Annotated in this window: 45 protein-coding genes and 1 pseudogene (2 of these 46 only partly in view); 28 read left to right on the top strand and 18 right to left on the bottom strand. The window is 73.1% G+C overall.

The genetic code is table 11. The features are described 5' to 3' along the window. The 5 genes from rimO to ACWDAS_RS22025 form a co-directional block, all read left to right on the top strand. A protein-coding gene (rimO, locus tag ACWDAS_RS22045; protein ID WP_450393393.1) for a 30S ribosomal protein S12 methylthiotransferase RimO crosses the window boundary here: on the top strand, nt 1-490 show its final stretch. It extends 995 nt beyond the left edge of the window; only the last 490 of its 1,485 coding nucleotides appear in the window; the start codon falls outside the window, past its left edge; the stop codon is at nt 488-490. After that, complete coding sequence (gene pgsA, locus ACWDAS_RS22040) at nt 487-1,239, top strand: CDP-diacylglycerol--glycerol-3-phosphate 3-phosphatidyltransferase (protein WP_450393390.1); 753 nt, start codon at nt 487-489, stop codon at nt 1,237-1,239. Before rimO ends, pgsA begins: the two co-directional genes overlap by 4 nt. After that, nucleotides 1,236-1,778, top strand: a complete 543-nt coding sequence (locus tag ACWDAS_RS22035; RefSeq protein WP_450393387.1) for a CinA family protein — start codon at nt 1,236-1,238, stop codon at nt 1,776-1,778. Before pgsA ends, ACWDAS_RS22035 begins: the two co-directional genes overlap by 4 nt. 94 nt (nt 1,779-1,872) lie before the next feature. Next, entirely contained in the window at nt 1,873-2,256 is a 384-nt protein-coding gene (locus ACWDAS_RS22030; protein WP_450393384.1) for a helix-turn-helix domain-containing protein, read from the top strand. A gap of 160 nt (nt 2,257-2,416) precedes the next feature. Next, nucleotides 2,417-2,887, top strand: coding sequence for a Dps family protein (locus tag ACWDAS_RS22025; RefSeq protein WP_450393381.1), 471 nt, complete (start codon nt 2,417-2,419; stop codon nt 2,885-2,887). A gap of 579 nt (nt 2,888-3,466) precedes the next feature. Here the strand turns inward: ACWDAS_RS22025 and ACWDAS_RS22020 are convergent. Genes ACWDAS_RS22020 through ACWDAS_RS22010 form a run of 3 tightly spaced genes read right to left on the bottom strand, consistent with a single transcriptional unit; the run spans nt 3,467 to nt 9,837 of the window. Beyond that, nucleotides 3,467-4,264 (bottom strand): SDR family NAD(P)-dependent oxidoreductase, encoded by a 798-nt coding sequence (locus tag ACWDAS_RS22020; RefSeq protein WP_450393379.1) that lies wholly within the window; start codon nt 4,262-4,264, stop codon nt 3,467-3,469. 32 nt (nt 4,265-4,296) lie between these two features. After that, a complete protein-coding gene (locus ACWDAS_RS22015) occupies nt 4,297-5,112 on the bottom strand; it encodes a DNA-formamidopyrimidine glycosylase family protein (RefSeq protein WP_450393376.1) in 816 nt (271 codons plus the stop codon). An 18-nt stretch (nt 5,113-5,130) separates the two neighbouring features. Then, nucleotides 5,131-9,837 (bottom strand): ATP-dependent helicase, encoded by a 4,707-nt coding sequence (locus ACWDAS_RS22010; protein ID WP_450393373.1) that lies wholly within the window; start codon nt 9,835-9,837, stop codon nt 5,131-5,133. Between the two features lie 513 nt (nt 9,838-10,350). Between ACWDAS_RS22010 and ACWDAS_RS22005 the strand changes: the two genes are divergently transcribed. After that, the gene (locus tag ACWDAS_RS22005) at nt 10,351-11,571 is read left to right on the top strand and encodes a PucR family transcriptional regulator (RefSeq protein WP_450393371.1); all 1,221 of its coding nucleotides are present in this window, start codon (nt 10,351-10,353) and stop codon (nt 11,569-11,571) included. Between the two features lie 6 nt (nt 11,572-11,577). On the opposite strand, the gene ACWDAS_RS22000 is transcribed toward ACWDAS_RS22005, so the two are convergent. Further along, on the bottom strand, nt 11,578-12,480 hold the full coding sequence (locus ACWDAS_RS22000; protein WP_450393368.1) for a hypothetical protein: 903 nt from the start codon (nt 12,478-12,480) through the stop codon (nt 11,578-11,580). A gap of 165 nt (nt 12,481-12,645) precedes the next feature. Between ACWDAS_RS22000 and ACWDAS_RS21995 the strand changes: the two genes are divergently transcribed. Further along, nucleotides 12,646-13,821: a hypothetical protein gene (locus ACWDAS_RS21995; RefSeq protein WP_450393365.1), complete on the top strand. Its 1,176-nt coding sequence runs from the start codon at nt 12,646-12,648 to the stop codon at nt 13,819-13,821. A gap of 102 nt (nt 13,822-13,923) precedes the next feature. Continuing rightward, nucleotides 13,924-16,368, top strand: a complete 2,445-nt coding sequence (locus ACWDAS_RS21990; RefSeq protein WP_450393363.1) for a SpoIIE family protein phosphatase — start codon at nt 13,924-13,926, stop codon at nt 16,366-16,368. 39 nt (nt 16,369-16,407) lie between these two features. Here ACWDAS_RS21990 and ACWDAS_RS21985 read toward each other — a convergent pair whose 3' ends face one another. After that, a complete protein-coding gene (locus ACWDAS_RS21985; RefSeq protein WP_450393436.1) occupies nt 16,408-18,474 on the bottom strand; it encodes a SpoIIE family protein phosphatase in 2,067 nt (688 codons plus the stop codon). Between the two features lie 289 nt (nt 18,475-18,763). Between ACWDAS_RS21985 and ACWDAS_RS21980 the strand changes: the two genes are divergently transcribed. Continuing rightward, entirely contained in the window at nt 18,764-19,723 is a 960-nt protein-coding gene (locus tag ACWDAS_RS21980) for a polyphosphate kinase 2 family protein (RefSeq protein WP_450393361.1), read from the top strand. A gap of 49 nt (nt 19,724-19,772) precedes the next feature. Next, a complete protein-coding gene (locus tag ACWDAS_RS21975) occupies nt 19,773-22,562 on the top strand; it encodes a cation-translocating P-type ATPase (RefSeq protein WP_450393433.1) in 2,790 nt (929 codons plus the stop codon). Here the strand turns inward: ACWDAS_RS21975 and ACWDAS_RS21970 are convergent. The 3 genes from ACWDAS_RS21970 to ACWDAS_RS21960 form a co-directional block, all read right to left on the bottom strand. After that, nucleotides 22,523-23,623: a sensor histidine kinase gene (locus tag ACWDAS_RS21970; RefSeq protein WP_450393358.1), complete on the bottom strand. Its 1,101-nt coding sequence runs from the start codon at nt 23,621-23,623 to the stop codon at nt 22,523-22,525. The genes ACWDAS_RS21975 and ACWDAS_RS21970 overlap by 40 nt on opposite strands. Continuing rightward, complete coding sequence (locus ACWDAS_RS21965; protein ID WP_450393355.1) at nt 23,620-24,285, bottom strand: response regulator; 666 nt, start codon at nt 24,283-24,285, stop codon at nt 23,620-23,622. Before ACWDAS_RS21965 ends, ACWDAS_RS21970 begins: the two co-directional genes overlap by 4 nt. 487 nt (nt 24,286-24,772) lie before the next feature. Next, entirely contained in the window at nt 24,773-26,677 is a 1,905-nt protein-coding gene (locus ACWDAS_RS21960) for a Na+/H+ antiporter NhaA (RefSeq protein WP_450393352.1), read from the bottom strand. A gap of 235 nt (nt 26,678-26,912) precedes the next feature. Between ACWDAS_RS21960 and ACWDAS_RS21955 the strand changes: the two genes are divergently transcribed. Continuing rightward, nucleotides 26,913-29,501, top strand: a complete 2,589-nt coding sequence (locus ACWDAS_RS21955) for a Pls/PosA family non-ribosomal peptide synthetase (RefSeq protein ID WP_450393349.1) — start codon at nt 26,913-26,915, stop codon at nt 29,499-29,501. A gap of 5 nt (nt 29,502-29,506) precedes the next feature. Here ACWDAS_RS21955 and ACWDAS_RS21950 read toward each other — a convergent pair whose 3' ends face one another. Together ACWDAS_RS21950 and ACWDAS_RS21945 are read right to left on the bottom strand one after the other, a co-directional pair. Further along, nucleotides 29,507-30,682, bottom strand: a complete 1,176-nt coding sequence (locus ACWDAS_RS21950; RefSeq protein ID WP_450393430.1) for an MFS transporter — start codon at nt 30,680-30,682, stop codon at nt 29,507-29,509. A 230-nt stretch (nt 30,683-30,912) separates the two neighbouring features. After that, the gene (locus ACWDAS_RS21945; protein ID WP_450393346.1) at nt 30,913-31,749 is read right to left on the bottom strand and encodes an undecaprenyl-diphosphate phosphatase; all 837 of its coding nucleotides are present in this window, start codon (nt 31,747-31,749) and stop codon (nt 30,913-30,915) included. A gap of 536 nt (nt 31,750-32,285) precedes the next feature. Between ACWDAS_RS21945 and ACWDAS_RS21940 the strand changes: the two genes are divergently transcribed. The 5 genes from ACWDAS_RS21940 (at nt 32,286) to ACWDAS_RS21920 (ending at nt 35,117) form a co-directional block, all read left to right on the top strand. Further along, complete coding sequence (locus ACWDAS_RS21940) at nt 32,286-32,687, top strand: BlaI/MecI/CopY family transcriptional regulator (protein WP_450393344.1); 402 nt, start codon at nt 32,286-32,288, stop codon at nt 32,685-32,687. Nucleotides 32,688-32,703: 16 nt separating this feature from the next. Further along, nucleotides 32,704-33,645, top strand: coding sequence for a M56 family metallopeptidase (locus tag ACWDAS_RS21935; protein WP_450393342.1), 942 nt, complete (start codon nt 32,704-32,706; stop codon nt 33,643-33,645). A gap of 282 nt (nt 33,646-33,927) precedes the next feature. After that, on the top strand, nt 33,928-34,248 hold the full coding sequence (locus ACWDAS_RS21930) for a hypothetical protein (protein WP_450393427.1): 321 nt from the start codon (nt 33,928-33,930) through the stop codon (nt 34,246-34,248). Further along, a complete protein-coding gene (locus ACWDAS_RS21925; protein WP_450393339.1) occupies nt 34,215-34,379 on the top strand; it encodes a CsbD family protein in 165 nt (54 codons plus the stop codon). Before ACWDAS_RS21930 ends, ACWDAS_RS21925 begins: the two co-directional genes overlap by 34 nt. Nucleotides 34,380-34,505: 126 nt before the next feature. Then, entirely contained in the window at nt 34,506-35,117 is a 612-nt protein-coding gene (locus ACWDAS_RS21920) for an HdeD family acid-resistance protein (protein ID WP_450393336.1), read from the top strand. Between the two features lie 66 nt (nt 35,118-35,183). On the opposite strand, the gene ACWDAS_RS21915 is transcribed toward ACWDAS_RS21920, so the two are convergent. Further along, on the bottom strand, nt 35,184-37,469 hold the full coding sequence (locus ACWDAS_RS21915) for a SpoIIE family protein phosphatase (protein ID WP_450393333.1): 2,286 nt from the start codon (nt 37,467-37,469) through the stop codon (nt 35,184-35,186). Nucleotides 37,470-37,868: 399 nt separating this feature from the next. After that, a complete protein-coding gene (locus ACWDAS_RS21910; protein ID WP_450393330.1) occupies nt 37,869-38,450 on the bottom strand; it encodes a TMEM165/GDT1 family protein in 582 nt (193 codons plus the stop codon). Between the two features lie 354 nt (nt 38,451-38,804). Here ACWDAS_RS21910 and ACWDAS_RS21905 point away from each other — a divergent pair, with 354 nt between their 5' ends. The 5 genes and pseudogenes from ACWDAS_RS21905 to rny all read left to right on the top strand — a co-directional run bounded on the left by ACWDAS_RS21905 (nt 38,805) and on the right by rny (nt 43,777). Next, a complete protein-coding gene (locus ACWDAS_RS21905; RefSeq protein ID WP_450393327.1) occupies nt 38,805-38,999 on the top strand; it encodes a DUF3046 domain-containing protein in 195 nt (64 codons plus the stop codon). 21 nt (nt 39,000-39,020) lie between these two features. Further along, nucleotides 39,021-40,316, top strand: a complete 1,296-nt coding sequence (locus ACWDAS_RS21900; RefSeq protein WP_450393324.1) for an AI-2E family transporter — start codon at nt 39,021-39,023, stop codon at nt 40,314-40,316. Between the two features lie 174 nt (nt 40,317-40,490). Further along, nucleotides 40,491-41,627 (top strand): recombinase RecA, encoded by a 1,137-nt coding sequence (gene recA / locus ACWDAS_RS21895; protein WP_450393321.1) that lies wholly within the window; start codon nt 40,491-40,493, stop codon nt 41,625-41,627. Then, nucleotides 41,543-42,196 (top strand): annotated as a pseudogene (gene recX, locus ACWDAS_RS21890) (recombination regulator RecX); the annotation flags it as partial. The gene recA and the pseudogene recX, both read left to right, overlap by 85 nt. A 93-nt stretch (nt 42,197-42,289) precedes the next feature. After that, entirely contained in the window at nt 42,290-43,777 is a 1,488-nt protein-coding gene (gene rny / locus ACWDAS_RS21885; protein ID WP_450393318.1) for a ribonuclease Y, read from the top strand. A 72-nt stretch (nt 43,778-43,849) separates the two neighbouring features. Here the strand turns inward: rny and ACWDAS_RS21880 are convergent, their stop codons facing one another. The 5 genes from ACWDAS_RS21880 to ACWDAS_RS21860 all read right to left on the bottom strand — a co-directional run bounded on the left by ACWDAS_RS21880 (nt 43,850) and on the right by ACWDAS_RS21860 (nt 48,948). Further along, nucleotides 43,850-45,505 (bottom strand): FAD-dependent monooxygenase, encoded by a 1,656-nt coding sequence (locus ACWDAS_RS21880; protein ID WP_450393315.1) that lies wholly within the window; start codon nt 45,503-45,505, stop codon nt 43,850-43,852. A 105-nt stretch (nt 45,506-45,610) separates the two neighbouring features. After that, nucleotides 45,611-46,459, bottom strand: coding sequence for an amino acid ABC transporter permease (locus tag ACWDAS_RS21875; protein WP_450393312.1), 849 nt, complete (start codon nt 46,457-46,459; stop codon nt 45,611-45,613). Next, a complete protein-coding gene (locus ACWDAS_RS21870) occupies nt 46,456-47,103 on the bottom strand; it encodes an amino acid ABC transporter permease (protein ID WP_450393309.1) in 648 nt (215 codons plus the stop codon). The genes ACWDAS_RS21875 and ACWDAS_RS21870 overlap by 4 nt, the downstream gene beginning before the upstream one ends. A gap of 111 nt (nt 47,104-47,214) precedes the next feature. Further along, nucleotides 47,215-48,132 carry a glutamate ABC transporter substrate-binding protein gene (locus ACWDAS_RS21865; protein ID WP_450393307.1) on the bottom strand — a complete coding sequence of 306 codons (918 nt, stop codon included), beginning with the start codon at nt 48,130-48,132 and terminating at the stop codon, nt 47,215-47,217. 39 nt (nt 48,133-48,171) lie between these two features. Then, nucleotides 48,172-48,948 (bottom strand): amino acid ABC transporter ATP-binding protein, encoded by a 777-nt coding sequence (locus ACWDAS_RS21860; protein WP_450393304.1) that lies wholly within the window; start codon nt 48,946-48,948, stop codon nt 48,172-48,174. Nucleotides 48,949-49,238: 290 nt separating this feature from the next. On the opposite strand from ACWDAS_RS21860, the gene ACWDAS_RS21855 reads away from it, so the two are divergent. Both ACWDAS_RS21855 and ACWDAS_RS21850 read left to right on the top strand, forming a co-directional pair. Beyond that, nucleotides 49,239-49,952 carry a response regulator transcription factor gene (locus ACWDAS_RS21855; protein WP_450393301.1) on the top strand — a complete coding sequence of 238 codons (714 nt, stop codon included), beginning with the start codon at nt 49,239-49,241 and terminating at the stop codon, nt 49,950-49,952. 14 nt (nt 49,953-49,966) lie between these two features. After that, nucleotides 49,967-51,355: a sensor histidine kinase gene (locus ACWDAS_RS21850; protein ID WP_450393299.1), complete on the top strand. Its 1,389-nt coding sequence runs from the start codon at nt 49,967-49,969 to the stop codon at nt 51,353-51,355. On the opposite strand, the gene ACWDAS_RS21845 is transcribed toward ACWDAS_RS21850, so the two are convergent. Beyond that, nucleotides 51,330-52,097: a GntR family transcriptional regulator gene (locus tag ACWDAS_RS21845; protein WP_450393296.1), complete on the bottom strand. Its 768-nt coding sequence runs from the start codon at nt 52,095-52,097 to the stop codon at nt 51,330-51,332. The two genes, ACWDAS_RS21850 and ACWDAS_RS21845, sit on opposite strands and share 26 nt — an antisense overlap. 277 nt (nt 52,098-52,374) lie before the next feature. Here ACWDAS_RS21845 and ACWDAS_RS21840 point away from each other — a divergent pair, with 277 nt between their 5' ends. The 5 genes in view from ACWDAS_RS21840 to ACWDAS_RS21820 are tightly spaced (at most 48 nt apart) and all read left to right on the top strand, a layout consistent with a single transcriptional unit that may run on beyond the window. Beyond that, the gene (locus ACWDAS_RS21840; RefSeq protein ID WP_450393293.1) at nt 52,375-53,535 is read left to right on the top strand and encodes an ABC transporter substrate-binding protein; all 1,161 of its coding nucleotides are present in this window, start codon (nt 52,375-52,377) and stop codon (nt 53,533-53,535) included. A gap of 8 nt (nt 53,536-53,543) precedes the next feature. Next, entirely contained in the window at nt 53,544-54,443 is a 900-nt protein-coding gene (locus ACWDAS_RS21835; protein WP_450393424.1) for an ABC transporter permease, read from the top strand. After that, entirely contained in the window at nt 54,431-55,267 is an 837-nt protein-coding gene (locus tag ACWDAS_RS21830; protein ID WP_450393291.1) for an ABC transporter permease, read from the top strand. Before ACWDAS_RS21835 ends, ACWDAS_RS21830 begins: the two co-directional genes overlap by 13 nt. Nucleotides 55,268-55,274: 7 nt before the next feature. Beyond that, nucleotides 55,275-56,366, top strand: coding sequence for an ABC transporter ATP-binding protein (locus ACWDAS_RS21825; RefSeq protein WP_450393288.1), 1,092 nt, complete (start codon nt 55,275-55,277; stop codon nt 56,364-56,366). A gap of 48 nt (nt 56,367-56,414) precedes the next feature. After that, nucleotides 56,415-57,671, top strand: the 5' portion of a protein-coding gene (locus tag ACWDAS_RS21820; RefSeq protein WP_450393286.1) for an HAD-IA family hydrolase. 525 nt of this gene lie beyond the right edge of the window; 1,257 of the gene's 1,782 nt are visible here — the first part of the coding sequence; its start codon is at nt 56,415-56,417; the stop codon falls past the right edge of the window.

Here is a 57,671-nt window from a genome sequence, read left to right as displayed (position 1 = left end):
GGACACCGTCCGTTCCAAGGCGCCCGAGGCCGGCGTCCGCTCCAACTTCATCGTCGGCTTCCCGGGCGAGTCGGAGGCGGACCTGGAGGAGCTGGAGCGTTTCCTGGGCGCCGCCCGGCTGGACGCCATCGGCGTGTTCGGCTACTCCGACGAGGAGGGCACCGAGGCCGCCGGTTACGAGGACAAGCTCGACGAGGACGTCGTCGCCGAGCGGCTCGCCCGCGTGTCGCGGCTGGCGGAGGAGCTGACCGCGCAGCGGGCCGAGCAGCGGCTGGGCTCGACGGTGCACGTGCTGGTCGAGTCCGTCGACGGGGAGGAGGGGGCGGTCGGCCGCGGCGCCCACCAGGCCCCCGAGACCGACGGCCAGGTCCTGCTGACCTCCCACGAGGGTCTGGTGCCCGGATCGTTCGTCGCGGCGAAGGTGGTGGACACCGAAGGCGTCGACCTCGTCGCGGAGCCGCTGTGTACGACGGAGGAGGCCGGCAGATGACGGGAGTCCCGGCGTCCGCCGCCGGCAACCACCGATCCGCGCCCGCCGCACCGGCGCCCGCCGCACCGGCGGCCGCGGCCAGGCGGCCTTCGCTGTGGAACATCGCCAACGTCCTGACGATGGTGCGGCTGCTGCTCGTGCCGGGCTTCGTCGTGCTGCTGCTGCACGGCGACGGGCACGACCCGGCGTGGCGCTCCTTCGCATGGGCGGCCTTCGCCATCGCGATGATCACCGATCTCTTCGACGGCGAGCTGGCCCGGCGCTACGGGCTGGTCACCGACTTCGGCAAGATCGCCGATCCGATCGCCGACAAGGCGATCATGGGCGCGGCGCTGATCGGGCTCTCCGCGCTGGGGGACCTGCCCTGGTGGGTCACCGGGGTGATCCTCTTCCGGGAGCTGGGCATCACGCTGATGCGGTTCTGGGTGATCCGCTGGGGAGTGATCCCGGCCAGCCGGGGCGGCAAGCTGAAGACCCTCACGCAGGGTGTCGCCGTGGGCATGTACATCCTGATCCTCACCGGACCGCTGGCGACACTGCGGGCGGTCCTGATGGGCGCCGCCGTGGTGCTGACCGTCGTGACGGGCCTGGACTACGTGCGCCAGGCGGTCGTGATGCGCCGGGCCGGGCTGGCGGCGCAGCGCGCAGGCGTCGCGCGCCGGGCGCGCGAGGGCGCGGACGAGCCGGAGAGCGAGCCCGCGGAGGACCGTCCGCAGGAGTACCCGGAGGAGCAGGGACAGGGCGCGTGAGCGTCGCCGCCGGGGTTCTGGGACTGCTGGAGGCGCGCGGGGAGACCCTCGCCGCCGCCGAGTCGCTGACCGGCGGCCTGGTCGCGGCGGAGCTGACCTCGGTGCCGGGTGCCTCCCGGACCTTCCGCGGCTCGGTCACCGCGTACGCGACCGAACTGAAGCGGGACGTGCTGGGTGTGGACGGCGCCCTGCTGGCCGAACGCGGCGCCGTCGACGCGGACGTCGCACGGGGGATGGCGGAGGGCGTGCGGCGCGTGCTGCGCGCCGACTGGGGAGTGGCCACCACCGGTGTCGCAGGACCCGACCCGCAGGACGGGCAGCCGGTCGGGACGGTCTACGTGGCGGTCGCCGGGCCGACCGGGTCGAGGTGCGAGAAACTGCAGTTGAACGGAGATCGTGCCGCCATCCGTACCACCACCGTGAAGACCGTGCTGACCCTCTTGCAGCAGACGCTCGTGACGGGCGGGAGAACGCCTGACGAATCCGCGACGGCGAAGGGTAGGGAAGACGGCGGGGGGAAGGGATGTTTGCAGCCCTGAGTGAACACGTCATCGCTCCCGGCGCGCCCGACGTCGGAGGCGGTACGGTGGGGCAAGAAGGTTGCGAATTCGCGGTCCGAGGAGGGAGCCACCGATGATTCTGCTCCGTCGCCTGCTCGGTGACGTGCTGCGTCGGCAGCGCCAGCGTCAGGGCCGCACCCTGCGTGAGGTCTCCTCATCCGCCCGGGTCTCCCTGGGCTATCTGTCGGAGGTCGAACGAGGGCAGAAGGAGGCTTCCTCCGAACTGCTCTCCGCGATCTGTGACGCCTTGGACGTCCCGATGTCCGAGGTGATGCGGGAGGTCAGCGACGATCTGGCGCTTGCCGAGCTCGCCGAGTCGGCTGCTGTCGAGTCGGCAGCCGCGCCTATGCGGCCGCTGCTGGGCGCGGTTCCGTCCGTACCGTCCGGTGCGGACGAGCGAGTCACCATCAAGGCGCCGAAGGCGCCCACCGAGGCCGTGGACGTCGTCGCGGCCTGAGCGACACAAGCAGTTCCGAACCGTGGCCCCGGCCGGTGCACAACCGGCCGGGGCCACGGCGTGTCCGCGTTTGCCCTCCTGATCCGGGGAAGGCGCTCCTGAGGCGGGACCGCCGTGGCGGTCGTCCGCCGACGCGAGGCGATTCCCGAGGAGGATCAGCATGGCCGTCGTGAAGAGCACGCTGCCCGAGGCCGGCCGCAAGACCGTCGGCGAGGCCCTGCAGCACACCCTGACCGACCTCATCGACCTGTCGCTGGTCGCCAAGCAGGTGCACTGGAATGTGGTCGGGCCGCGTTTCCGATCGGTCCACCTGCAGCTCGACGACGTGGTCACGACGGCGCGGACGTACGCCGACACCGTGGCGGAACGGGCGGCGGCCGTCGGGGTGACACCGGACGGGCGCGCGGGGACGGTGTCCAAGGGCAGCCGGATCGACGAGGCGCCGGACGGCTGGATCAAGGACGAGAAGGTGGTCGCGCTCATGATCGCGGCGCTCGACGCCGTGATCAGGCAGGTGCGCCAGGGCATCGAGGCGACGGAGAAGGCCGATCCGGTCAGCCAGGACGTGCTGATCGGCCTCGCCGCCGACCTCGAGAAGCACCGCTGGATGTTCCAGGCCGAGAACGTGTAGGGCGAGTGGGGCGCGCCGGTCACGCGGGCGGGCCCCGGTCGCGACCGGTCGACCCCGATCGTCACCGGTCGTCCGCAGTCGCCCTCGGTGGCCCTCGGTCCAGCGATTGTCGCAGGTAGTAGCCGTATGCGTCCGCCATCCGGGTGAACGTTGTGCGGGGTGGGGCGGCAAAGGTCTAGAGATCTTGCCGGAAGGGGATCGCACCTCTGTACGGGGAAAGCCCGGGATTGGGTCCCTGGTGATTCCCGCCGCAACCTCGGGGCTCCGAAGGAGGCGGTCATGTCTGTTCTCCGCCTGTTTCACGAGCTGTGGGCCCGGCGGCCGGTCCGCTGGGCGATCGCTTTCGTCGCGGGTGTGGTGTGGTGGTGGGCCCTGTTGCGGCTCGTCGTCCAGCCCGCCCAGGCAGGCTCGTTCGAGGGCCTGGTCGTGGCCGGCGGCTGGGGGCTCAGCATCGTCCCCCTGCACACGGCGAGGTGGTCACGGGGATCATCATCCGCCGCTCCGGCGGCTGTCCGCGAGGTTGACGCCCCCGCGCCCGAAGAGCTGACGGGAAGAGTGCCGGGACCGCGCAGCCGGTCACTACCAGGGCATGACGACGCCCCCGTTGGGGCGGAGGATCTGGCCGGTCGTGAAGGCTGAGGCGTCGGAGGCCAGGAAGAGCACGGTGTGCGCCACGTCCTGAGGGTCGCCCACACGACCCAGGGGCGCGGCGCGCACCAGCGCCTCCTCGGCGCGCGCTTGGGCCCGCTCGTCGAAGAGGCCGTCGGGGCCGGTGCCGTAGTGGCTCGTCATCGGTGTGCGGACGAAGCCGGGCGCCACGGCATTGGCCCGTATCCCGTGCGGCCCCAGCTCGGTGGCCAGGGTCCGGGTCAGCTGGACGACCGCGGCCTTGGAGACGCTGTAGCAGAGCAGCCCCCGGGCGCCGGTGTCGATGGCGCCGGAGGCCATGGTGACGATGCTGCCGGCGCCGCGCTCGGTCATCGGGCGGGCGGCTTCGCGGGCGCAGTGCAGCACGCCCTTGAAGTTGACCGAGAGCACGCGGTCCAGGTCGTCGTCCTCGGTGTCCACGACGGTGCTCGAGTGCATGACCCCCGCGATCGCGGCCAGGATGTCCAGCCGCCCGTGGGCCGCCACGGTGGCGGCGACGGCCGCGGCCACCTGTTTGCGGTCGGTGACGTCCACCTGGCGTGCCTCCGCGGCGCCGCCGGCCTTCACGGCCAGTTCGGCGGTGTGCCGGGCGCCGGGCCCGTCCAGGTCCGCGCAGACGACGGTGGCCCCGGCCTGGGCGAGCAGGAGGGCCGAGGCCCGGCCGATGCCGCTCGCGGCACCGGTGACCAGGGCGGTGCGCCCGGTGAGGTCGTACGCCGGTACGGTCATGCGGCGACGGTACGACCGTATCTGACGATCCGTCAATTGTTCTGCGGCCGCTGCCCCGGCGCGGGGCCGCGCTGGCACTGCGGGCACCAGTACGTCACCCGGGTCCCGCCGGGCGGCCCCAGCTCGGCGACGCGTACGGTCGCTCCGCAGCGCAGGCAGCCGTGGCGGTCGCGGCCGTAGACCCAGTGCGTCCGGCCGCGCCGGGTGTCGCCGGTGGTGATGTGCCCGTGCCGCGTCTTGTTGGCCTGCAGCAGCCTCCTGGCGAGCGCGACGACGCGTTCGGGTTCGGGGACCTCGCCGACCGGCGTCCAGGGCGTGACGCCGCGCAGGAAGCACAACTCGCACTTGTAGACGTTGCCGATGCCCGCGAGATTGCGCTGGTCCAGCAGCGCCTCCCCGACCGGCCGGGCCGGGTCGGCGGTCAGCCGGCGCACCGCCTCGGCCGGATCCCAGTCAGGGCCGAGCAGATCGGGGCCGAGATGGCCGACCGCCTTGTCCTCCTCGGCGGTGCGCAGCAGCTCCAGCACCGGCAGCCGGTATCCGACCGCGACCCGCTCGGCGTTGGCGAGCACCGCCCGGACCTGGTGGTCGGGGCCGCCGCGCCAGCGCTCACCGGGCGCGTACAACTGCCAGGAACCGTCCATGCGCAGGTGCGAGTGGAGGGTCAGCCCGCCCTCGATCCGGGTCAGCAGATGCTTGCCGCGGGCCACGACCTCCTCCACACGACGGCCCGAGAGATCGGCCGTCGCCAGTCGCGGCACCCGCAGGTCCGCGCGGAGCAGGACGTGCCCCGCGAGCGCCCAGTGCAGCCGGTGCGCGGCCAGCCAGATCGTGTCGCCCTCGGGCACGGATCCCTCTGTTCCTGTTCAGGCCCGCAGCCGCAGGCCGCGGGGGGTGGCGTGGAAACCGGCCGCCTCCAGGGCGCGGCCGAGGACCGAGGTGAGGGCGGACTCGCCGTTCGTGCGCTCCACGGTGAGCCGGCCGAGCGCCCCGTCCCGTACCGCCAGGGCGAGCGCGTCGGCGGCCGCCTGCAGCCGCTCCTCACCCTGGCCGCCGTCCTGGTCGCCGCCGTCCGCCCCGGAGGCGCCCGGCCAGGCCAGCAGCGTCTTGCCGCCGCGCTCCACGTACAGCGTCAGCTCGCCGTCGACGAGGACGACCAGAGCCCCGGCCTTGCGCCCCGGCCGGTGGGTCACCCCGGCGGGCTGCTCCGGCCACGGCAGGGCGGCGCCGTAGGCGTTGGCCGGGTCGGCGGCGGCCAGCACCACGGTGCGGGCCTTGTCGTGCCGGGCCTCCCCGCGATCCCGCGCGTTGCTGATCGCCCGCAGGCGGTCCACGGCGCCGTCCATCGCGAACTGTGCCGCGCCCAGCCCCTCCACGACGTAGCCGCGGCGCGCCTGGCCGGTCTCCTCGAAGGCCGACAGCACGCGGTACGCCGCCGAGAAGCCGCCCTCCACGCCCTCGGCGGCCACCGCGCCCCGGGTGACCACGCCGTGCCGGTCCAGCAGCGTGTGGGTGAGGGCGTGCGCCCGGTGCGTCGCGTCGGCCTCCGCGGCCGGGACGAGTGACCAGCGGCCCGCGGTCGTCGGCGGGCCGCCCCGTGAGGCCGTGGCGCGCGGCACGGGCCGGCCGGTGCGGGCCGTGAAGGCGCCGTAACGGCCGCGGGGGACCGCGCGCGGCGCCCTGTGCGCGGTGGAGCCCGCCGTACGGCCGGAGCCGAGCAGGGCGCGCAGCGGGGAGAGCGTGTCATTGGTCAGCCGCCCTGACCAGGCCAGCTCCCAGATCACATCCGCCAGCTCCGGATCGGACACCTCGTGCCCGGCCGCCCGGACCTGCTCCGAGATCTGCCGGAAGAACAGGCCGTAGCCGCCCGAGAGCCCGTCCAGGACGGCACGGTGCAGCGGCGAGAGCTCCAGCGGCTGCGGCTGCGGCAGCAGCAGGGGCGCGGTGTCGGCGAGATACAGCGACACCCAGCCGTCCTTGCCCTGGAGGGCGCCGGCACCGGCCCACAGGATCTCGCCCGCGGAGGTCAGCTCGTCCAGCATCGCCGGGGTGTAGTCCGCCACGCGGGCGGGCAGGACGAGCTTCTCCAGGGCCGAGGCGGGCACCGCGGCACCCTGGAGCTGCTCCACGGCCCGCACCAGGCCGTCGAGGCCGCGCAGGCCGTGCGTGCCCACGTGCTGCCACTGCGGCAGGAAGGTGGCCAGGGTGGCCGGCGGGACGGGCTCCAGCTCATGCCGCAGCGCCGCCAGCGAGCGGCGGCGCAACCGGCGCAGCACCCCGGCGTCGCACCACTCGTGGCCCGCGCCGCCCGGCCGGAACTCGCCCTGTACGACGCGGCCGGACGCGGCGAGCCGGTGCAGCGTGCCGTCGGCGACGGCGGTGCCCAGCCCGAAGCGCTGCGCCGCCTCGGCCGAGGTGAACGGGCCGTGGGTGCGGGCGTAGCGGGCCAGCAGATCGGCCAGCGGATCCTTGACCGGCTCGGTGAAGGCCTCCGGAACGCCGACCGGCAGCGCGGTGCCCAGCGCGTCCCTCAGGCGTCCGGCGTCCTCCACGGCCGCCCAGCGGTCCACGCCCGCGATGCGGACCTTGATCGCCCGGCGCGCCGCCTCCAGCCCGGCCGCCCAGCCCGGGCCCGCGCCGCGGGCGGCCAGCTCCGCCTCGTCCAGCGGGCCCAGCAGCCGCAGAACGTCGGCGACCCCCTCGGGGTCCTTGATCCGGCGTTCCTCGGTCAGCCACTGGAGCTCGCGTTCCAGCTCCACCATCACGTCGGCGTCGAGCAGCTCGCGCAGCTCGGCCTGGCCCAGGAGCTCCGCCAGGAGCCGGGAGTCCAGCGAGAGCGCCGCGGCCCGCCGCTCGGCCAGCGGCGAGTCGCCCTCGTAGAGGAACTGCGCCACATAGCCGAAGAGGAGCGACTTGGCGAAGGGCGACGGCTCGGGCGTGTTGACCTCGACCAGCCGCACCCTGCGCGACTCGATGTCCCCCATGAGCTCGACCAGCCCGGGGACGTCGAAGACGTCCTGCAGGCACTCGCGGACGGCCTCCAGCACGATCGGGAACGAGCCGAACTCCGAGGCCACCTGGAGCAGCTGCGAGGCCCGCTGGCGCTGCTGCCACAGCGGCGTGCGCTTGCCGGGATCACGGCGGGGCAGCAGCAGGGCCCGGGCAGCGCACTCCCGGAACCGGGACGCGAACAGGGCGGAACCGCCGACCTGGTCGGTGACCAGCTGCTCGACCTCGCCCTTGTCGAAGGCGACGTCCGCGGCGCCGACGGGGGACTGGTCGGCGTCGAACTCGCTGCCCTGCCGCGCCGGATCCACATCGAGCAGGTCCAGGCCCATCAGGTCCGCGTCCGGCAGGCGCAGCACGATGCCGTCGTCGGCGTGCATCACCTGCGCGTCGAAGCCGTACCGCTCCCCGAGCCGGGCGCCCAGGGCGAGCGCCCACGGGGCGTGCACCTGGGCGCCGAAGGGGGAGTGGACGACCACCCGCCAGTCGCCCAGCTCGTCCCGGAAGCGCTCGACCACGATGGTGCGGTCGTCGGGCACATGTCCGCAGGCCCTGCGCTGCTCGTCCAGGTAGGCCAGCACATTGTCGACGGCCCACGGATCCAGGCCGGCCGCGGACAGCCGCGCCCGTCCCTTCACCGGGTCCAGAGCGCCGACCTCGCGCAGGAACGCGCCGAGCGCGCGGCCCAGCTCGAGCGGGCGGCCGAGCTGGTCGCCCTTCCAGAACGGCAGCCGTCCGGGCGCCCCCGGGGCGGGGGAGACCAGCACCCGGTCACGGGTGATGTCCTCGATCCGCCACGAGGTCGTGCCCAGGGTGAAGACATCGCCCACCCGGGACTCGTAGACCATCTCCTCGTCCAGCTCGCCGACCCGGCCACCGCCCTTCTTCGGGTCGGCGCCGGCCAGGAACACCCCGAACAGGCCGCGGTCGGGGATCGTGCCCCCCGAGGTCACCGCCAGCCGCTGGGCGCCCGGCCGGCCGGTCACCGTGTTGGCGACCCGGTCCCACACCACGCGCGGCCGCAGCTCGGCGAAGGCGTCCGACGGATAGCGACCGGCGAGCATGTCCAGCACGGCGGTGAACGCCGAGTGCGGCAGCGCCGCGAAGGGCGCGGCCCGGCGCACCAGCGCCAGCAGGTCGTCGACGTCCCATGTGTCCAGCGCCGTCATCGCGACCAACTGCTGCGCGAGCACGTCCAGCGGGTTGGCCGGGACGCGCAGCGCCTCGATCGCGCCTTCCCGCATCCGCTCGGTGACGACGGCCGACTGGACCAGATCGCCGCGGTACTTGGGGAAGACCACACCCGTGGAGACCGCCCCCACCTGGTGCCCGGCCCGGCCCACGCGCTGCAGGCCGGACGCCACCGAGGGCGGCGACTCCACCTGGACGACCAGATCCACCGCGCCCATGTCGATGCCCAGCTCAAGGCTGGACGTGGCGACCACGGCCGGCAGCCGCCCCGCCTTGAGATCCTCCTCGACCAGCGCGCGCTGCTCCTTGGAGACCGAGCCGTGGTGGGCCCTCGCCAGCAGCGGCGGCGCCCCCTGCGCCGCGCCGGACTGCGCCATGATCTCCGCGGGCGGCGCGCCCTCGGGCAGGGGCTCGCCCACGGCCCGCTCGTACGCGATCTCGTTGAGCCGGTTGCACAGCCGCTCGGCCAGGCGGCGCGAGTTGGCGAAGACGATCGTGGAGCGGTGGTCCTGCACCAGGTCCGCGATGCGCTCCTCGACGTGCGGCCAGATCGAGGGTCGCGGGTCGTCGGTCTCCGACGCGGGCGAGCCGCCGAGCTCGCCCAGATCCTCGACCGGGACGACCACCGACAGCTCGAACTCCTTCTGGGACGGGGGCTGGACGACCGTCGCCTTCCGCTGCGGCGACAGGAAGCGCGCCACCTCGTCCACCGGGCGGACCGTCGCGGACAGCCCGATGCGGCGCGCGGGGCGCTCCAGCAGCTCGTCCAGCCGCTCCAGCGACAGGGCGAGGTGCGCCCCGCGCTTCGTCCCGGCGACGGCGTGCACCTCGTCGAGGATCACGGTCTCGACGCCGCGCAGCGACTCCCGGGTCGAGGAGGTCAGCATCAGGAAGAGCGACTCGGGGGTCGTGATCAGGATGTCCGGCGGCCGCGTCGCGAGGGCCCGGCGCTCCGCGGCCGGGGTGTCGCCCGAGCGGATGCCCACCCGCACCTCCGGCTCCGGCAGCCCGAGCCGTACGGACTCGTGCCGCAGGCCCGTCAGCGGGCTGCGCAGATTGCGCTCCACGTCGACGGCGAGGGCCTTCAGCGGCGACACGTACAGCACGCGGCAGCGGCGCTTGGCCTCGGCGGGCGGCGGAGTGGCCGCCAGCCGGTCCAGCGCGGCCAGGAACGCCGCGAGGGTCTTCCCGGAGCCCGTCGGGGCCACCACGAGGACGTCGGAGCCCCCGGCGATCGCCCGCCACGCCCCCGCCTGCGCGGCGGTGGGCGCGGTGAAGGCCCCCGTGAACCACGCGCGCGTGGCGGGGGCGAACGCGTCGAGGGCCCCCGCCGGATCCTGCTCCTGCGGGGTGCCCCGAGTGCTCCGTCGCGACATGCCATCCATCCTGCCTCGCCCCACTGACAAACAGCCCCGGTCGTGCGGTGGGAGCCCCGGGACGGTGGGTGCGGTGACGGCGCGGGTGGGCCTGCGGCACGTGCGCTGCGCCCCCGCGTGCGTCCGCGGGGCCGCCCCTCACCCTGCGGCGGGGGTGTTGCGGATGTGGGGCCGTCGGCCACCGGCCCCGGTGGGGCGGCCCTCGTGCCGCCTCCGGGGGTGCGGGGCGGTGCGGGCAGGGGAGTCGGGCGGGCCCGACGTGGGTGGTCGCCCGCATCGGGGCCGGTCGCCGTGCGGTGTGCGGTCACGGCGTGCGGCGCCGGTCAGGGGTGGCGCGTGGCGCCGCTCGCGAGGTGTCCGCTGCCGCACGGACTGCTGCCGTGGGTCTGCCTGCGCGCCCCCTTCCTGGTGGTCGTCGCGGTGGCCGTGGTGGTGACCCACTGCTGCGGGCCGTCACCGGGCGACGGGTTAGTGTGATCCGTCACCACCGATGCGGAAGTGAGGGGTGGGACGATGGCGGCCGACTCTCTGCCGGTCCTCTCCGACGCGGCCCGCGCTCTCGCGGCGCGCTGCGAGCCGAGGGTCAACGAGATCGCCCGCTCCATGGCGACCAGCGCCTTCGCCGACCTCCCCGGTTACGCGGAGCTCCCCGCCGCCACCAAGGACGGGGAGCTCGCGGCCACCGCGCGCCACGGCCTGCGCCTGTTTTTGCGCCGGGTCGTCCACGGCGGCCCCGCCGAACGTCCGGACCGGGGAGACTTCGACCGCTTCAGGGAACGCGCCGCCCAACGCGCCGAGGAGGGACTGCCGCTCCCCCTGGTGCTGCGCAGCCACCTGCGCGGCACCGCGGTGCTGTGGCGGGCGCTGCGCGAGGTGACGCGCCCGGGCGAGGAGGCCGCGCTCGCCGAACTCGCCGACGTCCTCATCGGCATCCAGGAGGGCATCGTCGGCGCCGTATCCGAGACGTACCTGGACGAGCAGAGCACGCTCGCCGCCGAACGCCGCGAGGAGCGCCGCTCCCTGGTGCGGGCGCTGCTGGACGGCTCCCTTCCGGCCGAGCGGTTCCCCGCCGCACGGCTGGGCCTCGCGGACGGCGTCCTCGTACTCGCCCTCCACATCCCGTCCGAGGACGCGCCGGGCCGCCCCGCCGCGCTCGCGCACCGCAGGCCGCGCCGTGCCCAGGCCGCGCTCGACCGCGCCTTCGGCACCGACGTGCCCGCACTGCTCGACGACACCGGGGGCCACGCCGTCGTACCGGGCCGGCCGGGGCCGCCGCTCGACGACGACGGGCTGCTCACCCTCCTGCGCCGCGCGTGCTCGGCGGACGTACGGCTGGCAGCCGTGGCCGCCGCGGGCCCCGAGGACATCCCCGGCGCGGCCCGCACGGCGTCGGAGGTCCTGCGGGTGGCCCGCGCCTGCGGGCTGCCGCCGGGGCTGCACCGGCTCGACGACGTGCTGCTGGAGTACCACCTGTCACGGCGCGACGAGAGCAGCGACCGCATAGCGGCGCTGCTCGATCCGATCGCCGGCCGCAACGACCTGGTCGAGACACTGCGGACCTATCTCGGCAGCCGCCAGGAACGCCGGAGCACCGCACGGCAGTTGGGCCTGCACCCCAACACCGTCGACAACCGCCTCGCCCGGATCACCGAGCTCACCGGACTCGACCTCGCCGCGCCGCACGGCACGGCCCTGGCGCTGGCCGCCCTGCTGCTGCGCGACGGCGCCCGGTGAGCCGCCTCAGGCCAGCCGCCCGTACGCCCGCAGGGTGAGCAGCGCGTCGATGGTGACCAGCGGCCGCCACTCCAGCAGCGTCCCGGGCGCCCATGCGGGCCTTCGGGCCGGCCAGCCGCCGTCCTCCTGCTGCCCGTCCTCCAGGAAGTCCAGCGCGCGCTCCATCTCCGTGTCCGTGAACCACTCCCGCGCCGGGGAGTCCGGCGTGCGCGCGTAGTCGTACGCGAAACGGTGGTCACCCGGCGCGGAGCCGGAAGGTGGCGCGGTCTCCGGGTGCCGGCCGGGGTCCAGCACGACGAGCCGCTGCTCGCGCACGATCCGCCCCAGCCGCGCGGCCGCCTCGCGGGCCCGTACCCGGTCGGGCGCGTGGTCCAGGAACGCCATCGCGGCCACGACCTCGTGGGGGGTGGTCTTGTCGAGCGTCTCGATCACCGTCCAGCAGAAGTCCGTGGCCCGGAACAGCCAGGCGTGCCACACCTCGTTGCGGTGCAAGGTGCCCACCACGGGCCCGGTGGCCAGCAGGTCGCCGGGCGGGTCGTCCACCGGCGGCAGCCAGGGCGCGGCCGGGTAGCCGCGCAGCGAGGGGTGCAGCGCGGGCAGCGCGCCCTCCGGGGTCGACACGGCCGTCACGTAGCGGCAGATCCGCTCGGCGCGCTGGCCGCCGCACCTGCCGATCTCGTCGAGCACGCGCAGCGCGTGGGCCGCGTGCAGCGGCTGGCTGACCGGGCCGCGCAGGTCGGGCTCGAGTGCGTGGCCGAAACCGTCGTCGTCGTTGCGGTAGGCGGACAGTGCGGTCTCCACCGCGTCCGCCGGGCCGTTCCGGAAGTGGTACGCGAACCTGCGCTGCTCGAGCACGCGTGCGGTGAGCCACACGAAATGCTCGGCGCGTTCTAGCGGGGTTGCTGGCATGTGCGCACAGTAGGCCTCCGTGAGCACTCTGCACACGGAAGTGCTCAGGGAGCACCCTGCCGTGCGACCACGCGCCCCCAGTACGGGTCACGCCGCACCGGGAGTTGACGGCCGCAGCGCACCCTGGACTTAATGTGCCGGGAAACTCGGGGGAGGGGAGTCGCGGTGGACGATCCACTTCTGTGGCGGGCGGGTTCCGCGGAACTGGCCGACTGGCTCGACGGTGTGCAGCGGCAGCTGCTCGGGGACACGGTCGCCGGGTACGAGGTGTGGAGCGGGCCGGTCTTCCCGGACTACGGGAGCGTGATCCACCAGGCGGGCGACACCGCCGCACTGGCCCGGTTCCTCACCGCCCGGGGCGTCGGCGTCCTGCGGGCCACCACGCACCGCGGGCCGCGGCAGGGGGACACCTCGATCGAGCTGCGCGTCGAGGGCCGTACCGGCGCCGACGCCCTTCGCGTCGTGCCGTCCCGCGAGCGCGCGGGCAGGGTGCGGCTCACCGCCCCGGTCGGCGATCCGGCCGCCCTCGCCGACTGGCTGCGGCAGTTGTCGCCGCTGTTCCCCGTTGCCGTCCCGCTCCGCGCCGCCTCCGACGAGCCCCTGCCCGAGCCTCTCGCCGTCACCCTGTACCACCGCGCCGGTGACATCCTGCTCGGCCTGGAGGCGCTGGACGAGCGGCCGCCCGGCGCCGGGCCGATCCCGGCCTCCAGCCGTCTGCTGGTGACGACGCGGCCGGACACCCTCGCCACGGAGACGGGTCTCCTCCCGCACGCCGCCGTCCTGGAGCGCAGACCGGTCACGACGGCCGGCGAACTGGCGCGCTGGCTCGCCGAACTGGACGTCGCGTGGCGGGAGCGGCCGGCGTTCTCCGCGCTCACCGGCCGCGCCGCCAGGGCCGGCCTGCCGTACCGCAACACCAGCGCCCAGGTGTGGCGGATCGAGCACGGGACGCCGTCCCTGATGGTCGGCCGCCCCTTCGGCCCCGAGGTGACGGCCTCGGGACCACCCGAACGGCTCGCGGAGTGGGCCCGGCCGCTGCTCGACACCGTCGTCCACGAGCGGGCAGCGGCGCCCTCGCGCCGCGCTCTGGCGAAATGGCTGCGCGGCGTGGAGGAGTCGGTCCTCGCCGCTCCCGCCCTGTGGACCGTCACCGCCTCCGGTGCCCCGTCCGGCGCCCTGCCCGGGGCCCCCGTCACCAGCGCCGAGCTGGCCGTCCTCCTGTCCGGCGCCCAGGACGGCCGCGTCCCCGGCGTGGACCGGCTCTCCCCCGGCGAGGTCTCCCTGCGGGGCGCGGGAACCGCCCACGGCCCGGTCTCCGTCACCGGCCGCCCCGCGCGCTGAGGGGCCGGCGGCCCGGCCCCGCCCACCTGGGCCCGGTGACGATGCGCCCGCGGGCTCCCGGGGGTTTGAATGGGAGGGGGAACCACGACATCGGACGACCGGGTGACTACACACACCGATCTGGACAACCTCGGCCCGCCGTACGACGGCAGCGGAGCCCTGTTCGTCGTCGACGGGCACGGCGACGTCCTCATGTGCACCGGATCGGTGCGGGAGCTGACCGGCCGGTCGCCCGAGTCGGTCTGCGGGCGGCCGGTGGCGGAGCTGCTGACGGCCCCGGGCACGTGGTCCCGCTTCGTCCTCGCCGCCGGAGCCCGCGGCGCGGAAGGCGACGCCGAGCTGCGGCACGGCGACGGCAGGCCGGTCCCGGTGCGGCTGCGGGTGCACGCGATGACCGCGGGCGGACGGACCGGAGGGGGCCTGGTCGTGAGCGCCACCGCCGTGCCGGTGGCCGAACGCCGCAGGGAGGACGAGGCGTTGGTCAGGGCGCTCTTCCAGCAGCGGCACGTGGGACTGGCGATCCACGACCTGGCGCTGGCGACCACCCGCCTCAACCTCGTCCCCGGCTCCCTCGAACGGCCCCCGGAGGCCGGGGTCCGCGGGGACCCGCGGCACCTGGGCCTGGAGGACGTGCTGCTCCCCGGGGACGCGGCGGCGCTCCGGGAGCGGCTGGTTCGTGTGGCCGAGACCGGGGAACCGCTGGTCGACTGGGTGCACAGCGCCCGGCGCCAGGAGGCACCGGACGTCGAACGGGTGGCCTCCTTCTCCGCGTTCCGGCTGCACGGCGCGAACGACCGCCCGGTCGGGGTCGCCGTCGTCTTCACCGACGTCACCCAGGAGTACGCGGCCCGCGAGCGCATGGAACTGCTGCACGCCGCCGCGGAACGCATCGGCCGGAGCCTGGACGTTCCCAGGGTCGCCCAGGAACTCGTGGACGTCCTCGTCTCCCACGGATTCGCCGACCTGGCGGCCGTGGACCTGACCCACAGCGTCATGATCGGGCAGGAGCCCGGCGAGTTCCGGCTCGGCGCGCCCTTCCGCAGGGTCGCGGTGGCCTCCTCCGACGGCTCGTGGCCACCGGAGATCATCCCCCGGGGCGCCGGCTTCCGCCTGCGCAGCCTGGAGAGCGACCAGCTGCGCCGGGGCACGGCGATCTTCAGGGCGGACCTGACCTCCTGGCGGGAGGGCCTGTCGGGTGACCCCGAACGCAGCCGGCTGCTGCTGCCCGACAGCGCCGCGTCCTTCCTGACCGTGCCGCTGATCGCCCGCGGCCTGGTGCTCGGCGCCCTGGTGATGTGGCGTACCGCCGCCGTCCCGCCCTTCGGCACCGGGGACGCCGGACTCGCCGAGGAGATCGCCTCCCGGGCCGCCCTGGGCCTGGACAACGCCCGCCGCTACACGCGCGAACACCGCGCCGTCGAGGCCCTCCAGCGCAGCCTGCTCCCCCCGTCGGTCACCGAGACCAGTGCGGTGCTGACCGCGGGCAGCTACGTCCCGGCCGGCGCGAGCGAGGCGGTCGGCGGCGCCTGGTTCGACGTGATCCCGCTGTCGTCCACCCGGCTCGCGCTGGTCAGCGGGGACGTCACCGGGCACGGCCTGAGCGCGGCGGCCACCATGGGCAGGCTGCGCACGGCGGTGCAGACCCTGGCCGACCTCGACCTCCCGCCCGGCGAGCTCCTGGCCCACCTGGACGATGTCGTGGTCAGGCTCGGCGGCGTCGCGCCGGTGCACGGCTACGAGGAGGAGGGCGCCTCGCGCACCGGCGCGATCGGGGCCACCTGTCTCTACTGCGTCTACGACCCCGTCGAGGGCCGCTGCGAGATGGCGAGTGCCGGGCACCCCCCGCCGGTGTACGCCGCGCCGGGCGCCCCCGCGGAGCCGATCGGCCTCAAGCCCGGTCCGGCGCTGGGCGTGGACAGCCTGCCGTTCGAGCCGGTCGGCTTCGACGTCCCCCCGGGCAGCGTGCTGGCGTTCTTCAACGCGTCGCTCATCTCCCACCCCGGGGGCTCCGAGGGGGAGCGGATGGACCGGCTGCGCGCGGTGCTCGCCGCCGACATCGCCGGGACGCGCTCACCGACCCAGACCGGCCGCGCGATCCTCGGCGAGCTGCTCGCGGAGCCCCCCGCCGACGACGTGACGCTGCTGGTGGCCCGTATGCGGCAGCTGCCGCCCGGCTCCGTCGCCACCTGGGAGTTCCCCGCCGATCCCGCCGTCGTCGCCCGGGCCAGGACGGCGGTGGAGAGCCAGCTGGAGCTGTGGGACCTCAAGCACCTGGTGTTCACCACCGAGCTCATCACCAGCGAGCTGGTCACCAACGCGATCCGCTACGGCGGTGCCCCGGTCGGTCTGCGCCTGATCCGCGACGAGACCCTGATCTGCGAGGTGTCCGACCCCAGCCAGACCCAGCCCAGGCTGCGCCGCGCCCGGCTCTCCGACGAGGGCGGCCGCGGGCTCTTCCTCGTCGCCCAGCTCTCCAGCCGCTGGGGCAGCCGCTACACCGCGGGCGGCAAGACGATCTGGGCGGAGCAGCCGCTGGCGGAGGCGTGACCCCGCGACCGCGGACCGGCCGGGCCCCGGAAGCGCCGGTCAGCCGGACGTCGTCGCCGGCAGCGCCTGCTCGGTCCAGATCGTCTTGCCGTCCTCCGCGTAGCGCGTGCCCCACATGTCGGCGAGCTGGGCGATGATGAACAGCCCGCGGCCGCCCTCGTCCACGGTGCGCGCGTGCAGCAGGTGCGGGGCGGCGGGGCTGGTGTCACGGACCTCGCAGGTCAGCATCCGGTCGTGGATGAGACGCAGCCGCAGCGGAGGGCTCCCGTACCGGATGGCGTTGGTGACCAGCTCGCTGACGATCAGCTCGGCGTTGAAGGCCGTGTCCTCGTCCGCCCGCCACACGGCGAGCTGGTCGCGGACGAGGGCCCGCGCGGTGGCGACCGCCGTGAGGTCGTCCCCGAGCGGCCAGGCGGCGACCCGGTCCAGCGGGAAGGGGCGCGTGCGCGCCAGCAGGAGCATGGGTACGCCCTGGCCGACGCCGACCGGAAGCGTGTACATGATCTCGTCGCACAGGTCCTGGAGCGGACGGCCGTTCCCCGGCGGGCCGCCCTTGAGCGGGGTGGAGCCGCCCGCCAGGTGCAGGCTCAGGACGGGCGAGCTGGTGAAGGCCAGCACACTGCCGTCCGGGATCTCGAGTTCGGCGGCGGCGAAGGGCGTCCCCCCGGCGGTGCCCAGCCGCGGTCCGTCCGGGATGTCCGGTATCTGGGCGCCGCCGTCCGGCCGTACGACCACCGGCGCGAGGTGACCGGCCCGGGCCACCGTGCATCTGCGGGTCAGCGGGTCGTACACGGCGTAGACGCAGGCGGCGGTGAGCGCCTCGCGGTGCAGCGGGTCCATGGGCGGCAGCGAGGCGCGCTCGGACGCGAGGTGCGTCGCGATGTCGTTGAGCCGTGCCAGCAGCTCGTCGGGCCCGAGGTCGAACGCGCTCAGCGAGCGGATGACGGTGCGCAACTGGCCCATGCCGGCGGTGGCGTGGATGCCCTGCCCGGCGACGTCCCCGACGACCAGCGCGGTACGGGCGCTGGACAGGGGAATGGTGTCGTACCAGGACCCCGCTGCGCTCTCCCGCACCGTCGACAGATACGCGGTCTCCAGCGCGGTGTGCGAGACGGGACGGCGGGGCAGCAGCTGCCGCTGCACCGTCGCGGCGATGCTGTGCTCACGGGTGTAGCGGCGGGCATTGTCGATGCACAGGGCGGTGTGGTCGGCCAGCTGGAGCGCGATCTCGACGTCGTCCTCGGTGTACGGCTCGACCTGCCCGGCGCGGTAGAGGCTGATCAGCCCGATCACCGTTCCGCGCAGCGACAGCGGCACCGTCAGCAGCGAGTGCGCCCCCGAGGCGCGGATCGCCTCGGCTCGGGCGGGGTCGGTGGCCAGCCAGGGCAGCCCGGGGTGGAGCCGCAGGATCCGGGGCCGCAGGTCCGACAGCGCCTGGGTGTAGGGCGTCGGGTCGGGCAGGCTCCGCACGTCCCCCACCGGGTACGCCTGGGGCTGCCGCGGGCCGGCGCTGCTGCGGAACGCGGCCCGCCGCAGCGGGGTCCCCCGCGGCAGCGGCGACAGCGGCGGATCGTCGCCGCGGACCACGTCGTCGACGACCTCCACGACGACGATGTCGGCGAATTCCGGCACCAGGGCGTCGACGAGTTCCTCGCAGGTCACCACCACGTCCAGGGTCCGGCCCACACGGTCGCGCACCGTGTTCAGGACGTGCAGGCGGGCGCGTGCCTTCTCCCGCTCGGTCACGTCGACCACGGCCAGTGCGACGCCGAGGACCGTCCCCGTCTGGTCCTCGAGACGGAACGCGGAGACCGAGTAGGAGTGCTCCCTGCCCGCCTCGGTCATCGAGTACGTCCGCACGACGTCCTCGATCAGGGGGACACCGGTATCCAGCACCCCGCGCACTCGGGCCTCCACGTCGTCGGGCGAGACGACGGGATAGGCGTCGCGGAAATGGCGACCGAGGAGGTCCTCCGCCCGCAGCCCGCGCAGGGCCGGGGTGCCCATGTTGACGCGGACGACGCGCAGCTCCGGGTCGAGCAGGTGCAGGCCGACCGGGGACTGGGTGAACAGGGCGTGCAGCATCGCCGCCTCCGCGTCACCCATGGGAGCGAGCGGGCTGCCGTGCGCCACAGAAACCACCTCCGTCGGCGCATACGCGGTGGGATCCCGGACCGACGCCGCTTGCGGTCGTCCTCCCAGGTTTAGTGCGAACCGGCCGACCTGGCGACCCGGGCGGCCCGGATGCCTGATGCCGCACGCGCCGGGGCCCGGACGAGGGTGCCGCCGAGGGGCCTCGCCGCCCGTTCAGGCGAACGGACCCGGTCCGTTTGACGCACCCCCGGGGGCGACGGAACGTGGCGGATATCCCCGCTCGAGGAAAGGCCGGTCGGCGATGGCGGACACCAGAGCCAAGCGCATAGCGAAGTTCATCGAGCCGCTGCGCGTGAAGCCGGGGAGCAAGGTGAACCTGGCCAGGGACTTCGACCCGGGCTACAAGGGCAGCCTGAAGAAGGCGGAAGGCGTCGAACTGCTGCGCACGGGCGTCTCGCTGCTGGCCGAGTACCAGGCACGGCTTGCCGCCCAGGACACCTACGGGGTACTGCTCTGCCTCCAGGCACTCGACGCCGGAGGCAAGGACGGCACGATCCGTCACGTGATGAGCGGGGTCAACCCGCAAGGGGTGAAGGTCAGCAGCTTCAAGGTGCCCTCCACCGAGGAACTCGACCACGACTACCTCTGGCGCTACGCCCGACGGCTGCCCGCGCGCGGCGACATCGCGATCTTCAACCGCTCCCACTACGAGGAGGTCCTCGTCGTGCGGGTGCACCCCGAGGTCCTGGAGCGGCAGCGGCTGCCGGGGCACCCGCGGGGCGCGGGTATCTGGGAGCGCCGCTACCGGGAGATCAACGACTGGGAGCGCTATCTCACCGACAACGGTTTCAAGGTCGTCAAGGTCTTCCTCAACCTCTCCAAGGAGGAGCAGCGCGCCCGCTTCCTGAAGCGGATCGACCTGCCCGAGAAGAACTGGAAGTTCTCCGCCGCCGACGTCCGGGAGCGCCGCCGCTGGGAGGACTACCAGGAGGCCTTCTCCGAGATGCTGTCGGCCACCAGCACGCACTGGGCCCCCTGGTACGTCGTCCCGGCGGACCGGAAGTGGTTCGCGCGGATCTGCGCCGCGGCGGTGCTCGCCCACACTCTGATGGAGATCGACCCCCAGTACCCCACGGTCAGCGAGCAGGACCGGCGCGAACTGCTGGTCGCCCGCCAGGAGTTGCTGAAGGAGGCGCCCGAAGGGGCGCCGGCCGACCCGTACACGGCTCGGCAGCGGGCGAAGGACGCGCGGCGCCCCTGATCCGGGGCCCGGCGGACCGGAGCGCAGCGACCGGATCGGAGGCATGACGATGACGGTGCAGCCCACCCCGGAGGGGCGGCGGCCCGCGTCCCCGGCAGGCTGGTACGCGCGGTCCCCGCAGGACGTCGTCACCGCGCTCGGCGTGGACCCCGCCGTGGGCCTGCCCTCGGAACGGGTGACGCAACTGCTGGCCGCGCACGGGCCGAACGCGCTGCCCGAGGAGAAGCCGCCGCCGGCCTGGCGGCGCTTCCTCGACCAGTACCGCAGCTATATGCAGATCATCCTGGTGGCCGCGGCCGTCGTCTCGTTCCTGATCGCCCAGTGGAGCACCGGCATCCTCCTCGTCCTGCTGACCCTGCTGAACGCGGTCGTCGGGCTGCGCCAGGAGGGGAAGGCCGAGAGCGCGATGAACGCGCTGAAGTCGATGATGAAGGCGACCGCACGGGTGCGCCGCGACGGCACCGAGTCGGAGATCCCGGCCGAGCGGATCGTGGTGGGCGACATCGTGCTCATCGCGGCCGGCGACCAGGTCCCGGCCGACGGACGGATCATCCGGGCCAGTGCCCTGCAGATCGACGAGTCCGCGCTGACCGGGGAGAGCGTCCCCGCCGCCAAGGACGCCGGCACCCTGCCGGACGGCGCGGGCCCCCCGGGGCCCGGGGACCAGACCAACATGGCGTTCATGAACACCCCCGTCACGCACGGGAGCGGAGTCCTGGTCATCACCGGCACCGGCGCCGACACGGAGCTGGGCAAGATCTCCGGGATGCTGTCGGCCACCGCCAAGGAGCAGTCGCCGCTCACGAAGGAGCTGGACAACCTCACTCTGTGGATCGCCGCGGCGGCGGGCCTGACGATGGTCGTGATGTTCGCCCTGGGCCGCGCCCGCGGCCAGGAGTGGGACGCGCTGTTCGTCAGCGCGGTGTCCCTGGCCATCGCGGCCATCCCCGAGGCGCTGCCCACGGTGACCCAGGTGATCCTCTCGGTCGGCAGCCTCAACCTCGCCAGGCGCAACGCGATCGTGAAGGAGCTGCCGTCGGTCGAGACCCTCGGCTTCACGTCGGCCATCAACTCCGACAAGACCGGCACCCTGACGATGAACCAGATGACCGCCGTGGAGGTGATCAGCCCCACCGACCGGTACACCGTCTCCGGCATCGGCTACGGCCTGGAGGGCGGGATCCACCACGCCGCGGGCTCCTCCGCGAACGTCGAGGACGCGATCCTGCCGTACGTCGTGGCCAGCGACGCCAAGCTGGTGGACGGCAAGGTCGTCGGCGACCCCACCGAGGGCGCGCTCCTCGTCCTCGGCCACAAGGCCGGGCTGGACATCGAGGCCACCCGGGAGCTGCTCCCGCGCCTGGCCACCCTGCCGTTCGACCCCGACTACAAGCTGATGGCCACCTTCAACTCGGCCACCGACGCCTCGGGCCGGCCGGTCGTGCGGTGCTTCGTCAAGGGTGCGGCACCGGCCGTGATGTCCCGGGCCACGACCGCGCTGTCGGCCGGTACGAGCATCCCCTGGGACGCCGGACTGAACCGGCGCGCCCAGGAGGCCACCGAGCGGATGGGCGGCGAGGGCCGGCGTGTCATGGCAGCCGCCACCCGCGACCTCGACCCCGCCGGCTTCGACCCCTCGGGCGACCTCCTCGCCCTCGTCACCGACCTGCGGATGACCAGCCTCGTCGGCATGATCGACCCGCCCCGCGACGAGTCCCGGGACGCCGTGGCGAACGCCCAGGCCGCCCACATCCGGGTCCGCATGGTCACCGGGGACGACGTCACCACGGGCGCCGCCATCGCCAGGCAGCTCGGCATCCCCGGCGAGGCCGTGCTCGGCGCGGACTTCGCCGCGCTGCCGGAGGAGGAGCGGCTGGCCCGCATCGACGGCATCGGCGTGGTCGGGCGGGTCGCCCCCGAGCACAAGGTCCTGCTCGCGGACACGCTGAAGAAGAAGGGCGACGTGGTGGCCATGACCGGCGACGGTGTCAACGACGCCCCCGCCATCAAGGCCGCCGACATCGGCATCGCCATGGGCAGCGGCACCGACGTCGCGAAGAACGCCGGCCGCATGATCCTGTCCGACGACAACTTCGCCACGATCATCCACGCCGTGGAGGAGGGCCGGAAGCTCTACGACAACCTCACCAAGTACATCCGCTTCGTCCTCCTGCTGCTGGTCACCTTCGTGCTGACCTTCCTCGGCGCCACCCTGTTCAACATCGCCGCCGGTGAGCCCTTCACCCCGGCCCAGGTCCTGTGGGTGCACTTCATCGTCAACGCGCCCTTCGGCTTCGCCCTGGGCTTCGACCAGGAGAGTCCCGGCCTCATGCGCCGCACGCCGCGCCCCCGCGGGGAGTCCGTGCTGACCAGGCCCGTCCTGATCACCGTGGGGCTGAGCGGACTGGTGATCACCGTGATCCTGCTCGCCCTGATCAAGGTGGGGGAGAGCCACTTCCACAGCGCCGCCGTCGGCAACTCGATGGCCTTCACCGCCTTCGCCCTCTGCCTGGTCGTGGCGGCGTTCGAGTGCCGCAGCGAGACCGGGTCGGTCCTCACGACCACCACATTCGACAGCAAGCAGATGAACTGGGCGGCAGTGGCCGAGTTCGCCCTCGCCGTCCTGGTGACCCAGACGGACGGCTTCCGGCGGGTCCTCGGTACCACCGAGATCAACCTGCGGCAGTTCGGCTGGGCCCTGTTGTCCGCCGTCGTCCTGCTCCTGCTGTGGGAGCTGGGCAAGCTCCTGGCGCGCCGGGCGCGCGCGGCGGCAGTTCGGCGCGGCCGGACGGCGCCGCTTCAGGTGCCCGCGGCCGGCAGCTCCAGCCTGAGTTCGTAGCCCCCGTCGGCGGTCGGACCGGAGGTGACGGTGCCGCCGAGGAGGGCGGCGCGCTGCCGGAGGCCGACCAGGCCGTAGTGCGCGCTGGGGAGGGGGAGCGCGGGCCGCGTGGGGGCGGTGTTGGTGACCGTGACGCGGACGGTGCCGTCCTGGTGGCGGATGCGGACCCGCGCGGTGGCGCCGGGGGCGTGCTTGCGCACATTGGTCAGCGCCTCCTGGACGGTGCGGTAGACCGCGCGCTGCACCGTCGGCGGCAGCCCGTCGGGCAGGTCGGGCTGCAGCTCGGCGTCGATACCGCTGCCGCTGACCAGCCGCTCCAGGTCGGCGAGGGAAGGCTGCGGGGTCAGTTCCGTCGGGCGGCCCCCGGCGGCGCGCAGCACGCTGACCATGTGCCGCAGTTCGTCGAGGGTCTGCACGCTCAGCCGGCGGATCGTGGCGGCGGCCTCCTTGACCTCGGCGTCCTCCGTGCCGACCTGCAGCGCCCCGGCGCGCACCGCGATCAGGCTGACCTGGTGCGAGACCACGTCGTGCATCTCCCGGGCGAGCTGGGCGCGTTCCTTGGCCAGGACGGTCTGCGCGGTGAGCAGCCGCTCGTGGTCGCGGGCCTCGGAGATCTCGGTGAGCCGCAGGGACAGGTCCCGCCGGGCCTGGACGAGCTGGCCGAGGAAGACCGGGGCGGCCGCCGTGGCGGCGGTGTAGCCCAGGGTGATCAGGGTCGAGGGCTCGGACAGGTCGAACTTCGGCGCGGGCCACGGCGCCATGTCGGCGATGGTGAAGGCCAGCGCGCAGACCGCCAGCAGGAGCCGGCGGCGGGTCAGCGAGGCGAGGGTGTACAGCGCGGCCAGGGTGGCGAAGGCCGCGTCCGAGACGAGGACGGCGGGCAGCGCGAGCAGGAAGGTGACGAACGGCAGACGCCGGCGCAGCATCAGCGCGACGGCGCCGCCGAGGGCGCAGCCGAGGCGCACCGAGTCGTCGGGATCGACGTTGACCCAGATGTCGAACAGCGCGACCGCGACGACGATGAGGTCCACCACCAGAGGCGGCGGACGGCGGAACCTCATCCTCCCTCCCCGTCCGGCGGCTCCTTGAGCAGGCCCGCGCGCTCGGCGAGCAGGGCGGCCTGCACACGACTGCCCACCTGAAGCTTGGTGAGGATGGCGCTCACATGGTCCTTGACCGTGCCGGTGCCCAGGTGTATCCGCGCGGCGATGTCCGCGTTGGACAGCCCTTCGGCGACGAGGAGCAGCACGGTGCGCTCGCGGTCGGTCAGCCGGGCGACACCGCGGATGGCCGTGTCCTGCGGGCCGGAGCCCAGGTACCCGTCCACGACCGTCCGGGTGACCTTGGACGACAGCACTGCGCCGCCGTCGGCCAGGGTCCGCACCAGGAAGGGCAGTTCCTCCGGGTCGGTGTCCTTCAGCAGGAAACCGGCGGCGCCCGAGCGCAGCGCCGTGGCCACGTACTCGTCCATGTCGAAGGTCGTCAGCATCGCCACCACCGGTGGGTGCGGCAGCCGCCGGAGCCCGGCCAGGACCGCGAGGCCGTCCACGTCGGGCATCCGGATGTCCAGCAGCACGACGTCGGGCTGGACGTCCTGCGCCGTACGGATCGCCTGGCCGCCGGCCACCGCCGCCACGACCTCGATGTCGTCCGCCGCGTCGAGGATGCGCTGGAAGCCCGTACGGATCAGGGCCTCGTCGTCGACCACCAATACCCGGATCACGTGTGCTCCACTCGCCACCGGACCACTGTCCGATTCCTACCATGCCGCGGGCCGTCCGGCAGGGACCCGAACCGCGTCCGGCCAGGTGACGGGGGTGCGCCGGTCAGGCGGCGGCGGACACGGTTGCGGACACCTGCCGGACGGGCTGTCGCGGGCGGATTCCACAACCTTGGAACACACGACCAACGTAACACCGGGTGTGCCGCGGGCAGCGGCACGCCGCGGGCGCACCTTTGCAGCCTCCCGCGGCCGGGACGGGCCCCGGTGTCCCGCACCGGCGGAGAAGCTCCGCCGGCAGCCGGTCCGAAGGGCACCGTGCATCTGCGCTACAGGCTCGCCGACGGCACGCCCGGGACGGGGGACACGAGGGCTCCTGGTCGCGGTGCCGGGCGCGACGACTGAAGCCGCCCCGCGCCGGGTGAATCCGCCGGGTCGGCACTTCGTCACGGCGGCGGCGGTTGGAGGGTGCCGACGCGCCGACGGCGGGTCAGCGGTGCAGGGTCGCCTTGGCGCGCTCCAGCGCGCCGCGGACCCCGGCCGAGAGGCTCTCGATGTCGTACGCGCGGTAGTGGCGGCGGCCGTTGATGAAGAACGTCGGGGTCCCCGACACATTGCTCAGGTCCGCGGACTCGGCGTCCTCGGCGACCCGGACCGCGACGGAGCGGGTCTCGACGTCGCGCCGGAAGCGCTCCACGTCGAGCCCGATGGCCGTGGCCAGCCGTTCGAGTCCTCGCGCGTCCAGCGCCTGGGGGTGGGCGAAGATCTGGTCGTGCATCTCCCAGAAGCGGTCCTGCTCGGCGGCGGCCTCCGCGGCGCGGGCGGCCTGGACGGCGTGGGGGTGGACGTCGGCGAGCGGCAGATGGCGCCAGACGTACCGGACGTCGCCGAAGTCGGCGAGCAGGTCGCGGATGACCGGCTCCGCCTCGCCGCAGTACGGGCACTCGAAGTCGCCGTACTCGACGACGGTGACGAGGGCGTTGTGCGGGCCGCGGACGTGGTCCCTGTCGGGATCGACGGGGACGGCCAGGTCCTCAAGCTGCTCTGCCTTGCCGAGCAGCGCCCGCCGCCGCACCGCCCGGGGCAGCCCGGACAGGACGAGCGTCACGCACCACGTGAGCAGGAAGGAGAGGACGACCGCGGCGAGGATGCCGACCTTCGCCTCGGCGAGCCGCCCGCCCTCGAACGCGCGGTCCGCGATGAGCAGGGCGATGGTGAAGCCGATGCCGGAGATGGTGCCGCCGGCCGTCACCGCCCCCCAGCCGACCGCCGGGCGCAGCCTGCCCCGGCTGAGCCGGGTGGTGAGCGCGGAGGCGCCCACGATGCCGAGCGGCTTGCCCACCACGTACGCGACGACGATGCCCAGGGTGACGGGGGAGGTGAGCGCGGCCGTCAGCTGCCGCGCGTCGATGGTGACGCCGGCGTTGGCCAGGGCGAAGGCCGGGACGATCAGATAACTGGTCCAGGGGCGGAACAGCTCCTGCAGCCGGGAGTTGAGTGACACCGACAGCGCCAGGCCGCGCCGGGCGCTGCGCTCCAGCGCGGGTGTCGGCTGCTCCCTGAAGCGCAGATAGAGCGAGCTGGCCCGGCGCAGGTCCGCGCCGCGCGCCGGGTGGTCGCAGGCCATGAGGCCGAGCACCAGGCCTGTCACGACCGGGTCCACCCCGGAGCCGAGCAGGGCGAACCACACGCCCACGCCCGTGAGCGCGTAGGCGGCGCCCCGGAACTCGCCGCAGACCCGCACGACGGAGTTGGCGACCCAGATCCCGACGGCGAAGACGCCGATCGCGACGAACAGTTCGGGCCAGGAGATGCCGCTGGTGTAGGCGAACGCGATGACCGTGAGCGCGATGAAGTCGTCGACGACGGACGCGGTCAGGATGAACGCCCTGGTCGCGGTGGGCAGTCGGCGGCCCAGCAGGGCGTACAGCCCCAGCGCGAAGGCGGTGTCGGTGGAGATCACCGTGCCCCAGCCCCGCGCGTCGGGCGTGCCGTGGGTGAAGGCCAGGTACAGGCCGAGCGGCACGAGCATCCCGGCCAGCCCGGCCATCGTCGGGAGGGTGATGCGCGTACGTTCGCGGAACTCCCCGAGGTCGAACTCCCGGCGCGCCTCCAGACCGACGATGAAGAAGAACAGGGTCATCAGCCCGCTGTTGGTCCACTCCCGCAGGTCGAGCGACACCTCGTGCGAGCCCAGCGCCAGCGACAGATGGGTGTGCCACACCGACTCGTAGTTCTCCGGCGCCAGGTTCGCCCAGGCCAGGGCGATGACCGTGGCGGCCAGCAGAAAGCCGGCGCCCGCCGTCTCGGTCCGCAGGAAGCGCAGGCGCGGAGTGGTCACGCCGGGGCGGCGCGGAGTCTGCCCCGTTGCCTGCACGGACGAGAACGCACTCACCCGCACATCGTGGCATGTGCCCCGGGCGGCGGCCCGCTGCGCGCCCGTACGGGGCCGCGCACCCTTACGCACGGTTACCGCCCAGGTCAGCCACGGGCCGGGCGGTTGGCACCTGGGCGCCGGACGTCCGAGACTGCAAGAAGACGACTTCTGCCCGTACGGCCGGAGAAGCGCCCACGACCTCGTGGCGGCCGGCCGCAGGTCTGCGGGTGGTCGTAAACCCTCAGAGGCTCACATGGTGGACAAATCAGCCGAAGTCCATAGGCACGATCAGGGTGAAGTTTCAACCACCGGGGGTGGTCGTTCCGGTCCCGGGACCGGAACGACGAGGATCCTCGCGGAGACCCTGGCCGGAGTCGTCCATGCCGAGCAGGTCTCCGTCGACAGTCACTTCTTCGACGACCTGGGCGCCGACTCGCTGGTGATGGCCCATTTCTGCGCGCGGCTGAGGAAACGGCCGGGCGCGCCGTCGGTGTCGATGAAGGAGATCTACCGTCATCCGACCATCCGGAGCCTGGCGGCGGCCCTGGACGAGGCGACACCGCTCACCCCCGCCCCCACGGCCCCGGCGGCCGCGGACGCGGCGCCCTCCGGGGCGCCGCAACCCGAGGCGGCGCGGGCGTCCGGCACCCCCCGCTACGTGCTCTGCGCGGTACTGCAACTCGTCTTCTTCCTGGCCTACTCCTTCGCGGCCGCGTTCGTCCTCACCAAGGGAGTGGGCTGGATCGCCGGGGGCTCGGGCCTGTTCGACATCTACCTGCGGGCGGTCGTCTTCGGCAGCGCGACCTTCGCCGCGGCGTGCGTGCTCCCCGTGGTGGCGAAGTGGGTGCTGGTCGGCCGGTGGCGGCCCCAGGAGATCCGGATCTGGAGCCTGGCGTACTTCCGCTTCTGGTGCGTCAAGACGCTCATCCGGTCGAATCCCCTGGCGTTCCTCGTCGGGTCGCCGCTCTACTCGCTGTATCTGCGGGCGCTCGGCGCGAAGGTCGGACGCCGCGTCACGATCTTCTCCCGGCGCGTACCGGTCTGCACCGACCTGCTCGCCATCGGTGACGGCTCGGTGATCCGCAAGGACGCGTTCTTCCCCTGCTACCGCGCGGAGGCCGGGGTGATCAGGACCGGGCCGGTCACGCTCGGCAAGGACGTGCTCGTCGGCGAGATGACGGTGATCGACATCGGCACCTCGATGGGCGACGGCACCCAGCTCGGCCACGCCTCCTCGCTCCACGCCGGCCAGCGCGTGCCCGACGGCGAGCGGTGGCACGGATCCCCGGCGCAGCCCACCGACGTCGACTACCGCGTGGTCGGTCCGGCCCCCTGCGGCACCGCGCGCAGGGCCGGTTACTCCGTGTCGCAGCTCCTGGCCGCGGGCCTGCTGTACGTACCGCTGGCCATCGCCGGCATGGTGCTCCTGTTCGCCGCGGTGCCGCAGTTCGCCTCGCTGCTGGAACCGGGGCCCACGGCACTGACGAGCTGGACGTTCTACGCAGACGCCCTGGCCACCTCGTGCGCCTTCTTCTTCGGCGTGGTGATCCTCGGCTTCCTCCTCACGGTGACGGTGCCGCGCGTGCTGAACCTCGCCGTCAAACCGGACACGGTCTACCCGCTGTTCGGCTTCCGGTACGGAATGCACCGGGCCATCGGCTTCATCACCAACCGGCGCTTCTACAAGACCCTGTTCGGCGACAGTTCCGCCATCGTCCACTACCTGGGCGGCCTGGGGTACCGGCTCTCCCACGTGGAGCAGACCGGATCGAACTTCGGCACGATCGTGAAGCAGGACAACCCGTGCCTGAGCACCGTCGGCAGGGGGACGATGGTGGCCGACGGGCTGTCGATCATCAACGCCGACTTCTCCGGTTCGTCCTTCTGCGTCTCCCGGGTGTCCATCGGGCCGCACAACTTCGTCGGCAACTACGTCGGCTACCCGTCGCAGGGCAGGACCGGGGACAACTGCCTCCTGGCGACCAAGGTCATGGTCCCGGTCGGCGGGGAGGTCCGCGAAGGCGTCGGCCTGCTGGGCTCGCCCAGCTTCGAGATCCCGCGCTCCGTCCTGCGGGACAGCAGGTTCGACCATCTCAAGGACGGCGAGACGTTCCGCCGCCGGCTGGCCGCCAAGAACAAGCACAACGTCTTCACCATGGCCCTGTACCTGCTGTCACGGTGGATCTTCTTCTTCTGGGTGGCCCTGATCGCCTCCGTGGCCGCGGATCTGTACGGCACCATGGGCGTGTCGGTGATCGCGCTGGCCAACGTCCTCACGCTGGCCTTCACGGTCGCCGACATGGTGCTGACCGAACAGCTCACCACGGGCTTCCGGGGTCTGCGGCCGCTGTACTGCTCGATCTACGAACGCCCCTTCTGGCGGCACGAGCGGTACTGGAAGGTCACCACCCCGACCGAGGCGATCATGATCTTCAACGGGACGCCCTTCAAGAACGTCATCTGGCGCTGGCTGGGCGTCCGGATCGGCAGCCGGGTCTTCGACGACGGCTGCTACCTGCCCGAGCGTTCCCTCGTCACCATCGGGGACCACTGCGTCCTCAACGAGGGGAGCCGGATCCAGTGCCACTCGCAGGAGGACGGCACCTTCAAGTCCGACCGGACCACCCTCGGGGCGGGCTGCACCGTCGGTGTGGGCGCCCTCGTCCACTACGGGGTCACGATGGGCGACGGGGCGGTGCTCGCGCCCGACGCCTTCCTCATGAAGGGTGAGGAGATGCCGCGGGGGGCCCGATGGGGCGGCAACCCTGCCCGGGAGATGCCGGACGAGCTGCCGGTGCCCCGGACCCACCGGGACTCCGGGACCGGCGCGCGGGCCGGCTGAACGCGTCACCGGGGACCCGGCTGCGACCCCGCCTCGCCCGCCTCGCCCGCCGCGGAGGCGCGACGGCGGGTGAGGGCCGTCAGGCCGCCCGCTGCGAGGAGGACGGCGAGGACGGCGTAGCCGCAGGAGAGGCCGGCGAGCGTGGCGACCGAGGCGACGAGCAACGGGCCGCCCGCGTCGCCGAGTTCGCGGCCCAGTTCGGCGGCGCCCATGGTCTGGCCGAGGCGTTCGCGCGGGGTGGCCGCGGCCAGGGCCGCGAAGCCGAGCGGAGTGATCAGGCCGGTGCCGGCACCGGTCAGCGCGGCCGCGGTCAGCACGCCGGTCAGTCCCGGCAGCAGCGCGCAGCCCAGGCCCGCCGCCGCGAGCAGCAGGCCGGCGGCGATGCCGCCGCGGGCGGTGAGGCGTCCGGCGTCCAGGGCGCGCCCGGCCCGGGGCTGGACGACGGCGGCGCAGGCGGCCAGGACGGACACGGCGGCGCCGGTCGCCACCGTGCCCAGCCCCGCCGCCGCCCCGGAGACGGGCAGGAAGCCGACCCCCACCGACAGGGCGGCCGTCGCGCCGGCCAGGGCGGCCGTCGGGGCCAGGAAGGCGGGGTCGGCCAACCGCCGGGCCAGGTCGAGCACCGTCTGGCGGGCCTTGGGCAGCGGCGGTACGGCCGGAACGGCGACAGCGGCCCACACGGCGACGGCCGCGCCGAGCACCGCCAGAACCGCGAACAGCAGCCGCAGGCCCCCGGCCCACACCAGCGCACCGCCGAGCAGCGGGCCCAGGGTGTAGCCGATGGACTTGTGGAAGCCGTACGAGCCGAAGGCCCGGCCGTGTCCGGCCGCCGGATTGAGCCGGGCGACCAGCGCGGAGGCGGAGGGGGAGAAGGCGGAGGCCGCGACTCCCTGGCCGAGCCGGGCGGCCCACAGCAGGCCGGGGCTGTCCGCGGCGGCGTACAGCGCGGAGGCGGCCGCGAAGGCGGCGAGCCCGCCCAGCAGGACCGGGCGGGCGCCGATCCGGTCCGCGAGGGTCCCGAAGAGCGGCTTGAGCAGCACCTCGGCGCCGTCGTACAGGGCGAGCAGGCCCCCGAGCACCAGAAGCGAGGTGACGGCGTCGCCGGAGAGGCCGCCGAGGTTGGCGGCGATACCGTGCGCGCCGAAGGCCGTCGTGAAACCGGCCGCGTACAGCGCCCACATCTGCTGCGCCGGCGCCGGTTTCGGCGGCGGGGCCGCCGTCGTGTGTGACGTCATCCGTCCCGCTCCGGGGTCTCGTGCACCGCGCGGAACACGTCCCGCGCGGTGAGGTCGCGGTGCCGGTGCAGCAGGCGCTCCGGGTGACGACCCGGCCGCCGGCCTGCCCGGCCGGGCCCGCCGCCCGGACGCCTCGGCCGCTCGGGCGGGCTCTTCAGGCCGTCATCGCCGTGACGTCACGCGCTCAGCACGCCCGAGCCCAGCAGGGCGAAGAGCAGCGTTCCGACGAGGATCCGGTAGACGACGAAGGCGTTGAAGGAGTGCCGGGCGACGAACTTCAGCAGCCAGGCGATCGAGGCGTAGGCGACAACGAAGGATACGGCGGTCCCCACCACGAGAGGGGCCGCGCCGACCCCGGTGCCGACCGCGTCCTTGAGCTCGTACAGGCCCGCGCCGGTCAGCGCGGGGATGCCCAGGAAGAACGAGAGCCGGGTCGCCGCCACGCGGTCCAGGTCCAGGACGAGGGCGGTCGACATCGTGGCCCCGGAGCGCGAGAAGCCGGGGAAGAGCAGCGCGAGGATCTGCGAACTGCCCACCAGCATGGCGTCCTTGAGGCTCGTGTCGTCCTCCCCCCGCTTGTGGCGGCCGATCTGGTCGGCCGCCCACATCACACCGCTGCCGACGATCAGCGACCCGGCCACCACCCACAGAGAGGCGAGCGGTCCTTCGATGAGCCGCTTGGCGAGCAGGCCGACGACGACGATCGGGACGGTGGCACAGACGACCCACCAGGCGAACCTGTAGTCGTGGTGGTAACGCTCCTCGGGGTTGACCAGGCCGCGGCCCCAGGCCGAGACGATCCGGACGATGTCCTTGAAGAAGTAGACGAGCACAGCGGCGATCGCCCCGACCTGGATCACGGCGGTGAAGCCCACCACGGACGTGTCGTCGACGGGGATGCCCATCAGGCCTTCGGTGATCTTCAGATGGCCGGTGGAGGAGACCGGGAGGAACTCGGTCACTCCCTCGACCACTCCGAGCACGGCGGCCTGAGTGACGCTGATGGCACTCATCGGGATCCATCTCTGCGGGGTACGGGGGACGGGGCGGGGACAGGGTGTGCGGTGGTGCGCAGGACGCGGGGCGGGCGGCCCGGCCGGAGGCCTTCCGCCCGGTCAGCGGCGCGGTGCGCGCAGGGACCGGCGGAGCCGGCCGCGCCACCGCGCCTTGCGGTGCCGCCAGGCACGGACCCGCCGGGGCGCGGCGAGCCCGGCGAACAGCTCCCCGTACGCCTGGGCGACCGCGGCGGGGTCGAAGCGCCGGGCCGCCTCGCGGGGGCCTCGCCCATGAGGGAGTCGCCGGGCAGGAAGAACCCGATCAGCAACCCCGTCTCGGCGAACAGCACCGCGAACACGCCTGCGGCGCCGAGCGCGCTGAGCAGCGAGGTGGCATCCAGCACATTGAGGGCCTGGGGCATCCGGAATCCTTTCCTGCCCCGCCCTCCCGCGGGCGCGGGAGCGGACGCATGGCACACTGGGGCACGGCGACTTTTACACTGCCGTAGAAGTTCTACGTGACTGTAGAAGATGAGGGAGGGGACCACAAACCCATGGCTGCCGACGCACACGGCCGGGGCTCCAGGAGGGCCAACGGCGAACGGGAGGCCGAGGTCCTCGACCTGCTGCTGCGCGCCGAGGGCGCGCTGACCCCCGGCGAGGTCGCCGAACGCCTCGGCGGGGAACTGACCTACAGCACCGTGGTGACGATCCTCACCCGCATGCACACCAAGCAACTGCTCAGCCGCATGCCCCGCGGCCGGGCGTACGCCTACGCGCCCGTCACGGACGACCCCGGCTTCGCCGCCCGCCGCATGCGGACCGTCCTGGAGGAACGGCAGGACCGCGAGGCCGTGCTCGCCCGCTTCGCGGACGGCCTGTCCGACGCGGACGCGAACCTGCTGCGCCAGTTGCTCGAGCCCGGCCAGGACCCCGGCCAGGACCCCGTCCGGTAGGGAACGGGCCGCCCCCATGCGCATCGCCGTCTACCTGCCCTTGCTGCTCTCCCTCGTCGCGCCGCTGGGCGCACGGCCGCTGTCCGAGCGCTGCGAACCCCGCCTCGCCACCTGGCTGCTCACCGCCTCGGCCCTGGTGCTCGGGGCGGCGAGCACCGTCTCCCTGGGACTGCTGGCCGTCACCGGCCTGATCCGCGTCCCGCTCCTCGCCGGCCTCGGCCACTGGTCGCTGCGTGCCGCCCAGCGCGACGACCCCGCCGAACTGTCCGTCGCCCTGATCGCCGGGCTGCTCCTCGGCGGCGCCGTGGTGACCATGGCCCGCATGCTCTGGCGGCGCGTCCGCTCGCTGGCGGCCGCCGCGCTGGAGGCCGCCTGCATGCCCGCGCGCGACGGCCTGGTCGTGGTCGACGACGCGGTCCCCGAGGCCTTCGCTCTGCCCGGACTGCCTGGCCGGGTCGTCGTCTCCACCGGCATGCTGGACACCCTGGACGAGACCGAGCACCACATCCTGCTCGCCCATGAACGGGCCCATCTCGTGGCCCACCACTACCTCTTCGTCGCCCTCGCGCAACTCGGGGCCGCGGCCAATCCGCTGCTGCGCCCCCTGGCCGACGCCGTCACCTACACCATCGAGCGCTGGGCCGACGAGGACTCCGCCACCGCGACCGGCGACCGGGCCCGCGTCGCCCGCGCCGTCGGCAAGGCCGCCCTGGCCGCGCACCGCGCGCCCGTCCGGCCCCGCACCCCGGGTGCCGCCCTCGGCATCCTGGGCCGCCGGGGCCCGCTCGCCGGGGCAGGGCCCGTACCGCGCCGCGTGGCCGCCCTCCTCGCCCCGCCGCTGGGCCGGCACCCCGCCCTCGCCGCGGCCACGCTGGTGGTCCTGGCCGCGGCCACCGGCTCCACCGTCCACGCGGTCCACGACCTCCACCACCTGCTGGAAGCCGTCGGCGCCTCCTAGGACGCGCTCCGTGATCGGCCGGACCCCGCGGTGGCACCCGCAGCGGATGGGGCCAACACTGGTGGAGTACGGGCAATCCGACTGCGGCGGGTGCCACGCAGCCGTTGTGGGCCCGCCGGACGGGTGGGCAAGGTGACGACTTCAACCGCTTCTTCGGAATGAGCCCGGCGGCATCGCCGCCGGCCGTCCAGCGCGTCCCCGTCGGGCGCCTGCTCAGCGACTCCTCGCACGCACTCATGGCGGCCGCCGCGGGCCGCGCGGCCCGCGGACGGGGCCGGCCTTCTGCCGGAGCGCAGCCGGCGCAGGCTCCACGCCCAGCAGGTCGGCCTGGAGGTCACCGGGGTTGCCGAGGAATGGCCGGCCGAACGCGGCTGCCAACCCGAGTTCGGCGCCCGGCCGCTGCGCCGCACCATCCAGACACGGCACCCTCAGCCCGGGCGACACGGTCATCGCGGACGTCAAGGACGGGGAGCTGATGCCGAGCCTGAAACCGAAGTAACCCGCGAAGGAGGCGCCGACGTCGGACGGTTGACCCCGGTCAACGAAGCCACTCATGGGAGGAATCCGTCATGGGCAAGACACAGGCGAAGGCGAAGCAGGTGAAGGGCCAGCTCAGGGAGACCACCGGGCGGATCATGGGCGACCGGCACATGGTGAACAAGGGCCGTGCCGAGAAGGTCAGGGGCAAGGTCCAGGAGGTCGTGGAGGGCGTGAAGAAGTCCATCCGCCACTGACGGCGGGCGGCGGCACGTTTCCCGGCACGCCGGTGAGGAATCACATCAATGCGCATGAAACATGCGCACAGGCCACATCCGCACCAGGCGACCGGTTCGCTGCCGCCGGTACCGCCGGGAGACACCATGAACGCACCGTACGAGCACCCGACGACTCACGGGCCGGCCGACCCCGATGAGGTGCTGGGCAAGCTGGGCGCTTCCTGGGGATGGTCCCTGGGCTTCGCCCTCGCGACCCTTGTGGCGGGCGTGATCGTGCTGGTCTGGCCGGACGAGACACTGCACGTCCTGGCGGTCGTGGTCGGCCTGTACCTGCTCGTCGCAGGCGTCTTCCGCTTCGTGACGGCGTTCTCCCGCCGCGAGGGGGGCAGCAGGGTGACGGCCGTGATCGTCGCGGTGCTGGCCGTCCTGGCGGGTGTGCTGTGCCTGCGGAACCCACTGCAGACCACCGCCGTGCTGTCCCTCGTCCTCGGCGCCTACTGGCTGGTGTCGGGCCTGTTCGTGGGCTCCGTCGCCGTCACCGGACGGGACATGCCGCACCGGGGCATGGCCTTCGCGGTGGCCGCGCTCGGGATCGTCGCCGGGATCGTCGTGCTCGCCTTCCCCGTGCAGTCGGCGGTCGCGCTGGCCCGGCTGGTCGGGCTGTGGCTCGTGCTGCTGGGCCTGGCCGAGGTGGCGCTGGCGCTGGCGTTGCGCTCCCTCGCGAAACGGCCCGCGACCGCCCGCCCACCCGTGTAGCCGGCCCTCGCGGCGGTCTCGGTCTCGCGGCGGTCCGCGGACGGCGCCGGGACGGCACCTCACGGCTCACGGCTCGGCGCGCTGCGGCGTCCCGAGTGTCTGCTCCGCCCAGATGGTCTTCCCCTCGCCGTGGTAGCGGGTCCCCCACTGATCGGCGCAGCGGGAGACGATGAACAGGCCGCGGCCGGTCTCATCCAGGGCGCGGGCGTGCTTCAGATGCGGTGCGCTGGCTCCCGCGTCGCTGACCTCGCAGGTCAGCGCGGCGTCCAGGACGAGCCGCAGTTGCAGGGGAGGCGTCCCGTACCGCACCGCGTTGCCGACCAGTTCGCTGACGATCAGCTCCGTGGTGAAGGCCGTCTCCTCGTCGATCCTCCACTGCGCCAGCCGGCGCCGGGCCATCGACCGTGCGATGGGCGCCGCCTCCGCGTCGTTCGGCAGGGGGCAGGTCAGCACCCGCTCGCGGGGGAAGGCCCGGGTACGGGCGAGCAGCATGAGCAGGTCGCCGGGCTGACTGCCGTTCTTGATGGCGTACGCGAAGGAGTCGCTGAGCTCCTGCAGCGGGCCCCCGCCGTACCGCTCCAGCAGGCTGTGCAGGGACCCGGAGGGCGTGCGCAACTGGTCCGTCAGCGTGGAGATGCCGAACACGAGGGTGGTGCTCTCGGGGAGGGTGACCGTGGTGGCGGAGAAGGGGGCGTTGCCCTTCTCCGCCAGCAGCGGTCCGGGCGAGACGGGCAGCGACTCGATCGCGCCGTCGGGGAAGACCGCGATCGGCTGCGGGTGGCCCGCCAGGGCGATCGTGCAGGTGAGGTCCAGCGGGTCGTAGACGGCGATGACGCATTCCGCGGTCAGCGGCTCACGGTGCAGGGGATCCCCGGCCGGCAGCGCCGCCCGCTCCTCGGCCAGCCGGGTCGCCGTGTCGCTCAGCCGTGCCAGCAGCTCCTCCGGCTGGAGGTCCAGCGCGGCAAGGGAGTGGATCACCGTCCGCAACTGCCCCATGGTCGTGGCGGCCTCGACGCCCCGCCCCTTGACGTCGCCGACGGCCAGGGCCGTTCTCGCCCCGGGCAACGCGATCACGTCGAACCATGCCCCGCCGCCCTCCGCGCCGGGCAGGTGGAGATGGGACGTCTCCAGCGCGATCCGTGAGGCCGGCCGTTGCGGGAGCAGCCTGCGCTGCACGGTCGCGGCGATGGTGCGTTCGCGTGTGAAGCGCCGGGCGTTCTCGATGCACAGCGCCGCGTGCGTGCACACGTCCAGCGCCAGCCTGACGTCGTCCTCGTCGAAGAGGTCCTCGTCCTCGTGCCGGTAGAAGCTCACCAGCCCCAGCGCCTCACCGCGCAGCGCCAGCGGAGCCACGATCAGGGAGTGCACGTTCTGCCGGCGGATCGCGTCGGCCCGGGCCGGGTCGGCCGCCAGCCACATGCTGTCCTCCTCCACCGGGATGAGCCGCGGCTGCAGATCGGCCATCACGCGGGCGAACGGGGTGCCGTAGGGCAGGTGCCGGACGTCCCCGACGGGATACGCCGACACCTTGCCGCGGAAGGCGGCCCTGCGCAGCGGCACGTCCCGGTCGACGGGGACCAGCGGCGGCACCTCGCCGCGCACGACGTCCTCCACCACCTCCACCACGACGATCCCGGCGAACGCGGGGACGACCGACTCCGCCAGCTCCTCGCAGACCGCGACCACGTCCAGCTGCTGTCCCACCCGCTCGCGCACCGTGTCCAGGACGGCCATCCGCCGGCGGCTCGTCTCGCGTTCGGTGACGTCGGTCGCCGAGGCCACCAGGCCCAGCACCTCGCCGTGCGCGCCCTCCAGGCGGAAGACGGAGGTGACGTACACGCGTCTGCGCGGCTGCCCCGCACGCCGCGCGCCGCGCACCATGCGGTTCAGCACGGGCTCCCCGGTCTCGAGCACCCGGCGGGCGACCTCCTCCTCCGTCGCCGGGTCGTCCAGCTGGAACACCTTGCTGAAGTGCCGCCCCGGGCTCAGGTGCACATCGTGCAGCGCCCGCGTCGCGCTGTTCATCCGCACCAGCCGCAGCTGGTCGTCGAGGACGTGCAGACCCACCGGGGCCTGAGTGAACATCGTCTTCAGCAGCGCCATGTCCCGGACCCCGAGGGCGTCCCCGCCCGCGCGTACCTCCCACATCAGCGAGCCACCGCTCAGCACCGGCCTGACCAGCACCTCGGGCCCCTGCCAGGGGGCGGCCCCCGGCTTCCGTACGAGTTCGGCCACGGGCCGCCCCACGGCCTCGTCGGCGGACAGCCCGAACAGCTCCTCGGCCTTGCTCCGCCACTCGGCCACCCGCCCGCCCTCGTCGACGAACAGGAGCACGTCACAGCCACCGGCCATCCGCGCACACCTCCAAGCTCACCCTCTCCCACCCCACCAGCCCCCGCACCCTGGCGTTTCCCCCGGGGGACCGGCCGGGCGCGCGACGGACGCGACCGCGGCCGGCCGCCGTTCCGGCGTGAGGACGCGAGGAGCCGCTCGCCGGACGGGGCCGGGGCGGGCAGGGTGCGCTCGTCGCCGTACTGGACGGCGATCACGGCGATGTCGTCGTCGGGTTCCATGTCGCCGCCGCCCACGTGGCGGGAGAGGCCGCCGAGCACGTGCTGGAGCAGCTCCTCCGGCCGGGCGCCCGGCCAGGCGGCCACATGGTCGCCCAGGTCGTAGAACCGGCCGTCGCCGTCCCGCGCCCCGATGGCCCCGGACGTACCGTGAGCGCGCTCGGCCCGGGGCCGAGCGACGTCACGCCGCGAACGCCTCGATCAGGGTCCAGACGGCCAGCCCCGCCATGCAGATGGCGCCGACGCGCTGGACGGTCTTCAGCGGGACCTTCTTGGCGATGAACCGGCCCACCACGAGAGCCAGGGCCGAGACCGACATCAAGGCCGCGGCCGAGCCGATCGCCGTCGGCAGCCAGCCGCTGGTGGCGGCGAGGTTGGCGGTGGTGATCTGCGTGAGGTCACCCCACTCGCTGATGAAGACGGCCATGAACGCGGTGGAGTACACGGGCCAGAACCCGGTCACGGTCTTGCCGGCCTCGTCGTGGTCGTCGTCGCCCCCGCCCCGCAGCAGCACCACGGCACCGAAGGCGAACAGCGCGGCCGAGACCAGCTTCACGGCCATGGTCGGCAGCAGACTGATCAGGCTGCCGGCGCCCACCGCGATGGCGACGTGCACGATGAAGGCGGTCGAGGTGCCGAACCACACGTACAACGGGCGCATGCGCGTGCCCATCGCCAGCGAGGCGAACATCGTCTTGTCCGGGAGTTCGGCGAGGAAGATCAGCCCGAAGGCGGTGACGAGCGCCAGGGGGTCGAAGGTCATTCCGGTGCTTTCTGCTGGGGCCGGACCGCGGACTTCAACGGCACCCAAGGGGCGGCGGGAAGCGCCATCGGCCCGGCACGACGGAGCGGTCCGCACGCAGATGCGGACCACGTCTTGCCTTGGCCGAAGGTCTCGTCCACCCCCGCACCGAGTGCGGCGGCCCGATGGCCGGGACATCCACGGACGTCCAGTGTGTCGACCAGCCGGTATTGCGGGACTACTCCCCTTCGCTGCTCCCAGTGTAACCAATGCCGCGATCGGACCCCGCCGCCCCACGGGCCCGGGGCGCCGCCCGCAGGCCGGTCGTCTGTGCGACGCCCGCTGGTTCGGGCGGCGGCACGGGATACTGGAACCATGAAGCTGACGGTGTTCTGGGAACGGATGCGCGCGCACTTCGGCGAGACGTACGCCGACTCCTTCGCGCGCGACCACGTGATGTCCGAGCTCGGCGGCCGGACCGTGCACCAGGCACTGGACGAGGGCTGGGAGACCAAGGACGTGTGGCGGGCGGTGTGCGCGGCTGTGGACGTACCGGCCTCGCGCCGCTGAGCACTGAGTGAGACTGGGGCCGTGGCGGGAAGCGACGAGACGATAGCCGAGGCGGCCGCGGGGCCGCCGGGGGAGCCCGGGGTGCCCGGGCCGGGGGCCGGGGAGGACACGGGGGGTTCCGCGATGCCGCGCTGGCTGCCCCGGGCGATGGTGCTGGCACTCACGCTGCTGGCCGCGTTCCAGCTGGCGAACTGGGCGTTCCACCAGGTCATCGGGCTGCTGGTGAACATCCTGCTGGCCTTCTTCGGCGCCCTGGCGATCGAGCCCGCGGTGGACTGGATGGCCGCGCGCGGCATGCGCAGGGGCTGGGCGACCGGGCTGGTGTTCCTGGCCGTGCTCGCGGCGGGCGGGATCTTCGTGGTGCTGCTCGGCTCCCTGCTGGTGGACCAGATCACATCGATCGGCCGCAATCTGCCGGAGTACGTCGACGACGTGGTCGTGTGGGTCAACCAGACCTTCGGAACCGATCTGTCCGTCGGCAAGCTGCAGGAGAACGTCCTGCACTCCGACTGGCTGCGCAATTACGTGCAGCGGCAGGCCGGCAACGTGTGGGGGCTGTCCGCGACGGTCCTCGGCGGCGTCTTCCAGGTGCTGACGATCACCCTGTTCACCTTCTACTTCGCCGCCGACGGGCCCCGGATGCGCCGTGCCGTGTGCTCGGTGCTGCCGCCCGCCCGGCAGGCCGAGGTGCTGCGGGCCTGGGAGATAGCGGTGGCCAAGACCGGCGGCTACCTGTACTCGCGGGCGCTGATGGCGCTGATCTCGGCGGTCGCCCACTACGTGCTCTTCGTGATCCTGGGGATTCCGTACGCGCCGGCGCTCGCGGTCTGGGTCGGCGTGGTCTCGCAGTTCGTCCCGACGGTCGGCACGTACCTGGCGGGGGCGCTGCCGATGCTCATCGCCTTCACGCAGGACCCGTGGGACGCGGTGTGGGTGCTGGGCTTCGTCGTGGTCTACCAGCAGTTCGAGAACTACGTGCTGCAGCCGCGGATCACCGCGCGCACCGTCGACATCCACCCCGCCGTGGCCTTCGGGTCGGTGATCGTCGGCACCGCGCTGCTGGGGGCGGTGGGCGCGCTGGTGGCGATCCCGGCGACGGCGACGCTGCAGGGCTTCCTGGGGGCGTACGTGAAGCGGTACGAAGTGATCGCCGGGACGGATCCCGGGACGTACGGGCCGCGGCGGCGGCCGCTGATCCGGTGGCGGTGGCGGGTTCCCGGTGCGCCGCGCAGGCCCGGTCCGGGCGAAGGGCCCGGCGGCGGGGACGGGCGGGACGGCCCGGACGGCGGGGCCGGCCGAGGTTCGCGTGTCGCTTGACACGAAAATCGAACATCCATTCTCATGGATGTCCCGGGCCGGATTTCCCAAGGGTTCTCACGGACTTCCACGGAGTTGTCCACAGGCGCGGGGAGACGTCGGGACGCGTTGTCAGTGGCAGGCAGTAGCGTCATGGACGTGAAGCGATCGACTCAGACACCCAGGGTGGAACCCATGGCAGGAACCGACCGCGAGAAGGCGCTCGACGCCGCGCTCGCACAGATTGAACGGCAGTTCGGCAAGGGTGCCGTCATGCGCCTCGGCGACCGGCCGAACGAGCCCATCGAGGTCATCTCGACGGGGTCCACCGCCCTGGACGTCGCCCTCGGCGTCGGCGGTCTGCCGCGCGGCCGCGTGGTGGAGGTGTACGGTCCGGAGTCCTCCGGCAAGACGACCCTGACCCTGCACGCGGTGGCCAATGCGCAGCGGGCCGGGGGCAAGGTCGCCTTCGTGGACGCCGAGCACGCCCTCGACCCGGAGTACGCCCGCCGTCTCGGCGTGGACGTGGACTCGCTGCTGCTGTCCCAGCCGGACAACGGTGAGCAGGCCCTCGAGATCACGGACATGCTGATCCGCTCCGGCGCGCTGGACCTCATCGTGATCGACTCCGTGGCGGCCCTCGTGCCGCGGGCCGAGATCGAGGGCGAGATGGGCGACTCGCACGTGGGTCTGCAGGCCCGTCTGATGAGCCAGGCGCTGCGTAAGATCACCGGTGCACTCAGCCAGTCCAAGACCACCGCGATCTTCATCAACCAGCTCCGCGAGAAGGTCGGCGTGATGTTCGGCTCCCCGGAGACCACGACCGGTGGCCGGGCGCTGAAGTTCTACGCCTCCGTGCGTCTGGACATCCGCCGCATCGAGACCCTCAAGGACGGCACCGAGGCGGTCGGCAACCGGACCCGGGTCAAGGTCGTCAAGAACAAGGTCGCGCCGCCCTTCAAGCAGGCCGAGTTCGACATCCTCTACGGCCAGGGCATCAGCCGCGAGGGCGGCCTGATCGACATGGGCGTGGAGCACGGCTTCATCCGCAAGTCCGGTGCCTGGTACACCTACGAGGGCGACCAGCTCGGCCAGGGCAAGGAGAACGCGCGCAACTTCCTGCGCGACAACCCCGACCTCGCCGACGAGATCGAGAAGAAGATCAAGGAGAAGCTCGGCATCGGCGTCCGGCCCGAGGCCCCGGGTGAGCAGCCCGGCGCCGACGCGGCCGCTCCCGCCGTGGCGGCGGCCGACCCGGCGAAGGCCGACGCCGCGACCGTCCCGGCGCCCAAGGCCGCCAAGGCGACCAAGGCCGCGGCCGCCAAGGCCTGACGGTGGCGTCCGGGCACAAGGATCGTGGCGGCTCTTTCTCGTCGAGGGCCGAGCAAGAGCCGCCACTTGACCCCGTGGAGCAGGCGCGGGCGCTCTGTCTGCGTCTGCTCACGGGGACCCCTCGTACCCGCAAGCAGCTCGCCGACGCCATGCGCCGCCGGGAGATCCCGGAGGAAGCGGCGGAGCAGGTGCTGGAGCGGTTCGAGGACGTCGGGCTCATCGACGACCAGGCGTTCGCCCACGCCTGGGTGGAGTCCCGGCACCACGGCCGGGGCCTCGCCCGGCGCGCCCTCGCCCAGGAACTGCGTACCCGGGGTGTGGACGCCGAGGCGATCGGCCACGCCGTGGGGCAGCTCGACGCGGAGCAGGAGGAGGCGACGGCCCGCGCCCTCGTCGACCGCAAACTCCGGGTTACCCGCGGCCTGGAGAAGGAGAAGCGGATCCGCCGGCTCGCCGGGATGCTCGCCCGCAAGGGGTACGCGGAGGGACTCGCCCTGCGAGTGGTCCGCCGCGCCCTGGAGGAGGAGGGCGAGGACCCGGAGCTGCTCGAGCAGTACCTGCCCGACTGAACCTCCGTTCAGGTTCCTTGACCGTGCCTCTGAGTCGACTTAGCCTCACAACGTGTGAGGGATCGCGTCCTCAGAGATACGGGAGTTGGTGCCATGGGCATCGCGCTGGGGACCGGATCCGTGCTCACGGTCGTGGCCGTCGCCGCCACGGTGGCCGTCGCGGTCACTGCGGGCGTGCTGCTCCACCGGCTCCGCGCGGAACGTGAACAGCTCAGAGCGGCGGCCGAACGGGAGGCCCGGGAGATCCGGAGCACCGCCAAGGAGGAAGTCCGGGAGATCCGGGCCGACTTGGAGCGGCGCGAGCAGCGGCTCGCCGACCGGGAGGCCCGCATCGACGCCGAGTCGGAGCAACTCCACCGGCGCCGCAGGGAACTGGCCGAGGAGCGCGAGGAGCTGGAGCGCCGCCGCGCCGACGCCAACCGGCTCGAGGACGAGCGGCGTGCCGTCCTGGAGCGGGTCGCCTCCTACACCGCCGCAGAGGCCCGCACCGACCTCGTGCGCTCCGTCGAGCAGCAGGCCAAGCGTGAGGCGGCGGTGATCGTCCGCGACATCGAGCGGGCCGCCCGCGACCGCGGCGAGGAAAGGGCCCGGCGGATCGTGGCCGGGGCCATCCAGCGCGTGGCGACCGAGCAGACCGCCGAGTCCGTGGTCTCCGTGCTGCAACTGCCGGGCGACGAGATGAAGGGCCGGATCATCGGCCGCGAGGGCCGCAACATCCGTGCCTTCGAGGCCATCACCGGCGTCAACCTCATCATCGACGACACCCCCGAGGCGGTGCTGCTCTCCTGCTTCGACCCGGTGCGCCGCGAGGTCGCCCGCCTCGCCCTCGACGCGCTCGTCACCGACGGACGCATCCACCCGCACCGCATCGAGGAGGTCTACGAGCGCAAGCAGTCCGAGGTCGAGCAACTCTGCGTGCGCCACGGCGAGGACGCGCTCACCGAGATCGGCATCACCGACATGCACCCCGAGCTGGTGACCCTGCTCGGGCGGCTGCGCTACCGCACCTCCTACGGCCAGAACGTGCTCGGCCACCTTCTGGAGTCCGCGCACATCGCGGGCATGATGGCCGCCGAACTCGGCATCGATCCGGCCGCGGTGAAGCGCGGCACGCTGCTGCACGACATCGGCAAGGCGCTCACTCACGAGGTCGAGGGCAGCCATGCCCTGATCGGCGCGGACCTGGCCCGGCGGCACGGTGAGTCCGAGGACGTCGTCCACGCCATCGAGGCCCACCACAACGAGGTCGACCCCCGCACCGTCGAGGCGGTGCTCACCCAGGCCGCCGACGGCATCTCCGGGGGACGCCCCGGGGCACGGCGCGAGTCGCTGGAGAGCTACGTCCGCCGGCTCAAGCGCCTGGAGCAGATCGCCGCCGCGCACGCGGGCGTCGTCAAGGTCTTCGCCATGCAGGCCGGACGCGAGGTCAGGGTGATGGTGCGCCCGGAGGACGTGGACGACATCCAGGCGCAGGTCATCGCCCGCGACGTGGCCAAGCAGGTCGAGGAGGAGCTGACCTACCCCGGTCAGATCCGCATCACCGTCGTCCGCGAGTCCCGCGCGACCGAGTTCGCACGTTGAGCGGCCTCCCCCCGGGGGCCTGGCCCGCGCCCCGGACCGGGGCCCCGCCCGCGACCCGGTACCGGGGTCCGGTCAGTGCGGCACGCGGTCCTGGACCGGGCTCGGCGGGCCGCCGCGCGCCAGGTCGGCGTAGGCGTACAGCTCGGTCGGGCGGCAGCCGGTCATCACCGTCACCAGGTGGCCGTCCGGCCGGATGAGCAGCACGCTGTGCGCCGTCGACCCCGGATACGTCTCCGTGACCAGCAGCTCCGCCCGGGTCGGCAGGGCCGCGACCGCCTTGGCCAGCCGGGGCATCAGCCCCGCGGTGAGCCAGTGCCGGCTCTCCCACACACCGGTGCCGGGCGCGACGAGGACGACCAGCAGGTCCCGCCCGAGGCGTTCGTACAGGCGCGCACCGGAACCGTCGAGCGCCGTGACCGGGACGTCGACCACCGCACCGCCCGGGGGGGTGGCGCAGGACCCCAGGAGCGGCGAGGGCGCGGCCGCAGAGGAGGCCGAGGCCGCGGCACCCGCGCCGCGAGGCGCGGGAAGCGAGAGCGGTGAGCGTGCGTAGACCGGCGGCGCCCCGAGCGGGCCCCGGCCGAGGTGGCTGTCGGTGAGCAGTTCGGCGTACCGCCGGGCGGAGCCGGACAGCACGGAGCGCCGTACCGTGTGCCAGACCCCGCTGGCCCGCAGCAGCGGCAGCACCTGGTCGGTGGCGCGCAGCCGGGCGCCCACCGCGCCGCGCCGCTCGGCCTGGTAGCTGTCGAGCAGGGTGTCCGAGGCACCGTGGTGCCAGGCCAGGGAGAGCTTCCAGGCGAGATTGTCGGCGTCGCGCAGGCCCTCCTCCAGGCCCTGCGCGCCCAGCGCTCCCATGAGGTGCGCCGCGTCGCCGGCCAGGAAGACGCGTCCCGCGCGCCAGCGCCGGGCCAGCCGCTGGTGCACCGGGTACTCGGCTGAGCCGAGCAGTTCGTACGCGGGGACGCTCCCGCACCATGCCGTGAGGGTGCCGCGGATGCGCGAGACGAGTTCGTCGGAGGTGAGCGGCTCGCCGCGGGCGGGCAGCAGCCAGTCCAGCCGCCACACCCCGTCGGGCAGCGGACGGGCCGTCACCTCGGGCCCCGCGCCCGGTCCCTGCGGCTCACGGTGCAGCAGCGCCACGCCCTCGTCGGGCAGTGCGACGCGCAGGGCGGCGACCGCGTGCCGGTCGACGGCCGTACGGCCGGGGAACCGCACGCCGAGCAGCTTGCGCACGGTGGAGCGCGGGCCGTCGCAGCCGATCAGGTAACTACCGCGCCACCAGGTCGCGTTGGCCCCCTTGGTGCGGACGCTGACGCCGCGGTCGTCCTGCTCCACCGCGTCGACGCGCGTCCCCGGCACGATCCGCGCCAGGGCCTGCCGGGCGAGCGCCTCGCGCAGCCCGCGCTCCAGTCGCTCCTGCCCGATGTGCAGCGGGGAGGGCCCCTGCCCGCCGGAGCCGCGGTCGCCGAACTCCACGCGTACGGTCTCCTGCCGGCGGCGCAGCGTCCGCCAGGCCTCCCAGGTCGCGCCGGACTCGTACAGCCCGTGGTGGCCGAGCCGGGTCAGCAGCCCGGCGGTCTCCGGGCTCAGTACGGCCGTGCGTTCCGCGGAGAGGGAGGGCGCGTGGTCGTGCTCGTCCAGCACGATGCTCGGCACGTCGTGCCGGGCCAGGCAGAGCGCGAGGGCGAGCCCGACCGGACCCGCCCCCGCGATGATCACCGGGTCCACGGCGCGGTCCCGGGAAGTTGTGCAGTCACATTGCGTATGCAACCTACTGCGCGTGCGTGCGTCAAGTGACGACACCCGCCGCGCGGTGGTGCGCCTGGCGCACCGTCACTCCGCGGCGGCCTCCACCGCCTTGATGTCACCGGCCTTGGGCGGGGCGCCCTTGCGGCTGCGACGGCCGCGCCGCTCGATCCAGTTGGCGAGGGCGCTGAGTGCCAGGCACATCGCGATGTAGATCGGAGCGATGATGATGATCATCGGGATGAAGGGGAAGCCCGCGCTGTTCTTCGCGACGAGGTTCCCGGTGTAGAGCAGCTCCTCGTAGGTGATGATGTAGCCGAGCGAGGTGTCCTTCAAGGTGACCACCAGCTGGCTGATGATCGAGGGCAGCATCGCCCGGGTCGCCTGCGGGATCAGCACGAAGACCATGACCTGCGTCTTGCGCAGGCCGATCGCGTACGCGGCTTCGCGCTGTCCCTTCGGCACGGCGTTGATACCGGCCCGGAAGATCTCGGCCTGCACGGAGCCGTTGTAGAGGGTCAGGCCGATCACCAGCGCCCACAGCGGGGCCGAGGTGAAGACGCCCACGTACAGGGCGAAGATCATGATCAGCAGCGGCATCGCGCGGAAGAACTCCACGACGACCGTCGCCACCCACCGCACCGGGGCGTGGTCCGACAGCCGGCCCGCGGCCAGTGCGGCGCCCAGCACCAGGGAGAAGACCGCGGCGAGCGCGAAGGCCTTCAGCGTGGCGAGCAGGCCGTCGACGATGCGCTGCTGGATGTCGGTGTACTGGAAGGGCTCCCACAGATACGAGGCGAACTGCCCCGACTCGTCGAGCCGCCGGTAGACGAAATACAGCAGCGCGAGGATCGCCAGGGAGGCGACCGCGCCGGCGATCCGGTTGCGGCGCCTGGCCCGGGGGCCGGGGGCGTCGAAGAGGACGTTCGTGCTCATCGGGCCACCGCCAGCCGGTTCTCGAGCAGCCGGAAGACCGCGCTGATGAAGAGGGTGATGATCAGGTAGGCGATCGCCACCCAGATGAAGATCACGAAGATGTTGTAGCCCTTCTCACCGAGCGTCTTCTGCACGCTGAACAGCTCGAAGACGCTGAAGCCACCGGCGATCGCGGAGTTCTTGGCGAGGGCGATCAGCAGGCTGCCGATGGGCGGCAGCACGGTCCGGGTGGCCTGCGGCAGGATGATCAGCCGCAGGGTCTGGGTGAAGGTCATCCCGAGACTGCGGGCGGCCTCGGCCTGCCCGAGCGGGACGGTGTTGATGCCCGAGCGCACGGCCTCGCAGATGAACGCCGAGGTGTAGCAGCTGAGGGCGAGCACGGCGAGCCGGAAGAAGCTCCAGGTGTTCAGCCCCAGCCGGGGCAGCACCAGCGCCGCGATGAAGAAGAGCAGGGTCAGCGGGGTGTTGCGCAGCAGCGTCACCCACACCGTGCCGAAGACGCGCAGCGGGGGCACGGGGGACACCCGGAACGCGGCCATGATCACCCCGAGTACCAGGGCGATCGCCCCGCTGAGCGCGGTCAGCTCGACCGTGCCGAGGAACCCCTCGCGGAAGAGTGCGAAGTTGTCCAGCAGTACGTTCATCGATTCTCCGAAAGGGGTACGCCGGCGGCCGCTCCTGGCCGCCGGCGCATCAGGCTCGGGCTGTGCCGGGGGAGGGGAACGGGACCCGGGTCAGGCCGGGTCCCGTCCGCTTCAGGACTGGAGCTGCGGGATCTCGGCGCTCACGCCGGACTTGCCGAGCGTGGCGTCGTACGCCTTCTTCCAGTCGCCGTTGTCCTCGTGGTTCTTCAGGGCGTTGGTGATCGCCTTCTGCAGGACGGTGTCGTCCTTGGCCAGGCCGACGCCGTAGGGCTCGTCGGAGAACGGCTTGCCGATCACCTCGAGGTTGGCCGGGTCCTGGGCGGCGTAGCCCTTGAGGATGGCGTCGTCGGTGGTCACCGCGTCGACCTGGCCGGAAGCGAGGTTCTGCACGCACAGCGAGTAGGAGTCGTACTCGACCGGCACGGCGCCGTAGTTGCCGTCCTTGATGCGCTGGATGGAGGTCGAGCCGGTCGCCGAGCAGACCTTCTTGCCCTTGAGGTCGTCCGTGCTCTTGATGTTGCTGCCCTTCTTGACCAGGAGGTCCTGGCCCGCCACGAAGTAGGGGCCGGCGAAGGAGACGGACTTCTTGCGCTCGTCGTTGATCGTGTACGTGCCGACGTAGTAGTCGACCTGGCCGCCGGCGAGGGCGGTCTCGCGGTTGGCCGACTGGATCGTCTTGAACTCGATCTTGCTCTCGTCGAAGCCGAGGTCGGCGGCGATCATCTTGGCGATCTCGATGTCGAAGCCGGAGTACTTCTTGCTGCCGGGGTCCTGGTAGCCCAGGTTCGGCTGGTCGGCCTTGACGCCGATGACGAGCTTGCCGTTCTTCTTGATCCGGTCCCAGGTCTTCGACCCGGCCAGGTCCACACCGGTCTTGACGGTGTAAGTGGGCAGCGCTGCGGCAGCGCTGCTGGAGCCGCCCTCGGGCGTGTTGGAGGAGGAGGGCGAGCCCTCCTTGCCGCACGCGGTGGCGGTGGCGGTCAGCGCCAGGACGGCCAGAGCGGCGGCTGCAGTGGTACGGATCCTCATCGTGATCATCCTTAGGTCGGCGAACCGTCGGTGTCGCTCTCAGTGGTGAAGGATCTTCGAAAGGAAGTCCTTGGCCCGGTCGCTCCGGGGATTGCTGAAGAACTGGTCCGGCGTCGCCTGCTCGACGATCCGCCCGTCCGCCATGAAGACGACGCGGTTCGCGGCGGAGCGGGCGAAGCCCATCTCATGGGTGACGACGACCATCGTCATCCCGTCGCGTGCGAGCTGCTGCATGACCTCCAGCACCTCGTTGATCATCTCCGGGTCGAGCGCCGAGGTCGGCTCGTCGAAGAGCATCACCTTCGGCTCCATGGCCAGCGCCCGGGCGATCGCCACGCGCTGCTGCTGGCCTCCGGAGAGCTGGGCCGGGTACTTGTCCGCCTGGCTGCCCACGCCCACCCGGTCCAGCAGTGCGCGGGCGCGCTCCTCGGCGGCCTTCTTGCCGGCCTTGCGCACCTTGACCTGGCCGAGCGTCACGTTCTCCAGGACCGTCTTGTGCGCGAAGAGGTTGAAGGATTGGAAGACCATGCCGACGTCGGCGCGCAGCCGGGCCAGATCCCTGCCCTCCGCGGGCAGCGGCTTCCCGTCGATCGTGATCAGGCCCGAGTCGATCGTCTCCAGGCGGTTGACCGCCCGGCACAGCGTCGACTTGCCCGACCCCGAGGGGCCGATGACGACCACGACCTCCCCGCGGCCGATGCTGAGGTTGATGTCCTGGAGCACGTGCAGCGCGCCGAAGTGCTTGTTCACGTCCTTCAGTACGACCAGGTCGTCGGCCGCCGTGGCGGCGTCCTCGGTCACCGGGACTTCGGTCATCGGCGTGTGCTCCATCCTCGTCGGTTGACCAGACCTTGGTGATCACCCTATTGACGCTTGGCAAACCGAGTCATCACATCTGAGGGGAACTTGAGCATCACGATCCGGTCACTGGCTGGCACAATTCCGGCACTGTGGGTGAGCGCGTCCGGGTGTGCAGCGTACCGGCTCCGTAACAGTCGCCCCACTGGGCCGGGCGCCGCTTGACGCACACCTGGCCCATCGGCGTGTATTCGGTGGTAGAGCATGATTGCGAGAGTGTGAAGGGCCGCGCGGCGGGAGGTGAACGGATGAGACTGCTGCTCGTGGAGGACGACCACCGGGTCGCCGCCGCACTGTCGGCCGTGCTGGCCAAGCACGGGCTGCAGGTCACCCAAGCCCGCAGCGGCGAGGAGGCGCTGCACGCGCTCCTCCCCGACCACGGGCCGGGCTTCGACGTGGTCCTCCTCGACCTCGGCCTGCCCGACCAGGACGGCTTCGAGGTGTGCAGCCGCATCCGGCTGCGCACCGCCATCCCCGTGATCATGGTGACCGCCCGCGCCGATGTGCGCTCCCGCATCCACGGCCTCAACCTCGGCGCCGACGACTACGTGGTGAAGCCGTACGACACCGGTGAGCTCCTCGCCCGCATCCACGCCGTCTGCCGCCGCAAGGCCCAGGAGGCCCCCGCCGGCCCCGAGGGGGAGGGCGCGGAGGCCGCCGCGGGCGGTGTCATCGGGCTCGGCCCGGTCCGCGTGGAGCTGGCCACCCGCAAGGTCACCGTGGGGGACGAGCCGGTCGCGCTGACCCGCAAGGAGTTCGACCTGCTCGCGATGCTCGCGCAGCGGCCCGGTGTGGTCTTCCGCCGCGAGCAGATCATCAGCGAGGTGTGGCGGACGAGTTGGGAGGGGACCGGGCGCACTCTTGAGGTGCATGTGGCGTCCCTGCGTTCCAAGCTGCGCCTGCCGTCCCTGATCGAGACCGTACGCGGGGTCGGCTACCGCCTCGTCGTGCCCACCGGCTAGGGGGCCGTTCCTCCGTGCGTACCCGGCTGCTGCCGCTGCTCATCGTCCTGATGGCCGGTGTGCTGCTGGCCCTCGGCTTCCCGCTCGCCGCCAGCCTGGCCGCCACCCAGCAGCAGCGCGTCGTCGTCGACCGCATCGACGACACCGCGCGCTTCGCCGCGCTCGCCCAGTACGTGAGCACCGACGGCGGAGGCGAACGGGAGAGCACGCTCAAGACGGAGCTGCTGCAGTACCGCGCGGTGTACGGGATCCGGGCCGGAGTCTTCGACCGCGACGGGAAGCCCGTCGCCTCCGCCCCGGCCGGCTGGACGCTGCCCACCGGGGGCGAGGCCTTCACCGCGTACAGCGAGGCCCTCGCCGGGCGGCGCAGCCACGACCCCAAGCAGATCTGGCCCTGGCAGCACCGCTCCCTGCCGGTCGCCTCCCCGGTCGTCCGGGACGGCGACGTCGTCGCCGTCGTGCTCACCGACTCGCCGACCGGCGCCGTGCGCTCGCGCATCCTGCGCGGCTGGCTGCTGCTCGCGGCCGGGGAACTGGCCGCCATGATCGTGGCGGTCATGGCCGCCTTCCGGCTCACCGGCTGGGTGCTGCGGCCGGTCCGGGTACTGGACCGGGTCACCCACGACATCGCCACCGGCCGGATGAAGTCCCGCGTGGCGGTCTCCGGCGGCCCGCCCGAACTGCGGCGCCTGGCGCGCTCCTTCAACGAGATGGCCGACAACGTCGAGGAGGTCCTCGACCAGCAGCGGGCCTTCGTCGCCGATGCCTCCCACCAGTTGCGCAACCCGCTGTCGGCGCTGCTGCTGCGGATCGAACTGCTGGGTCTGGAACTCCCCGAGGGCCACGAGGAGATCGCCTCCGTCCGCGAGGAGGGCAAGCGCCTCGCCTCGGTCCTGGACGACCTGCTGGGCCTGGCCACCGCCGAGCACGCGGAGGCCGATCTCGCCCTCACCGACATCGCCGCCATCGCCGCCGAACGGGTCGAGGCCTGGCGGCCGGTCGCCGAGCGCGACGGCGTCGAGCTCTCCTACGGGGGCGCCGCCGCCGTCACGGGCTGGGCGGACCCGGTGGCGCTGTCCAGCGCCCTCGACGCCGTGATCGACAACGCCGTGAAGTTCACCCCGAGCGGTGAGCGGGTGCGGGTCAGCACCGCGCTGCGGGGCTGCCCCGGTGCGATCGCCGTCACGGTCGCCGACGGCGGCCCCGGTCTCACCGAGGACGAGCTCGCCCGCATCGGCGACCGCTTCTGGCGCAGCCCGCGCCATCAGAACGTCGACGGCTCGGGCCTGGGCCTGTCCATCGCGCGGGTGCTGCTGACCCAGGGAGGCGGCAGCATCGCGTACGCCCCGAACGAGCCGCACGGGCTGCGGGTCACCCTCACCGTGCCGCGTACGGCTCCCTGAGCCCGGGGCCGGCCTGGCGGGCCAGCGGGTTGGAGCCGATCGAGTTGTGGATGCTGAAGTTGACGGCGTCCGAGCGGTAGCGGTCGTCCGACCACTCGACCGGGCGGCCCTTCTGCGTGGTGGTCACCCGGCGTACGCGCAGCAGCGGGCTGCCCCGCCGCACGCCGAGCAGTTCGCTGTCCCGGGTGCCGGCCGCGACCGCGTCGATCAGGTGCTCGCCGTAGGCGAAGACCAGCCCCGTGTCGTCGTACAGCCGCTGGGTGACCGACTCGCAGTCCGGCTCGATGCGCAGCACGGCGGGGGCGATCCAGTCGGCGTAGACCGTGCGCTCCACCAGGACCTGCTCACCGTCCAGGCCGCGCACCCGCAGCACGTACAGCACGTCCGTGCCCGGGCGCAGGTGCAGGCGCGTGGCGTCCTCGACGGTGGCCGGCCGGGTCTCGGTACGGACCACCGTGCCGGAGGCGGCGCGGCCCATGGCACGCGCCCACTGGGCGAAGCTGCGCAGCTCGGCGAAGCTCTGGCTGCGCCGGCTGGCCAGGACGACGCGGCGGGCGCCCTGCCGCGAGCCGATCAGGCCCTCGGCGGTCAGCGCCGCCACGGCCTGACGCACCGTGCCGCGGGAAACGCCGTACCGGGCGGCCAGTTCGGTCTCCGGGGGCAGCAGGGCACCGACCGGATACTCCTCGTCGTCTATGGCCCGCCGGAGCTCCTCGGCGATCTCCTCGTGCCGCGCCGCCACCACGTCCCCTTCAGTTCATTCGTCGTCTGCGCACAACACCGCTCAGCGTAGACGAGCCCGGCGCGGGCTGTGCGCAGGGACGGCCGGCTGTCGCGACCACCGGCCAAGTCCGTGGCTGAAAAGGAATGACTGCCCTCTGCGGGCTTGACAGGGTTTTCCTGCCGTTTACGGAAAGGTCATTGACGCCGGGCCTACTGAAGGCCAACTTGTTCAAACAAGTTGCACCGGTTCCCGACCCCTGGCCTTCAGGACCCGACTTCCCATCCCAGGAGACATCGTGCCCGCGTCCCTCCCGAAGGCGGCCGCCCTCGCCGCCGGCCTCGCCGTGACCGCGCTGGCGCTCAGCGCCTGCGGCTCGGCCCCCACCACGCAGACCGCCGCCGACGGCAAGAACGGCAAGAGCGCGGCCACCGCGACCTCCGCCGAGGACTTCGGCGGCATGGACGCCCTGATCGCCGCCGCCAAGAAGGAGGGCACGCTCAACGCGATCGCCCTGCCCCGCGACTGGGCCAACTACGGCGCGCTGATCGACGGCTTCACCAAGAAGTACGGCGTCAAGATCCAGGTCGAGAACCCCGACGGATCCAGCCAGGACGAGATCAACGCCGTCACCTCCCGCAAGGGCCAGGACCGCGCCCCCGACGTCCTCGACCTCGGCAGCTCCTTCGCCCTCAGCGCCGCCCAGCAGGGCCTGCTCGCCCCCTACAAGGTCGCCTCCTACGACGACATCCCGGCCGCCCAGAAGGACGCCCAGGCCCGCTGGTACAACGACTACGGCGGCTACGTCTCCATCGGCTGCGACGCCAAGCGCGTCAAGAACTGCCCGACCACCTTCGCCGACCTCCTCAAGCCCGAGTACAAGGGCCAGGTCGCCCTCAACGGCAACCCGACCAAGTCCGGCTCGGCCTTCGGCGGCGTCTACGCGGCGGCGCTGGCCAACGGCGGCTCCTTCGACGACATCCAGCCCGGCCTGGACTTCTTCGGCAAGCTGAAGAAGAACGGCAACTACAACCCCGTCGAGTCCACCCCGGCGACCGTCGAGAAGGGCGAGACGCCCATCAGCATCGACTGGGACTACCTCAACGCCGGTTACGCCACGGAGTTCGCGAGCAAGGGCGTGGACTGGAAGGTCTCCGTCCCGACCGACGGCCAGTACGCCCAGTTCTACTCGCAGGCGATCAACAAGGACGCCCCGCACCCGGCGGCCGCCCGCCTGTGGCAGGAGTACCTGTACAGCGCCGAGGGCCAGAACCTGTGGCTCGCCGGCTTCGCGCGCCCCGTCCTGATGCCCGCCCTGGACAAGGCCGGCACCCTCGACAAGGCCGCCGCCGCCAAGCTCCCCGCGGTCAGCGGCACCCCGTCCTTCCCGACCGAGGACCAGCAGGCCAAGGCCAAGGACGCGCTGGCCCAGGGCTGGGGCAAGGCCGTCTCCGGATGACCGACCCCATGACCGCCACCGCGGCGCCCGCCGTCGCCGCCGCTGCCGGGGCCACCGCCCCGGCACGGCGGCGGTCGGCGGGCTGGCTCGCGGTGGCCCCGCTGCTCGTCTTCGTGGCGATCAGCTTCGGGGCCCCCGCGATCGCCATGCTCAACGGCGCCTTCACCGTCAAGGACCCCGCGAGCGGGGCCACCTCGTACACCACGGCCAATCTGACCGCCTCACTGCAGGGCGCCTATCTGACCGCCCTGTGGGGCAGCGTCAAGCTCTCCGGCGTCTCCGCCGCCATCGGCGCGGTGCTCGGGCTGCTGCTGGCGCAGGCCGTGGTGACCTCGCGCTTCCGGGCGCTGCGCGAGGCCGTGCTCACCGCCTCCGGCGTGCTCGCCAACTTCGGCGGGGTGCCGCTGGCCTTCGCCTTCGTGGCGACCCTGGGCAACTCCGGCGTCCTCACCCGTCACCTGGGCCTCGCCGACCACGGCTGGAGCCTGTACAGCTTCTGGGGCCTGGTCATCGTCTACCTCTACTTCCTCATCCCGCTCATGGTGCTCACCGTGACGCCCGCGCTGGAGGGGCTGCGCGTCCAGTGGCGCGAGGCCGCCCAGAACAACGGCGCCACCAACGCCCAGTACTGGCGGCACGTCGCCCTGCCCGTGCTGGCCCCCTCCCTCCTCGGCGGCCTGGTCCTGCTCTTCGGCAGCGCCTTCGCCGCCTACGCCACCGCCGCGGCGATGGTCGGCAGCTCGGTTCCCCTGGTCACCCTGCAGATCGCCGACGCCATCTCCGGCAACGTCCTGGTCGGGCAGGAGAACGTGGCGCTCGCCCTGAGCCTGGACATGGTCGTCGTCGCCGGCCTGGTCATGGCGGTCTACCTGCCCCTGCAACGACGGAGCGCGCGATGGCTGGTCTGACTCAGGCACGGTTCCGGCCCGGGCGCGGGTTCGTCCTCGCGGGCGCGGGGATCTACTTCCTGCTGCCACTGGCGGCGTCGGTGGTCTTCACCGTCGACGTTCCCGGCCGGGGCGTCACCTTCGACGCGTACGGGCAGATCCTCGGTGCCGAGGGCTTCACCTCCAGCCTGCTGCTCTCCCTCGAACTCGCCGCCGCCACGATCGCCGTCGTCCTGCTGCTGATGGTCCCGGCCATGGTGGCCCTGCGGTTGTCGGCGCCCAAGCTGCGCCCGCTGGTCGAGGTGATCTGCTCGCTGCCGCTGGTCGTGCCACCGATCGCGCTGGTCGCCGGGGTGAGCAACGTGCTGCGCTGGGGCCCGGAGCACCTGGCCAGCACGCCGTTCTTCCAGACCTTCGTGGCCATCCAGAACCCGTCCTTCCCGGTCGTCCTGGTGCTCACGTACGTGGTCATGGCGCTGCCCTTCGTGTACCGGGCGCTGGACGCGGGGCTGCGGGCGGTGGACGTCCGCACCCTGGTCGAGGCCGCCCGTTCCTGCGGCGCGGACTGGCCGCGCGCCCTGATCCGGGTGGTGCTGCCCAATCTGCGCGGGGCGCTTCTCAACGCCTCCTTCCTCACCCTCGCCCTGGTGCTCGGCGAGTTCACCGTCGCGCAGTTGCTGGGCTTCCAGCCCTTCGCGGTGTGGATCGTCACGGTCAGCGGCTCGCAGGCCCAGCTGTCCGTGGCCGTCTCGGTGCTGAGCCTGCTGGTCACCTGGGTGCTGCTGCTCGTCCTGGCCGCCGTCGGCGGACGCCGCTCCACCTCACGTACCGCCTCCCGGAAGTGACCGACACATGACCGACACCGTCCCCGCCCCGGCCGCCGCCGTGCCGACCGTGCCCGGCGGCGCCACCGTCGAGTTCCGGGCGCTGCGCCGCGCCTTCGGCGCCACCACCGCCCTCGACGGGCTGGACCTGACCGTCCGGCCCGGTGAACTCCTCGCCCTGCTCGGGCCGTCAGGCTGCGGCAAGACCACCGCGCTGCGCATGCTCGCCGGCTTCGAGCACCCCGACTCCGGCCAGGTCCTGGTCGACGGCAAGGACGTCACCAAGATCCCCGCGCACCGCCGCGACGCGGGCATGGTCTTCCAGTCGTACAGCCTCTTCCCGCACCTGAGCGCCGCCGACAACGTGGCCTTCGGGCTGCGCATGCGCAAGGTCGGCGCCGCCGAGCGGCGTTCCCGCGCCGCCGAACTGCTGGAGCTCGTCGGCCTGCCCGACCACGGAAGCCGGTTCCCCCACGAGCTCTCCGGCGGCCAGCAGCAGCGCGTGGCCCTGGCCCGCGCGCTGGCGCTGAGGCCGCGAGTGCTGCTCCTGGACGAGCCGCTGAGCGCCCTGGACGCCAAGGTGCGCACCAACCTCCGCGAGGAGATCCGCCGCCTTCAGCTGGAACTCGGCATCACGACCCTCTTCGTGACGCACGACCAGGAGGAGGCGCTGTCGATGGCCGACCGGGTCGCGGTGATGAACGCCGGACGGCTCGAACAGTGCGCCGCCCCCGCCGAGCTGTACGACCGCCCGGCCACCGCCTTCGTCGCCGAGTTCGTCGGCACCAACAGCCGCCTGCCGGGCCGCCTGGCCGACGACGGGTACGTCGAGGTCCTCGGCCGACGGCTGCCCGCCGAGGGCGAGGTGCCCGCCGGCCCCGAGGTCGACGTCCTCGTCCGCCCCGAAGCGGTGCGCGTCGCCGCCGATCCCACCGGCGAAGCGCGCGTCGTGGCGACCGCCTTCCTGGGCGCCGTGACCCGCGTGACCGTGACGCTGCCCGACGGCACCGCCGTCAAGGCCGACCTGGCCAGCACCGAGGCGGCCGCCCTGCCGCCGGGCGCCACCGTCACGGTGTCCCTGCCCGACCGGCCCGTCCTGGTCACCGCGCGCGCCGCCTGACCCCGACCGCACCCCATCCCCCCACACCCCGTGACGAAAGAGAGCCCCGTGACCCACCCACCGCACCACCCGCTCCAGGCCGTCCTGTTCGACATGGACGGCACCCTCGTCGACACCGAGGAGCTGTGGTGGGAGGCGGTCGCCGAGGTGGCGGCCGGGCTGGGGCACGTGCTCGGCGACGCGGACGTGACCGAGGTCCTCGGCCGTGCCGTCGAGCACACCGCCGCCCATCTGGTGAGCACGACCGGGACGGCGACCGGCGCCGACGAGCTGGCCGCCGTCCTGCACCGGGAGTTCGCCGAACGGGTCCGCGCCCGGACGGTGCCCCGTCCCGGCGCGCTGGAACTGCTGGACGAACTCGCCCGGCACGAGGTCCCCATCGCCCTGGTCTCGGCGTCCCCCCGCGAGGTGGTGGACATCGTCCTCGCGGTGCTCGGGCCCGAGCGCTTCGCGGTCTCCCTCACCGCCGACGACACCCCCCGCACCAAGCCCGCCCCCGACCCCTACCTCGCCGCCGCCCGCGCCCTCGGCGCCGACCCCGGCGCGTGCGTGGCGGTCGAGGACACCCCGACCGGCGTCGCCTCCGCCGAGGCCGCGGGCTGCCGCGTGCTCGCCGTGCCGTCCCTGGCGCCCATCGCGCCCGCCGCGGGGCGCGCCGTGCTCGGCAGCCTGGAACGGGCCGGCATCTCCGTGCTGCGGGCCCTGGTCGCACGGCCGCCGTCCTTCCTGGTGCCCGCCTTCACCAGCCGGCGCGCCCGGGTCGGCGAGCCGTTCCGGGCAACCGTCGCCGGGCTGCTGCGCGGCGCCCCCGTGACGTACGCGAAGACCGCGGGCCCCGGCTGGGCGCGGGTGTCCGCCGACGGCACGGTCACCGGCACCCCCGACGCCCCGGGCGACGCCGAGGTCACCGTCACCGCCACCGACGCGGACGGGCGCGCGGACGCGATCACCGTGCGCGTCCCGGTCGTCGCCGCCGGCGAGCCGATGGTGCGGCACTTGCGCGTCATGAGCTGGAACCTGTGGCTCGGCGGCACCCGCGTCGACGACCACCGCGACAAGCAGCTGCGGGTGCTGCTGGACGCCGACGTGGACGTCGTCGGCCTGCAGGAGACCAGGGCGCACTCCGCCAAGGAACTCGCCGAGGCACTGGGCTGGGACCACCACCAGGCGGGCGACAACCTCGGCGTCATCAGCCGCTACCCGATCGTCTCCCGCCACGGCCTGCCCGCGAGCCCGTTCTACGGCGGCCTCGGCGCCACCGTCCGGCTCGACGAGGGACGCGACGTCACGCTGTGGAGCGCGCAC

The organism is Streptomyces sp. NPDC001070, assembly GCF_053598835.1.
Note: the sequence above shows the minus strand (reverse complement) of the source record. Positions and strands in the feature narration are given on the sequence as shown.

Bases quoted from the DNA above. Each gene is read 5' to 3' on its own strand.
- ACWDAS_RS21860 (WP_450393304.1), bottom strand. From the start codon at position 48,948: ATGACCGAAGTCCCGGTGACCGAGGACGCCGCCACGGCGGCCGACGAC.
- ACWDAS_RS21915 (WP_450393333.1), bottom strand. From the start codon at position 37,469: ATGGCCGGTGGCTGTGACGTGCTCCTGTTCGTCGACGAGGGCGGGCGG.
- ACWDAS_RS21985 (WP_450393436.1), bottom strand. From the start codon at position 18,474: ATGGGTGACGCGGAGGCGGCGATGCTGCACGCCCTGTTCACCCAGTCC.
- ACWDAS_RS22005 (WP_450393371.1), top strand. From the start codon at position 10,351: ATGGCGGCCGACTCTCTGCCGGTCCTCTCCGACGCGGCCCGCGCTCTC.
- ACWDAS_RS22000 (WP_450393368.1), bottom strand. From the start codon at position 12,480: ATGCCAGCAACCCCGCTAGAACGCGCCGAGCATTTCGTGTGGCTCACC.
- rny (WP_450393318.1), top strand. From the start codon at position 42,290: ATGGGCATCGCGCTGGGGACCGGATCCGTGCTCACGGTCGTGGCCGTC.
- ACWDAS_RS21875 (WP_450393312.1), bottom strand. From the start codon at position 46,459: ATGAGCACGAACGTCCTCTTCGACGCCCCCGGCCCCCGGGCCAGGCGC.
- ACWDAS_RS21905 (WP_450393327.1), top strand. From the start codon at position 38,805: ATGAAGCTGACGGTGTTCTGGGAACGGATGCGCGCGCACTTCGGCGAG.
- ACWDAS_RS21830 (WP_450393291.1), top strand. From the start codon at position 54,431: ATGGCTGGTCTGACTCAGGCACGGTTCCGGCCCGGGCGCGGGTTCGTC.
- ACWDAS_RS21940 (WP_450393344.1), top strand. From the start codon at position 32,286: ATGGCTGCCGACGCACACGGCCGGGGCTCCAGGAGGGCCAACGGCGAA.
- ACWDAS_RS22010 (WP_450393373.1), bottom strand. From the start codon at position 9,837: ATGTCGCGACGGAGCACTCGGGGCACCCCGCAGGAGCAGGATCCGGCG.
- ACWDAS_RS21935 (WP_450393342.1), top strand. From the start codon at position 32,704: ATGCGCATCGCCGTCTACCTGCCCTTGCTGCTCTCCCTCGTCGCGCCG.
- ACWDAS_RS21970 (WP_450393358.1), bottom strand. From the start codon at position 23,623: ATGAGGTTCCGCCGTCCGCCGCCTCTGGTGGTGGACCTCATCGTCGTC.
- ACWDAS_RS21980 (WP_450393361.1), top strand. From the start codon at position 18,764: ATGGCGGACACCAGAGCCAAGCGCATAGCGAAGTTCATCGAGCCGCTG.
- ACWDAS_RS21855 (WP_450393301.1), top strand. From the start codon at position 49,239: ATGAGACTGCTGCTCGTGGAGGACGACCACCGGGTCGCCGCCGCACTG.
- ACWDAS_RS21865 (WP_450393307.1), bottom strand. From the start codon at position 48,132: ATGAGGATCCGTACCACTGCAGCCGCCGCTCTGGCCGTCCTGGCGCTG.
- ACWDAS_RS21925 (WP_450393339.1), top strand. From the start codon at position 34,215: ATGGGCAAGACACAGGCGAAGGCGAAGCAGGTGAAGGGCCAGCTCAGG.
- ACWDAS_RS22025 (WP_450393381.1), top strand. From the start codon at position 2,417: ATGGCCGTCGTGAAGAGCACGCTGCCCGAGGCCGGCCGCAAGACCGTC.
- ACWDAS_RS21950 (WP_450393430.1), bottom strand. From the start codon at position 30,682: ATGTGGGCGCTGTACGCGGCCGGTTTCACGACGGCCTTCGGCGCGCAC.
- ACWDAS_RS21975 (WP_450393433.1), top strand. From the start codon at position 19,773: ATGACGGTGCAGCCCACCCCGGAGGGGCGGCGGCCCGCGTCCCCGGCA.
- ACWDAS_RS22030 (WP_450393384.1), top strand. From the start codon at position 1,873: ATGATTCTGCTCCGTCGCCTGCTCGGTGACGTGCTGCGTCGGCAGCGC.
- ACWDAS_RS21825 (WP_450393288.1), top strand. From the start codon at position 55,275: ATGACCGACACCGTCCCCGCCCCGGCCGCCGCCGTGCCGACCGTGCCC.
- ACWDAS_RS21910 (WP_450393330.1), bottom strand. From the start codon at position 38,450: ATGACCTTCGACCCCCTGGCGCTCGTCACCGCCTTCGGGCTGATCTTC.
- ACWDAS_RS21945 (WP_450393346.1), bottom strand. From the start codon at position 31,749: ATGAGTGCCATCAGCGTCACTCAGGCCGCCGTGCTCGGAGTGGTCGAG.
- ACWDAS_RS21920 (WP_450393336.1), top strand. From the start codon at position 34,506: ATGAACGCACCGTACGAGCACCCGACGACTCACGGGCCGGCCGACCCC.
- pgsA (WP_450393390.1), top strand. From the start codon at position 487: ATGACGGGAGTCCCGGCGTCCGCCGCCGGCAACCACCGATCCGCGCCC.
- ACWDAS_RS22020 (WP_450393379.1), bottom strand. From the start codon at position 4,264: ATGACCGTACCGGCGTACGACCTCACCGGGCGCACCGCCCTGGTCACC.
- ACWDAS_RS21835 (WP_450393424.1), top strand. From the start codon at position 53,544: ATGACCGCCACCGCGGCGCCCGCCGTCGCCGCCGCTGCCGGGGCCACC.
- ACWDAS_RS21870 (WP_450393309.1), bottom strand. From the start codon at position 47,103: ATGAACGTACTGCTGGACAACTTCGCACTCTTCCGCGAGGGGTTCCTC.
- ACWDAS_RS21955 (WP_450393349.1), top strand. From the start codon at position 26,913: ATGGTGGACAAATCAGCCGAAGTCCATAGGCACGATCAGGGTGAAGTT.
- recA (WP_450393321.1), top strand. From the start codon at position 40,491: ATGGCAGGAACCGACCGCGAGAAGGCGCTCGACGCCGCGCTCGCACAG.